General features: G+C 66.4%; 59 protein-coding genes and 1 pseudogene (1 of these 60 running past the window's edge). 32 read left to right on the top strand and 28 right to left on the bottom strand.

Translation table 11 applies throughout. The annotated features are described in order from the left end of the window. The 8 genes and pseudogenes from ABQF13_RS24335 to ABQF13_RS24300 form a co-directional block, all read right to left on the bottom strand. Positions 1–139: the 5' portion of an acyl-CoA dehydrogenase family protein gene (locus tag ABQF13_RS24335; protein ID WP_448395368.1), read on the bottom strand. Its footprint begins 1175 nt before the window's first position; 139 of the gene's 1314 nt are visible here — the first part of the coding sequence; its start codon is at positions 137–139; its stop codon lies off the left edge, out of view. 36 nt (positions 140–175) lie between these two features. After that, a complete protein-coding gene (locus ABQF13_RS24330; protein WP_448395367.1) occupies positions 176–832 on the bottom strand; it encodes a TetR/AcrR family transcriptional regulator in 657 nt (218 codons plus the stop codon). Between the two features lie 66 nt (positions 833–898). Then, positions 899–1858, bottom strand: coding sequence for a TIGR03564 family F420-dependent LLM class oxidoreductase (locus ABQF13_RS24325; protein WP_448395366.1), 960 nt, complete (start codon positions 1856–1858; stop codon positions 899–901). A 9-nt stretch (positions 1859–1867) separates the two neighbouring features. Then, complete coding sequence (locus ABQF13_RS24320; RefSeq protein WP_448395365.1) at positions 1868–2614, bottom strand: hypothetical protein; 747 nt, start codon at positions 2612–2614, stop codon at positions 1868–1870. Continuing rightward, positions 2611–3536: pseudogene (locus ABQF13_RS24315) on the bottom strand (NAD-dependent epimerase/dehydratase family protein). Before ABQF13_RS24315 ends, ABQF13_RS24320 begins: the two are co-directional and overlap by 4 nt. Before the next feature lie 31 nt (positions 3537–3567). Beyond that, positions 3568–5352, bottom strand: coding sequence for a nitric oxide reductase activation protein NorD (locus ABQF13_RS24310; protein WP_448395364.1), 1785 nt, complete (start codon positions 5350–5352; stop codon positions 3568–3570). Then, positions 5349–6170 carry a CbbQ/NirQ/NorQ/GpvN family protein gene (locus ABQF13_RS24305; protein ID WP_448395363.1) on the bottom strand — a complete coding sequence of 274 codons (822 nt, stop codon included), beginning with the start codon at positions 6168–6170 and terminating at the stop codon, positions 5349–5351. The genes ABQF13_RS24310 and ABQF13_RS24305 overlap by 4 nt, the downstream gene beginning before the upstream one ends. A gap of 1 nt (position 6171) precedes the next feature. Beyond that, entirely contained in the window at positions 6172–7338 is a 1167-nt protein-coding gene (locus ABQF13_RS24300; RefSeq protein ID WP_448395362.1) for a spirocyclase AveC family protein, read from the bottom strand. 103 nt (positions 7339–7441) lie between these two features. Between ABQF13_RS24300 and ABQF13_RS24295 the strand changes: the two genes are divergently transcribed. The 5 genes from ABQF13_RS24295 (at position 7442) to ABQF13_RS24275 (ending at position 11535) form a co-directional block, all read left to right on the top strand. Beyond that, positions 7442–8044 (top strand): TetR/AcrR family transcriptional regulator, encoded by a 603-nt coding sequence (locus ABQF13_RS24295; protein ID WP_448395361.1) that lies wholly within the window; start codon positions 7442–7444, stop codon positions 8042–8044. Positions 8045–8208: 164 nt separating this feature from the next. Then, positions 8209–9474, top strand: coding sequence for an aromatic ring-hydroxylating oxygenase subunit alpha (locus ABQF13_RS24290; RefSeq protein WP_448395360.1), 1266 nt, complete (start codon positions 8209–8211; stop codon positions 9472–9474). 4 nt (positions 9475–9478) lie between these two features. Further along, a complete protein-coding gene (locus ABQF13_RS24285; protein ID WP_448395359.1) occupies positions 9479–9808 on the top strand; it encodes a hypothetical protein in 330 nt (109 codons plus the stop codon). Then, positions 9805–11061, top strand: a complete 1257-nt coding sequence (locus ABQF13_RS24280; RefSeq protein ID WP_448395358.1) for a metal-dependent hydrolase family protein — start codon at positions 9805–9807, stop codon at positions 11059–11061. Before ABQF13_RS24285 ends, ABQF13_RS24280 begins: the two co-directional genes overlap by 4 nt. Positions 11062–11082: 21 nt before the next feature. Further along, a complete protein-coding gene (locus ABQF13_RS24275; RefSeq protein WP_448395384.1) occupies positions 11083–11535 on the top strand; it encodes a MarR family winged helix-turn-helix transcriptional regulator in 453 nt (150 codons plus the stop codon). A 7-nt stretch (positions 11536–11542) separates the two neighbouring features. Here ABQF13_RS24275 and ABQF13_RS24270 read toward each other — a convergent pair whose 3' ends face one another. Further along, positions 11543–12130, bottom strand: coding sequence for a TetR/AcrR family transcriptional regulator (locus ABQF13_RS24270; RefSeq protein WP_448395357.1), 588 nt, complete (start codon positions 12128–12130; stop codon positions 11543–11545). Between the two features lie 202 nt (positions 12131–12332). Between ABQF13_RS24270 and ABQF13_RS24265 the strand changes: the two genes are divergently transcribed. The 11 genes from ABQF13_RS24265 (at position 12333) to ABQF13_RS24215 (ending at position 22472) form a co-directional block, all read left to right on the top strand. Beyond that, positions 12333–14558: an acyl-CoA dehydrogenase family protein gene (locus ABQF13_RS24265; RefSeq protein WP_448395356.1), complete on the top strand. Its 2226-nt coding sequence runs from the start codon at positions 12333–12335 to the stop codon at positions 14556–14558. 24 nt (positions 14559–14582) lie between these two features. Continuing rightward, entirely contained in the window at positions 14583–15791 is a 1209-nt protein-coding gene (locus ABQF13_RS24260) for a thiolase family protein (protein WP_448395355.1), read from the top strand. A 2-nt stretch (positions 15792–15793) separates the two neighbouring features. Beyond that, positions 15794–16204: a Zn-ribbon domain-containing OB-fold protein gene (locus tag ABQF13_RS24255; RefSeq protein WP_448395354.1), complete on the top strand. Its 411-nt coding sequence runs from the start codon at positions 15794–15796 to the stop codon at positions 16202–16204. Between the two features lie 54 nt (positions 16205–16258). Continuing rightward, a complete protein-coding gene (locus ABQF13_RS24250) occupies positions 16259–17272 on the top strand; it encodes a 2Fe-2S iron-sulfur cluster-binding protein (RefSeq protein WP_448395353.1) in 1014 nt (337 codons plus the stop codon). Positions 17273–17303: 31 nt separating this feature from the next. Continuing rightward, the gene (locus tag ABQF13_RS24245) at positions 17304–18047 is read left to right on the top strand and encodes an SDR family NAD(P)-dependent oxidoreductase (protein WP_448395352.1); all 744 of its coding nucleotides are present in this window, start codon (positions 17304–17306) and stop codon (positions 18045–18047) included. Between the two features lie 30 nt (positions 18048–18077). Then, on the top strand, positions 18078–19349 hold the full coding sequence (locus tag ABQF13_RS24240; RefSeq protein ID WP_448395351.1) for an aromatic ring-hydroxylating oxygenase subunit alpha: 1272 nt from the start codon (positions 18078–18080) through the stop codon (positions 19347–19349). Positions 19350–19351: 2 nt separating this feature from the next. After that, a complete protein-coding gene (locus ABQF13_RS24235) occupies positions 19352–19687 on the top strand; it encodes a hypothetical protein (protein WP_448395350.1) in 336 nt (111 codons plus the stop codon). A 14-nt stretch (positions 19688–19701) separates the two neighbouring features. Beyond that, positions 19702–20547, top strand: coding sequence for a TauD/TfdA dioxygenase family protein (locus ABQF13_RS24230; RefSeq protein WP_448395349.1), 846 nt, complete (start codon positions 19702–19704; stop codon positions 20545–20547). 125 nt (positions 20548–20672) lie between these two features. After that, a complete protein-coding gene (locus tag ABQF13_RS24225) occupies positions 20673–21983 on the top strand; it encodes a cytochrome P450 (protein ID WP_448395348.1) in 1311 nt (436 codons plus the stop codon). Beyond that, entirely contained in the window at positions 21980–22171 is a 192-nt protein-coding gene (locus ABQF13_RS24220) for a ferredoxin (RefSeq protein ID WP_448395347.1), read from the top strand. Before ABQF13_RS24225 ends, ABQF13_RS24220 begins: the two co-directional genes overlap by 4 nt. A gap of 16 nt (positions 22172–22187) precedes the next feature. Continuing rightward, positions 22188–22472, top strand: a complete 285-nt coding sequence (locus ABQF13_RS24215) for a DUF1330 domain-containing protein (RefSeq protein ID WP_448395346.1) — start codon at positions 22188–22190, stop codon at positions 22470–22472. Positions 22473–22548: 76 nt separating this feature from the next. On the opposite strand, the gene ABQF13_RS24210 is transcribed toward ABQF13_RS24215, so the two are convergent. The 10 genes from ABQF13_RS24210 to ABQF13_RS24165 form a co-directional block, all read right to left on the bottom strand. Beyond that, entirely contained in the window at positions 22549–23307 is a 759-nt protein-coding gene (locus ABQF13_RS24210; protein WP_448395345.1) for an alpha/beta fold hydrolase, read from the bottom strand. Continuing rightward, positions 23307–24512, bottom strand: a complete 1206-nt coding sequence (locus ABQF13_RS24205; protein ID WP_448395344.1) for a cytochrome P450 — start codon at positions 24510–24512, stop codon at positions 23307–23309. The genes ABQF13_RS24210 and ABQF13_RS24205 overlap by 1 nt, the downstream gene beginning before the upstream one ends. Then, a complete protein-coding gene (locus ABQF13_RS24200; protein WP_448395343.1) occupies positions 24509–24709 on the bottom strand; it encodes a ferredoxin in 201 nt (66 codons plus the stop codon). Before ABQF13_RS24200 ends, ABQF13_RS24205 begins: the two co-directional genes overlap by 4 nt. Next, positions 24706–25908, bottom strand: coding sequence for a cytochrome P450 (locus ABQF13_RS24195; protein WP_448395342.1), 1203 nt, complete (start codon positions 25906–25908; stop codon positions 24706–24708). The genes ABQF13_RS24200 and ABQF13_RS24195 overlap by 4 nt, the downstream gene beginning before the upstream one ends. A gap of 113 nt (positions 25909–26021) precedes the next feature. Beyond that, entirely contained in the window at positions 26022–26816 is a 795-nt protein-coding gene (locus tag ABQF13_RS24190) for an NAD(P)-dependent oxidoreductase (RefSeq protein WP_448395341.1), read from the bottom strand. Between the two features lie 28 nt (positions 26817–26844). Further along, positions 26845–27663 carry an NAD(P)-dependent oxidoreductase gene (locus ABQF13_RS24185; RefSeq protein ID WP_448395340.1) on the bottom strand — a complete coding sequence of 273 codons (819 nt, stop codon included), beginning with the start codon at positions 27661–27663 and terminating at the stop codon, positions 26845–26847. Further along, positions 27663–28484 (bottom strand): alpha/beta hydrolase, encoded by an 822-nt coding sequence (locus ABQF13_RS24180; protein WP_448395383.1) that lies wholly within the window; start codon positions 28482–28484, stop codon positions 27663–27665. Before ABQF13_RS24180 ends, ABQF13_RS24185 begins: the two co-directional genes overlap by 1 nt. Before the next feature lie 41 nt (positions 28485–28525). Continuing rightward, on the bottom strand, positions 28526–30169 hold the full coding sequence (locus ABQF13_RS24175; RefSeq protein ID WP_448395339.1) for a thiolase C-terminal domain-containing protein: 1644 nt from the start codon (positions 30167–30169) through the stop codon (positions 28526–28528). Further along, positions 30166–30465 carry a ferredoxin gene (locus tag ABQF13_RS24170; protein ID WP_448395382.1) on the bottom strand — a complete coding sequence of 100 codons (300 nt, stop codon included), beginning with the start codon at positions 30463–30465 and terminating at the stop codon, positions 30166–30168. Before ABQF13_RS24170 ends, ABQF13_RS24175 begins: the two co-directional genes overlap by 4 nt. Before the next feature lie 8 nt (positions 30466–30473). Continuing rightward, positions 30474–31775, bottom strand: a complete 1302-nt coding sequence (locus ABQF13_RS24165; protein WP_448395338.1) for an NADH-ubiquinone oxidoreductase-F iron-sulfur binding region domain-containing protein — start codon at positions 31773–31775, stop codon at positions 30474–30476. A gap of 36 nt (positions 31776–31811) precedes the next feature. Between ABQF13_RS24165 and ABQF13_RS24160 the strand changes: the two genes are divergently transcribed. Further along, positions 31812–32285 carry a hypothetical protein gene (locus ABQF13_RS24160; protein WP_448395337.1) on the top strand — a complete coding sequence of 158 codons (474 nt, stop codon included), beginning with the start codon at positions 31812–31814 and terminating at the stop codon, positions 32283–32285. A gap of 54 nt (positions 32286–32339) precedes the next feature. On the opposite strand, the gene ABQF13_RS24155 is transcribed toward ABQF13_RS24160, so the two are convergent. The 4 genes from ABQF13_RS24155 to ABQF13_RS24140 form a co-directional block, all read right to left on the bottom strand. Further along, the gene (locus tag ABQF13_RS24155; RefSeq protein WP_448395336.1) at positions 32340–33248 is read right to left on the bottom strand and encodes an alpha/beta fold hydrolase; all 909 of its coding nucleotides are present in this window, start codon (positions 33246–33248) and stop codon (positions 32340–32342) included. A gap of 85 nt (positions 33249–33333) precedes the next feature. Beyond that, positions 33334–33726 carry a Rieske (2Fe-2S) protein gene (locus tag ABQF13_RS24150; RefSeq protein ID WP_448395335.1) on the bottom strand — a complete coding sequence of 131 codons (393 nt, stop codon included), beginning with the start codon at positions 33724–33726 and terminating at the stop codon, positions 33334–33336. A gap of 1 nt (position 33727) precedes the next feature. Continuing rightward, positions 33728–34870, bottom strand: a complete 1143-nt coding sequence (locus ABQF13_RS24145; protein WP_448395334.1) for an amidohydrolase family protein — start codon at positions 34868–34870, stop codon at positions 33728–33730. Between the two features lie 27 nt (positions 34871–34897). Next, the gene (locus ABQF13_RS24140; protein WP_448395333.1) at positions 34898–36025 is read right to left on the bottom strand and encodes an amidohydrolase family protein; all 1128 of its coding nucleotides are present in this window, start codon (positions 36023–36025) and stop codon (positions 34898–34900) included. A gap of 233 nt (positions 36026–36258) precedes the next feature. Between ABQF13_RS24140 and ABQF13_RS24135 the strand changes: the two genes are divergently transcribed. The 11 genes from ABQF13_RS24135 to ABQF13_RS24085 all read left to right on the top strand — a co-directional run bounded on the left by ABQF13_RS24135 (position 36259) and on the right by ABQF13_RS24085 (position 48253). Next, entirely contained in the window at positions 36259–37257 is a 999-nt protein-coding gene (locus ABQF13_RS24135; RefSeq protein WP_448395332.1) for an acyl-CoA dehydrogenase family protein, read from the top strand. Beyond that, a complete protein-coding gene (locus tag ABQF13_RS24130) occupies positions 37241–38416 on the top strand; it encodes an acyl-CoA dehydrogenase family protein (RefSeq protein WP_448395331.1) in 1176 nt (391 codons plus the stop codon). The genes ABQF13_RS24135 and ABQF13_RS24130 overlap by 17 nt, the downstream gene beginning before the upstream one ends. A 1-nt stretch (position 38417) precedes the next feature. Then, positions 38418–39644: an acetyl-CoA C-acetyltransferase gene (locus ABQF13_RS24125; RefSeq protein WP_448395330.1), complete on the top strand. Its 1227-nt coding sequence runs from the start codon at positions 38418–38420 to the stop codon at positions 39642–39644. 1 nt (position 39645) lies between these two features. Next, positions 39646–40422 (top strand): enoyl-CoA hydratase/isomerase family protein, encoded by a 777-nt coding sequence (locus tag ABQF13_RS24120; RefSeq protein WP_448395329.1) that lies wholly within the window; start codon positions 39646–39648, stop codon positions 40420–40422. Between the two features lie 22 nt (positions 40423–40444). Then, on the top strand, positions 40445–41743 hold the full coding sequence (locus ABQF13_RS24115) for an acyl-CoA dehydrogenase family protein (protein ID WP_448395328.1): 1299 nt from the start codon (positions 40445–40447) through the stop codon (positions 41741–41743). Positions 41744–41754: 11 nt separating this feature from the next. Then, a complete protein-coding gene (locus ABQF13_RS24110; RefSeq protein ID WP_448395327.1) occupies positions 41755–42531 on the top strand; it encodes an SDR family NAD(P)-dependent oxidoreductase in 777 nt (258 codons plus the stop codon). Positions 42532–42607: 76 nt separating this feature from the next. After that, positions 42608–43735, top strand: a complete 1128-nt coding sequence (locus ABQF13_RS24105; protein WP_448395326.1) for an LLM class flavin-dependent oxidoreductase — start codon at positions 42608–42610, stop codon at positions 43733–43735. Next, positions 43732–44901 (top strand): sulfotransferase family protein, encoded by a 1170-nt coding sequence (locus ABQF13_RS24100; RefSeq protein ID WP_448395325.1) that lies wholly within the window; start codon positions 43732–43734, stop codon positions 44899–44901. Before ABQF13_RS24105 ends, ABQF13_RS24100 begins: the two co-directional genes overlap by 4 nt. 2 nt (positions 44902–44903) lie before the next feature. After that, positions 44904–45668: a sugar phosphate isomerase/epimerase family protein gene (locus ABQF13_RS24095; protein ID WP_448395324.1), complete on the top strand. Its 765-nt coding sequence runs from the start codon at positions 44904–44906 to the stop codon at positions 45666–45668. A gap of 9 nt (positions 45669–45677) precedes the next feature. Then, the gene (locus tag ABQF13_RS24090) at positions 45678–46892 is read left to right on the top strand and encodes a DUF1214 domain-containing protein (RefSeq protein WP_448395323.1); all 1215 of its coding nucleotides are present in this window, start codon (positions 45678–45680) and stop codon (positions 46890–46892) included. Further along, the gene (locus ABQF13_RS24085; RefSeq protein WP_448395322.1) at positions 46889–48253 is read left to right on the top strand and encodes an amidase family protein; all 1365 of its coding nucleotides are present in this window, start codon (positions 46889–46891) and stop codon (positions 48251–48253) included. Before ABQF13_RS24090 ends, ABQF13_RS24085 begins: the two co-directional genes overlap by 4 nt. Before the next feature lie 48 nt (positions 48254–48301). Here ABQF13_RS24085 and ABQF13_RS24080 read toward each other — a convergent pair whose 3' ends face one another. The 5 genes from ABQF13_RS24080 to ABQF13_RS24060 form a co-directional block, all read right to left on the bottom strand. Further along, positions 48302–48739 carry a hypothetical protein gene (locus tag ABQF13_RS24080; protein ID WP_448395381.1) on the bottom strand — a complete coding sequence of 146 codons (438 nt, stop codon included), beginning with the start codon at positions 48737–48739 and terminating at the stop codon, positions 48302–48304. Positions 48740–48802: 63 nt separating this feature from the next. After that, positions 48803–50167: a cytochrome P450 gene (locus ABQF13_RS24075; RefSeq protein WP_448395321.1), complete on the bottom strand. Its 1365-nt coding sequence runs from the start codon at positions 50165–50167 to the stop codon at positions 48803–48805. A gap of 25 nt (positions 50168–50192) precedes the next feature. Then, positions 50193–50387 (bottom strand): ferredoxin, encoded by a 195-nt coding sequence (locus ABQF13_RS24070; RefSeq protein ID WP_448395320.1) that lies wholly within the window; start codon positions 50385–50387, stop codon positions 50193–50195. A gap of 16 nt (positions 50388–50403) precedes the next feature. Next, positions 50404–51264, bottom strand: coding sequence for a mycofactocin-coupled SDR family oxidoreductase (locus tag ABQF13_RS24065; RefSeq protein WP_448395319.1), 861 nt, complete (start codon positions 51262–51264; stop codon positions 50404–50406). A gap of 27 nt (positions 51265–51291) precedes the next feature. Next, entirely contained in the window at positions 51292–51990 is a 699-nt protein-coding gene (locus tag ABQF13_RS24060; RefSeq protein WP_448395318.1) for an SDR family NAD(P)-dependent oxidoreductase, read from the bottom strand. A 265-nt stretch (positions 51991–52255) separates the two neighbouring features. On the opposite strand from ABQF13_RS24060, the gene ABQF13_RS24055 reads away from it, so the two are divergent. From ABQF13_RS24055 to ABQF13_RS24040, 4 genes are read left to right on the top strand one after another with little or no spacing between them, the layout of a single operon-like run. Then, entirely contained in the window at positions 52256–53758 is a 1503-nt protein-coding gene (locus ABQF13_RS24055; protein ID WP_448395317.1) for an aldehyde dehydrogenase family protein, read from the top strand. Further along, a complete protein-coding gene (locus tag ABQF13_RS24050; RefSeq protein WP_448395316.1) occupies positions 53755–54963 on the top strand; it encodes a CaiB/BaiF CoA transferase family protein in 1209 nt (402 codons plus the stop codon). The genes ABQF13_RS24055 and ABQF13_RS24050 overlap by 4 nt, the downstream gene beginning before the upstream one ends. A gap of 26 nt (positions 54964–54989) precedes the next feature. Further along, positions 54990–56165, top strand: coding sequence for a Zn-ribbon domain-containing OB-fold protein (locus ABQF13_RS24045; RefSeq protein ID WP_448395315.1), 1176 nt, complete (start codon positions 54990–54992; stop codon positions 56163–56165). Beyond that, a complete protein-coding gene (locus ABQF13_RS24040) occupies positions 56162–57328 on the top strand; it encodes a thiolase C-terminal domain-containing protein (RefSeq protein ID WP_448395314.1) in 1167 nt (388 codons plus the stop codon). Before ABQF13_RS24045 ends, ABQF13_RS24040 begins: the two co-directional genes overlap by 4 nt. The last annotated feature ends 22 nt before the right edge of the window (positions 57329–57350 follow it).

The following is a 57350-nucleotide window of genomic DNA, read 5'->3' as shown; positions in this document are numbered from 1 at the left end:
TGCGCCGGTTGGCATCCAACGGCATGTACTGCTGATCGGGAAAGACCAGATCCAGCGGCTCGACCTCCTCGCGGACGAACTCATCCGCCCAATCCAGCACCTTCTGGTATTCGGGATCCGTCTCGAAATCCCATGCCATGGCGGTCTCCCTTCGATTTCCGGTGAACGACTTTCGTCATCGGTTGGCTGTGGTGTTGAACCCGGTGATGAGCGCGGCGATATCGTTGGTGACGATGTCGGCGAACGACGCGTCACCGAAAGTGCCTCCGGCCCAGTGCCGAACCCCTTCGCTGACATGCATTCTCGCGAGATGTGACAGGTGGGCGACGTCGATGGCCGCGGCGATCTTTCCGTCTTGCTGTGCCTTGGTGAACAACTCGCCGAACATATCGGCGTCGCTGTCGTCTGTGCGCTCCCCGGTCAGGATGCGGTGTTGTTGGCGGTAGCCCTCCAGGATCGTTTCGACGATCAGCTCACGCGGGTTGCGCGCCATCGAGCGTTCCAGGCTGCGCAGCGCCTCGCCGATCACCGACTCGACGTCGTAGTCGGTGCGCAGCAGCGACCGCACGGTCTGCTGCGCGGCCCGAGTGGACAGCAGGCCGACCTCGAAGAGGATGTCTTCCTTGGCCGGGAAGTAGAAGTAGAACAGCGCCCTGGACACGCCGGCGGCTCGACAGATGTCGGCCACCGTGGTCTTCGCATAACCGTTGGTGCGCCACAGCGCCATCGCGGCCTGCACCAGCGCTCGCTTGGTCTCGTGAGACCGTGCGCGCTGAAACGACGCCCGACGTTGACTACCGTCAGCAGCGGCAGCGGACGTAGTTTTTGGCACATCGGCAGTGTAACCGCTGGTTTCAGCGTTGCAAATAGTTGACGTCTGTCTAACTATCGCTCGGGCCTAGGCGAACTCCGCGGCCAGCGACGCGACGAATTCCTGGGTGCGGCGACGGGATGCCTGGCGTTGCGGAGCGGTCTCGCCGAGCGGCACCACCCTGGCGGCCAGGTCGGTGACCCCCGCATCGCGGTAGCGGCGTAGCCGCGCCAGGACCGTGGCTTCGTCGCCGGCCGCCATGGTGTCCCCGACGTCGTCGGCGTCGCCGTGCTCAAGCAGCCGGACATAGTTGGGGGAGAAGTCGGCATGGCCGAGGACCTCGCTGGCGTAGGCCCGGGCCTCGTCGACATCTCGCTCGGGGCACAGCGCGACGGGTACGCCGGCGACGACGCGAACTCCGCTGCGCCCGGCGGCCGCCGCCGCCTCGGTGATGCGCGGGACGACGTAGTCGCCGATGGCCCGTTCGTCGGCCATCCACAGGATCGTCCCGCCGGTGCGCTCTCCCGCGGTGCGCAGCATCGCCGGGCCGAGCGCGGCCACCAGCAGCGGTACCGCGAACGCGTCGGTGACGTCGAGGGGACTTTTGACCTGGAAACTGTCGTTGGTCACGGCGACCTCGCCGGGTCCGGCGAAGGCCGCCTGCAACACGTCGAGGTAGTCGCGCACCAGCCCCGCCGGCCGCTCGTAGGTGAGCCCGAGTTGATCGGCGATGATCCAGTGATGTGACGGGCCGATACCGAGCGTGAAGCGTCCCGCGCACGCCACCTGGGTGGTCAGTGCCTGCTGCGCCATGATGAGCGGGTGGCGGGTCTGGATGGGCACCACAGCGGTGCCGATCTCGATCCGTTCGGTGACTGTGCCGAGAAGCGCGACGGCCGTCAGCGCGTCGAGGTAGCCGGGCACCTGCGGGATCCAGAACGATGCGAAACCGTCGCTCTCCGCTGTCTCTCCGTCATCGAGCAGGCCGCTCAACCGGTCGGCGCGGGACCTCTCCTTATCCGAGCCGATCATCAAGCCGATTCTCATGTCCACTCCCTACGGCAGATAGCGGTCCCATTCGTACGGCACGACCGGGTGAAACGGTGCCGCCAACAGTGGTTCGATATCGCCGTCGCGCCAGCGCTGCTCCAGCGCCGGACGCATCCGTTCAGCGACTCGTACCGGATCCTCGTCAAGAAAGCAATATGAAATCGCCTGGCCTGCAGGGGCGTTGGCTAAATCCGTGCTGACCGAATGCGAGGCGGCCGACCAGACACCGGCCACACCGTCGAGGTCGACCAATCCGGCCGCTGTCGGCGCGTTCGTTTCGATCAGCACATACACGCCGCGGACCGGCCACCACGGCAGCACGTCGGCGCCTACCTTGACGCGCGGCGCAGCCACTTTGGCGCACACGGTGTAGACGCCGCGCTGTACCGGTGGTAACAACGGCAGCTTGCGATCAGCGTCACCCAGCGCTGTGGACAGTTCGTTGAAACCCTTCAGGCCGGCCCGGTGGGTGAAGAAGTAGGTCATCACGTGGTCGATGGCGTCGAACCGGTCGTTGGTCCAAGCGCGGGCGGCCCGGCAGGCCGGTGTCGACACCAGTCGCAGCGACGCGCGCACCGCCGACAGGCGGTGCTGTTCGGGCCGGTGGTCCAACGTGTGCCAGCGCAGGTACTCAGCGTCTGCCCCGTCGGGATGGCGCCGGGCCTTCGACACGAACAGGGTGGTGACGTCACCGCGTCCGGCGGTGAGCACACCGTCGACTTGGTCTGACGGAATACCGGGCAATGGTTTCACAAGCGTTCTTCCAAATCTTCGGTAACTAGCGCGATTTCGGGATGTCGGGCCGCGATCATCCGGCGAAACCCGTCACGCCACGGAACCTTCGTCCGCCCGAGTATCTCGTGCATGCGGGTGACGTCGGGCCACAGCGGCGGGTGGGCGTCGGGGCTGTAGGTGAAGGTCGGCTCGACGCCGACCAGCGTGCCCAGGTAGGCGCAGTATTCCTCGGCGCTGACCGTCTCGCTGCCGGCCCAGTTCACCACCACCGGCGGCGTGTCCGCGACTTCCATGGCCCTGATGCCGAGTTCGACGTAGTCGTCCTCGTAGATCGGGTTGTAGTTGTTGGGTTTGTCGGGGTGGAGTCGAATTGGCTGGCCCGCCAGTATGGTCTCGAGGCGGTCCGCAGGCGCACCGCCTTCGGGTCCGTAAGTCGAACAGATGCGGATGATCGTCAGCGGAATCCGGTGCTGTGTGGCGATCCAGGTGCACACGGCTTCGGCGGCGACCTTCGAAAAACTGTAGTTGGAGCGCGACGGCACACCCGGCGGATCCGATTCGGTCAAGGGACGCCGGCCCTGATAGCCGTAGATCGACCCCGTCGAACAGAACACGAAACCCTTTGCCCGACGACACCGATACAACAGGTCGCCGGTGTGCTGTGCGTTGGTGTTCAGGCAGGTGGCCCAATCGCCGGTGCCGTCGTCGACAGCAGCGTGAAATACGTAGGTGAAATCGTCGGGCAGCGAGGAGAAGTCACCGGTGCTCATATCCAGCGCAACCGGCGTGTGACGCCTGCGTCGGCCAATCGGCTGCGGTCGGCCGGATCGCGCAACCGTGCCGCTCCAAACACCTGGTTGTAGTGGGCGAGTGCCCGCGCGATGGGGAAGGCGGTCTTCCCTGTCGCGCCGGTGATGAGGACCTTCTCGCCGGAGAGCATCCCTTAGTCATAGCGCACCGCGGCTCAAATGTTAACTACTTGATACGTTGCCGGTGCGCAGTTCACGTCCGATGCCGACGTGGGTGCTGCGCTGGGCGGGCCGTGGGGCGGCGAGTTCGCGCAGCGCCGACAGGAACAAATCGTCCATCCGTGGGCTCAGATCGTTCAGCCGGGCGGCGCGAGCGTGGCTCGCCGAGCCGAAGACCCTTTCAAGCGCCTCGGCCCCGGTGGTGGTGCTGAGCGAAAGGCACAGACACGCAACACCATCCAAGCGCAGCTCTTCGAGCGACTTGTGCGCGTCGGCTTCGGCGTAGCGGCCCTCGTAACCCGGGTCGTAAGGGTATCCGTCAGACAGGACGAGCAACAGCCGGTTCGGGGTGCCCGACTCGGCTTTGAGTATTTCGCCCGCGCCCCGGATCGCCGCGCCGAGGCGGGTGTAGTTCGATGGTTGCAGTTGGTTCAGTCGGGCGCGGCTGAGCGCGTTGAAACGCTGATCGAAGGTCTTGATGGCGGGCAGATGCACGGCGCGGCGGCCCTCGGATCGGAAGCCGTACACCGCGACGCGGTCGCCGAGGTCTTCGAGCGTGGCGGCCAGGGTGGCTGCGGCACGCCGCTGGTGGTCGTGGACGGCGAGACCCTGCGGATCGGCGTCGGTGGCTGATCCCGACGCGTCGACGAGGATCAGCACCCCGAGGTTGCGGGCGACCTTGCGGCGTTCGACGTAGACGTGTTCGGGCGGTGAATAGCCGCACCGCAGATCGATGGACAGATCGACGAGCGCCTCGATGTCGAGCTCATCGCCGTCAGCGCGGCGCCGCAACACTTTCGGTCCTAGACCGATCCGGGACAGCCGACGACGGAGCACGTCGTCGGCTGCGACGCCGGCGCCGGACACGTCGGCGCGCGTGGTCAGCGGATACTCGATGACGCGGCACCATTCGGGCCGGTAGCGGCTCTTGTAGACGTCCCACTCCGGGTGCAGTGCCCCGCCGACGCCGACGGCCGCACCCGGATTGCCGTCGTCACTGAAATGGATCCGGCGGGGCAGCGGCCGGGCCTGCCGGCTGGCCGAGCGGGCTTGCCGGACGGAGCCGACGGGTACCTTGCCGCCGCCCGAACTGCTGGAGGACGACCGCGCGCTGCCGAGCAGTTTACGCAGGAACTCACCGACCGCTTCGGAGTTGAACAACGGGTTGTCGAAAAGCTTGAGAATCTTGCTTTCCTCGCCCTGCTCGTCGTCCTCGCCCGAATCGTCTTCGGGTTGGGCAGCTTTGATCGAGTCGATCTTCAAGCGCAGGTCATCGTCGGTGCCCGGCTCACCGGGGCGCGCAGAAGGTTTGGATAATCGGGCGGGTTTGATGACACCGAACCACTCCGGTGGACTGCCTATTCTGGCTCGGCCCCTCGCCATTTCAAGCGACTCTGCGGCTGAGGTCGTGCTCGGGGGTCCGCTGATATCGAAGGTGGCCGCAATGGGCAGGCGGCACGCCAGCTCGGCGAGTGCCCGGCGCCCTTCGATCGCCAGGTAGCGACGCGCAAGTGACGGCCGGCCCCGTAACGACCGGACCAGGTCGGCATCGAGGCTGCCCGCACCGAGCAGTGCGCCCTGGAACACCACTTCGCGGCGTTGCTCGGCGGCAGAGCGGCCCGCCGAGACGAAGATGGTCTGCCCGTCGGTGTATGCGGGCTGACCGGCCGGCGCCTCGGCGAGGTCGAGTGATCGACTGGCGGCGAACGCGGCGAGAAGCCGAAAGCGTTCGGGCCCTGTCGGGGCGAGCGAAGCGACGGGATATGACCCCCGATCGGGTGAGGTCACGTCCGCGGTAGCACGGCGTCGACCAGCTCGCCGAGCGCGCGGATGAGATCGCGGTCGTCGGAGAGCGCCTCGACGATGGCCGCCTGGACGGCCCGGCGCAGGCTGAGGCCTTCGGCGACGAGCTCGCCGGTGAGGATCAGCATGCGCGTCGACGATACTTCGCCCAGCGGTGAGCCGTCGATGTTGCGGATCGCGTTGCCGACCGACACCAGGATCCGTGCGGTGTTGGAGTCGATACCGGCTTCGTGCGCAACGATCTCGGTTTCCACTTCCGGTGGCGGGAAGTCGAGTTCGATGGCGATGAACCGCTGTCGCGTCGACTCCTTGATGTTCTTCAACACGCTCTGGTAGCCGGGGTTGTAGGAGATCACGAGTTGAAACCCGGGTTCGGCCGACAACGTCGTGCCGAGCCGGTCGACTGGGAGCTCGCGGCGGTGGTCGGCCAGCGGATGGATGACCACGGTGGTGTCTTGCCGCGCCTCGACGATCTCGTCCAGGTAGCAGATGGCGCCCGTGCGCACCGCGCGGGTCAGCGGGCCGTCCACCCATACTGTTTCGCCTCCCTTGAGCAGAAAGCGGCCCACCAAATCCGCCGACGTCATGTCTTCGTGGCCCGCGACCGTGATGAGGTCGCGGCCGAGTTCGTGGGCCATCGCCTCGACGAAGCGGGTCTTACCGCAGCCGGTCGGGCCTTTCAGCAGCACCGGCAGCCCGCGCCGGGCGGCGGCGCAGAAAACCTCGGCCTCGTCGCCGACCGGACGGTAAAACGGTGCCGCCGTGCGGCGTTCGACCGTCGCGGAATGATTGTTGGTCGACACGTCATTCGCTCCGTTCGTGCGGCACGACCGCCGGCATCTCCACACCTTCTGGCAGCACGAACTCACCGTCGGTGTTGATGTAGCCGGAGTGCCTGGTGGGGATCGGCAGGTTGGGGTCGGGGCACGGTCGGTCGGTGCCGTCGCCGCACAGGCCCGAGGTGAAGTACGAGCGCTTCTGCACGTCTTCTGGCCACGGGTCGGCATGGGTTGCCATGAACTGCGCGGGAATGATGTAGAAGACGAAGAACGATGCGCTGATCGCGGCGAAGATCGCCAGGAATCGGACCAGTTGTTGGGTCGCGAAACCGCCTCGGACGTTGTCCAATCCGCGCTCGACGACCGTGCGACCGCGGTCGTCGGTGAAGAAGCGCAGGCAGCACAGCGCGGCCTGCACACCGCCCCACATGAATCCCTCGTAGATCGGCCACTGGTAGTAGGTGCCCGCGTTGATCGACAGCGACTGGATGGCGCCCGGGAAGGTGTACATGCCCAGTGGCATCAACACCAGGCCTTCCATGACGAAGTCGAAGAAGAACGCCCACACCGCCGCGACGGCGATCAGTCCCCTGGTACCGATGTTCGGCCAGCGTTGCTGAGCTTTGCGCATGACCCAGCAGCCGAAGATCGTGCACAGCAGGACACCGAAAGCGTAGCCGGAGACGTTGATGCCCAACGGTTCTGCGACTTGCGCGCCGGGCCGTTCGGGCGACAGCCAGCCCGGGACGTGCGGCGCCCACGAGCCCATGTTGAAGGCCCAGGCGTTGTAAGTGCACCAGGTGTTGATGTAGTTGAGCAGCGGGTCCTGGAAGAAGAACAGCCCGGTGGACACCATGATCATGCCGTCGAGGGTGATGCGGCGTTCGCGCCGCCACGGCCGGATGATGAACCACCAGATCGCGACCGGGAAGAGCGCCGGCGAACCGATCTGCCACATCATCAGGGCGACCTTCATGAAGGTCGGCGGGTCTGTCGGACCGGGGTCGACAGGCGTGAAGTAGGGGCCGGTGATCCAGCGGATCCACACGTAGATCTGGAAGACGAGGATCAGTCCGCCGAGGGTGGCCCAGATCTTGACGCGCTTGGAGGGCCGCGCCGCCGGCTCCTCGAGTCGACCGACCGTGCTCAGTGACTCGGTGGCGGGGGACTTCTTGTCTGACAGTTCGCTCACGACGCCTCCTCGGCGCGCCTCGGCAGCGCGACTCGAGTGAATATACCGATGAGTATCTGGAGAACTCAATGGTTTCTGAGAAACTATGTGGCAGACTTTGGTCATGGTCGAGCGGTGGACGCGGGAGCGGCGACTCGAGCACACGCGTTCGCTGTTGTTGGACGCCGCGGAGAATGTGTTCGGCGAAAAGGGTTTCACCGCAGCGACTCTGGACGACATTGCGTTCGCGGCGGGCTACACCAAGGGCGCCATCTACAAGCACTTCGCCACCAAGGAGGAGCTCTTCCTGGCCGTCAGCGACCGGTACTGGCGGCGCTACTTCGACAACTTCGCCGAGGTGATGTCGGCGGCCGAGCAGGTGGGAGCGCGCGAGCGCGACGACATCGCCACCCGGTGGCGTCAGCTCAGCCGCGACCGCGGCGCCGAGCACGCCGCACTGGGCCATGAGTTCACGCTCTATCTTCTGCGCAACCCCGAGGCGCGGGACCGCGTGGCCGCCAAACGCTCGGAGGTGGTCGAGAAGTTGGCGAAGTTCATCGTCGACGGGGTCGACAGGCTGGGGGGGACGGTGCTGATTTCGCCGATGACGCTGGCTCGAGTGCTGATCGCGACCAGTGACGCCATCGTCCTCGGCAGCGAACTCGACGACGTCGACCTCTACCGGCCGATCGTCGACATGTACGTCTCGGCGATCAAGCTTCCTTGAACCCCGCCTTCGACCCGCGAGATCGACGATTTGGCGGAATCTGCCTCGCACTTTCCCGCCCGTTTGTCCCTTGGGGCGAAGAGTGAGGAGGCGGTGTATCAACTACTTGCGATTGCGGTGGGGAGCAGATACCGTCGGCATCGTCGCGTGGACAGGAGAAGCCAATGGCCCGATTCCCCAAACCTCCCGAAGGCAGCTGGACCGAGCACTATCCGGACTTGGGTACCGAACCGGTGTCCTACGACGACTCGATCAGCCCCGAGTTCTACGAGGCCGAGCGCCAGGCGATCTTCAAGCGGGCCTGGCTCAATGTCGGCCGCGTCGAACAACTTCCACGCAAGGGCAGCTACTTCACCAAGGAAATCAAGGTCGCCAACACGTCGATCATCGTGGTGCGCACCACCTCTGGAGAGGTCAAGGCGTACCACAACATCTGTCGTCACCGCGGCAACAAGCTGGTGTGGAACGACATGCCACTCGAGGAAACCAGCGGCGTCTGCAGGCAGTTCACCTGCAAGTACCACGCGTGGCGCTACGACCTGGACGGCAACTTGACGTTCGTGCAGCAGGAAGGCGAGTTCTTCGACCTCGACAAGAGCCGCTACGGTCTGGTCGGCGTGCACTGCGACGTGTGGGAAGGCTTCATCTTCGTCAACTTCGCCAAGTACCCCGAACAGTCGCTGCGTGAGTTCCTCGGCCCGATGATCCTCGATCTCGAGGGCTATCCGTTCGAAAAGTTGACCACGAGGTTCACCTATCGCTCGGAGATCGGAGCGAACTGGAAGCTGTACATGGATGCGTTCCAGGAGTTCTACCACGCACCGGTACTGCATGCGAACCAGTCGCCCACCGCGTACTCCAAGGCCGCGGCCGAAGCCGGTTTCGAGGCACCGCACTACCGCATCGAAGGTCCGCACCGACTGGTCAGCACCTCTGGTGTGCGGGCCTGGGAGATGTCCGAGGAGATGCGCAAACCGATCGAGGACATCTGCCAGAGCGGGTTGTTCGGGCCATGGGACAAACCGGATCTCGGTGAGATGCCACCCGGCCTGAACCCGGCCAAATGCGATCCGTGGGGTCTGGACTCGTTCCAGCTGTTCCCGAACTTCACGATGCTGTTCTGGGGCCAGGGCTGGTACCTGACCTACCACTACTGGCCGACGTCGTACAACACCCACATCTTCGAAGGCAACCTGTACTTCCCCGAGGCCCGCACTCCGCGCGAACGCGTCGCGCAGGAACTGGCCGCAGTATCGTTCAAGGAGTACGGCCTGCAGGACGCCAACACGTTGGAGGCCACCCAGTCGATGATCGAGTCGCGCGTGCTCGACGACTTTCTGCTGTGCGATCAGGAGGTGCTCATCCGTCACCTGCACAAGGAGACCGCCGCCTGGGTCGAGCAGTACCAACGCGAGACGGCGGGGGTGTAGTCCGATGACCGCAAAGCTGCCACCGGAATTCGCCGACCTAGAACCGTTTTCGGACTGGTGCTTGGCCACCGAGCCGGAGCGCTACGCCAAGCGGCTGGCCAGTTCGATGACCGACATGCAGGCGTTCTACGATGCGATCACTAACCGCGCCGAGGAGGCGCTCACCTACTGCGACAAGTTCACCCTCGACGACATGCCCGAGGATGTTCTCAACCTGATGCGCCTGCTGTACTCGATGATCATGGTGTCCTTCCCGGTGGAGTGCTGGAAGCAGCCGCGGGTGCCCGATTCGGGCGCCTCCACGCTTGACTGCGTAATCGAACCCGTGCCGTGACCGACCCCGTCACCGTTCTACGGGCGCAGCGCTGGGCCGACGTCGAGACCGGTCAGGTGCGCTCACCGGCGGTGCTGGTGGTGAAGGGCGACCGGATCTCAGCGGTCAATCCCGTTGAGGAGCCCAAGGATCCGGCACAAGACATCGATCTCGGCGACGTCACCCTGCTGCCGGGGCTGATGGACATGGAACTCAACCTGCTCATCGGGGGCCCCGGCGGACCGGAGGGTCTGCCCAGCCCGATGCACGGGGTGCAGGACGATCCGGTGTATCGGACACTGCGTGCTGCGGTCAACGCCCGCACCACGCTGGAAGCGGGCTTCACCACGGTGCGCAACCTGGGCCTGATGGTCAAGACCGGTGGCTATCTGCTCGACGTGGCCCTGCAGCGCGCCGTCGACCAGGGCTGGCACGTGGGTCCGCGGATATATCCGGCCGGGCATGCGGTGACCCCGTACGGCGGACACCTCGATCCCACGGTCTTTCAGCGGCTGGCCCCCGGCATCATGCCGCTGTCGGTCGCCGAGGGCATCGCGAACGGGGTCGACGACGTACGCGCCTGTGTGCGCTACCAGATCCGCCACGGCGCCAAGCTGATCAAGGTGTCGGCATCCGGCGGCGTGATGTCGCATAGCACCGCGCCCGGCGCCCAGCAGTACTCCGACGACGAGTTCGCCGCGATCGCCGACGAGGCTCACCGCGCCGGCGTACGGGTGGCCGCACATGCGGTGGGCGACAGCGCGATTCGGGCGTGCATCCGCGCCGGTATCGACTGCATCGAACACGGTTTCCTGGCCTCCGACGAGACGATCCAGATGATGGTCGACCACGGCACCTTCCTGGTCTCGACGACGTACCTGACCGAAGCGATGGCCGTCGACCGGATCGCACCCGAGCTGCGTAAGAAGGCCGAAGAGGTGTTTCCGCGCGCGCAGTCGATGTTGCCGAAGGCGATCGCCGCCGGGGTTCGCATCGCGTGCGGCACCGACGCACCGGCGATTCCGCACGGCCAGAACGCCAAAGAGTTGTGTGCGCTGGTGGCTCGGGGGATGTCGCCGATGGAAGCGCTTCGGGCGGCGACCATCACGAGCGCAGAGCTGATCGAGGCCGACGACGAATTGGGCCGGCTCGCACCCGGATACCGCGCCGACGTCATCGCCGTGCCCGCCGACCCGTCACGCGACATCACGACTACGCTCGACGTGCGGTTTGTCATGAAGGACGGCCGCATCTACAAGCACGATGGGAGCTAGGTCGTGGCAGAGGACCTCGGCATGGAACTGGCCGACAACATCCTGTGGCACCTCAAGCAGGCCTGGTACTTCTCGCTGACGGCGGTCAACGACGCGGTGAGCCAGCACGGCGTCAGCACCGCACAGATCGGTGTGCTGCGTCAGCTCACCAACGAGCCGGGCCTTTCGGGTGCCGAGCTTGCACGTCGCCTGCTGATCACCCCGCAGGGGGTGCAGCTCGCGATGAAGGCGCTCGAGCAGCGTGGTCTGGTCGAGCGCAAGCCAGACCCTCAACACGCGCGGATTCTGAAGGCTTACCTGACCCCTGAGGGTCGAAAGGTGGCCGCCGCGGTGGTCAGCGACGCGATCGCCGCCCACGAGGACGTCTTCGGTGTACTGACCTCCGAAGAGCAGCGCACGCTGCGTGATCTGCTGGCACGTGTGGTGGAAAAGGGCACGGGCCATACGCTTTTCGATGACCACATCGGCGACTAGGCGCCGATCAAGACACGGCTCCGTCGAGGACCGTGCGGGTGATCGTCTCTGCGCGGCTGCGGTGGAAGGACCGGCCCTCGCTGAGGATGGCGTAGACGATCCCGCCGACGATCGCGTCCGCAGCGGCCTGCGCCGCCGCGTCGTCCAGTCCGGCGGCGCACAACCGGTTCTTCACGCTTTCGTGCAACGGCACGCTGAAGCCGGCATACATGCGGGCTTGGGTGTCCTCGTGTTCGAGGCCGGCGACGGTGAGGATGCGCAGCATCGCGTGTCCTCGGGCGGTGGTGAGCGTGGCCGCCAGTTTGACTGCCCACCGGCTGAGATCGGCGGTCAGATCTCCGGTGTGCTCGACGGCGCGCAAGATCTTGTCCGCGTCTTCGAGCAGCACGTCGGCGACGAGCGCGGGCCTGCTCGGCCACCACCGGTAGATGGTCTGCTTACCGACCCCGGCGCGCGCGGCCACGGCCTCGATGCTGAGCCCGTCGAATCCCCGCTCGAGCAGCAGTTCCTTTGTCGCGGTGACGATCGCCACCCGAGATCTCTCGCTGCGGCGGCGTGGGGTGCGCGCTTCGGTGACCACTGAACGACTCCGCATCTGACGGCCTTTACAGATGGTGCCAGCAACTACTAGCCTTTGCAAGACGAGACGGTTCGTCTCGTAAAGATGAGAGGGATCCGAGGCCCATCAGTGACGAAAAAGCTTGTCATCGGCGCAAGCGGGCTCTTGGGTTCCGACGACGACGCGTATCGATCAAGGCCATGGCGGCGATGAGTTACCCCAACAGCGAGCAGGCGCTGTGAGCCTGGCACTCACACCGGAGCAGCGCGAACTCGCCGACTCGGTCGGCCGGTTCGCCGCGCGGCGCGCCCCGATGGCATCGACCCGGGAGGCGTTCGACGCGCTGGCCAACGGCGAGCGCCCCGCATGGTGGGACGATCTGACCGCCAACGGTTTCCACGCCGTACATCTACCTGAGCGCTTCGGCGGCCAGGGCGGTGAACTGCTCGACGCCGGCTGCGTACTCGACGCCGCCGGCAAGGCGGGCCTGGCCGGTCCGCTGGTGCCGACGGTCACGGCCGGCGCGGTCGCACTGCTCGCCCGCCCGTCATCGTCGGCGCAGACCTTGCTCACCCAGCTGGCCGGGGGAACCCCGGCCGCACTGATCCTGCCGCAGCACGCAAACTTCAACGCCCGCACCGGCGACGACGGCTGGCTGGTCAGCGGTGCCTCGGAGGTGGCGGCCGGAATATGTTCTGCCGGTGTCGCTCTGGTCGGGGCCGGCACCGACGACGGCGAGACCCTGTGGGTAGCCGTTGACACCGCGCAGGCATCGGCCAGCACCCAACCCGTCGCCGGCACCGACCTGCTCACCGACATCGGGGTCCTGCGGCTCGACGACTATCCGGTCGCCGGCTCCGCGACGCTCGACGGCATCAACGCCGACCGCGCGGAATACGTCGCGGTCGCACTCGCGGCGTGTGCGGCCGCCGGGATCGCACAGTGGTGTGTCGACGCGGCGACCGAACATCTGCGCACCCGCGAACAGTTCGGCACGCTCATCGGCACATTCCAAGCGCTGCAACACAATGCCGCGATGTTGCTGGTCAACAGCGAGCTGGCCAGCGCGGCGGCGTGGGATGCCGTGCGGGCCGTGGACGAACCCCTCGAACAACTTCGGATGGCGGCGGCCGGCGCGGCCCTCATGGCGGTGCTGCCGTGCCCGGGCCTGGTGCTCGACACGCTGACGATGTTCGGGGCCATCGGCTTCACCTGGGAACACGATCTGCACGTGCACTGGCGACGGGCCACTAGCCTGGCCGGTTCGATCGGCACCAGAAGCAGTTGGGCCCGGCGACTGGGCGAGACGACCGTACATACCGAACGCGACTTCGCGGTAAACCTCGGCGACGCCGAAGAAGATTTTCGGGCACGGGTGGCCGAGACGCTGGACGCGGCCGCCGCCGAGCGCAACGACGGACCCGGAAAGCAGGGCGACTACGAGCATTTCGCCACCGGAGCGCAGCGCACGCTCATCGCCGAGGCGGGGCTCATCGCACCGCAGTGGCCCCGGCCGTGGGGCATCGACGCCACACCGCTGCAGCAGCTCATCATCGACGAGGAGTTCGCCAGGCGCCCGGGTTTGGTGCGGCCGTCGCTGGGGATCGCCGAATGGATCCTGCCGTCGATGATCCGCGCCGGCTCGACGGAATTGCAGCACCGACTGATCCCGCCGACCTTGCGGGGCGAACTCGCGTGGTGTCAGTTGTTCAGCGAGCCGGGCGCTGGCTCAGATCTGGCCGCGCTGAGCACGCGCGCCACCAAGGTCGACGGCGGCTGGCAGATCACCGGGCACAAGATCTGGACGTCGTCGGCGCATCGCGCCGACTACGGGGCGCTGCTCGCCCGCACCGACCCGGATGTCCGCAAGCACCGCGGGCTCGGCTACTTCATCGTCGATATGCGGTCGGCGGGTATCGAGGTGCAGCCGATTCGACAGGCCAGCGGCGAGACGGAGTTCAACGAGGTCTTTCTGACCGACGTGTTCGTACCCGACGAGGTGCTCCTCGGTGAGCCCATTGGGGGATGGGGGCTGGCCATCGCGACGATGGCCGAAGAGCGTTCGGCGATCAGCGGATACGTGCAGTTCGACAGGGCGGCCGCGCTGCGCCGGCTCGCGAAGTCGCAGCAGCAGACGCGCGACGACCTGGTGCGCGAACTCGGTGAGCTCGACGCCTACACGCACGCGATCAAGGCGCTGGGCGTTCGCGAGACCATCCGGCTGCTCGACGGCCAGACCACCGGCGCCGCTTCCAGCGTGGCCAAGATCGCGATGAACGAACTGTTGCGCCGCACGTTCGCCACCACGCTCGGATCGACCGGACGGCTGGCTATGGTCGCCGAATCCGATCCACCTGTCGCGCAACCGTATCTAAGGGTGCCCGCCGAACTGATCGGCGGCGGGACCAAGGAGATCCAGCTCAACATCGTCGCGCAGATGATCCTCGGCTTACCACGCAAGTAGCCGTCACCACAGCGAAGGACCACCATGGGATTACGGGGCGAAGCCGCCATCGTCGGGTACGTCGAACTGCCACCGGAGCGGATGAACAAGGCCTCACCCGCACCGTTCACGCTCGAGCAGTGGGCCGAGCTTTCGGCGGATGCGCTCGCCGATGCCGGGCTTCGGGGTGAACTCGTCAACGGGATCGTCACGTCGCATCTCGGCGAATCCGAGATCTTCGTACCATCCACCATCGCCGAATACCTCGGCGTGAGAGCCAACTTCGCTGAGCTCGTCGACCTCGGCGGTGCCAGCGCCGCGGCAATGGTGTGGCGCGCGGCGGCGGCGATCGAACTGGGATTGTGTGATGTGGTGCTGTGCGCGTTGCCGGCGCGCTACATCACGCCGATGTCGGAGAAGAAGCCCAAACCGCTCGTCGACGCGGTGTTTTTCGGCTCGTCGAGCAACCAGTACGGCTCACCGCAGGCGGAATTCGAGATCCCCTACGGCAACCTCGGCCAGAACGGGCCGTACGGTCAGGTCGCCACCCGCTACGGCGCGGTGTACGGCTACGACGAACGGGCGATGGCCAAGATCGTCGTCGACCAACGGGTCAACGCCAACCACACCGAGGGCGCCATCTGGAAGGACAAGCCGCTCACCGTCGACGACGTGCTCGCCAGCCCGGTGATCGCCGACCCGCTGCGCATGCTCGAGATCGTGATGCCGTGCGTGGGCGGGGCCGCAGTTGTGCTGGCGAACGCCGACATCGCCAGGCGCACCCGCCACCGTCCGGTGTGGGTCAAGGGTTTTGGCGAACACGTGCCGTTCAAGACCCCGACCTACGCGGCCGACCTGCTGCACACCCCGATCGCCGAGGCCGCCGACACCGCGTTCGCGATGACCGAACTCGGACGCGCCGACATGGACATGGTGTCGATCTATGACTGCTACACGATCACGGTGCTGCTGAGCCTGGAGGACGCCGGGTTCTGCGAGAAGGGCGCGGGGATGAAGTTCGTCGCCGACCACGACCTGACTTTTCGCGGCGACTTTCCGCTCAACACCGCGGGCGGCCAGCTCGGGTTCGGTCAGGCCGGACTCGCCGGCGGCATGCACCACGTCTGCGACGCCGCCCGACAGATCATGGGCCGCGCCGACGCCGCCCAGGTGCGCGACTGCCACCGCGCGTTCGTCTCCGGCAACGGAGGGATCCTGTCCGAACAGACCGCCCTGGTCCTCGAAGGAGATTGACGATGACGACCTTTGAGCGTCCGATGCCGGTCAAGACGCCCACCACCGCGCCGTTCTGGGATGCGCTGCGCGAGCACCGCATCGTGATCCAATACTCGCCATCCTCGGACGCCTACGTGTTCTATCCGCGGGTCCGCGCCCCGCGCACGCTCGCCGACGACCTCGAATGGCGCGAGATCTCCGGTATGGGCACTTTGTACTCCTACACCGTGGCGCGCCGCCCCGTCGGGCCGCACTTCGCCGACGCGGTGCCGCAGTTGCTGGCCATCGTCGAATGGGACGAGGGTCCGCGGTTCTCCACCGAGTTGGTCAACGTCGACCCGTCCGACCTCGAGGTGGGGATGCGGGTGCGGCCGGTGTTCTTCGACTATCCCGAGTACGACGTCACGATGCTGCGATACGAACCCGCGTGACCGCACGAACTGGCCCTTGAGATCAATCACAAGTACTTGATACTGTGAGCGGCGATGACCGAGGAGTTTGCGCCGCTGCGCATCAAGCGGGTGGTGCGGGAAACCTGCGATGCCGTGTCGCTGGTCCTCGACGTGCCCGCCGGCCGTGCACAGAGCTTTCGTTACCGGGCCGGCCAATACGTGACGCTTCAGGTCGACGTCGGCGGCGACCGCCACCAGCGGTGCTACTCGATGTCGTCGTTCCCGAACTGCGGCGACGAACTGCAGATCACCGTCAAACGTGATCCCGGCGGTCTGGTCTCGAACTGGTTGAACGACGCCGCCGCAGCGGGTGACGAGATCTCCGTCGCACCGCCGGAAGGGCGTTTCGTCCTCGGCGAGGGCGAGCGTGACCTCGTGGCTTTCGCCGGCGGTAGCGGCATCACGCCCATCTTCTCGCTGATCGGCAGCGCGCTGGCGAACTCGACGCGCCGGATGCGCTTGTTCTACGCCAACCGCAGCCGCGAATCGGTGATCTTCGCTGCCAAGCTATCCACGCTGGCCGCGGCCAATCCCGAGCGGCTCACCGTGACACACCATTTCGACGACGAATCAGGCGTCGTCAGCCGCGCCGCAGTCGGGTCGTTCCTCGACGCGAGCGCTGATGCCGACTACTACATCTGCGGTCCTGGACCCTTCATGGACACCGCCGAACAGACCCTGCTGACATCCGGCGTACCACGCAACCGCCTGCACCTCGAGCGGTTTCACGTCGAGCCAGTGCCCGGTGACGCGGTCGCGGCTTCGGCCGAGGTCACCGAGAAGATCGTCATCGAACTGGATCGCAAGACCACCACGGCGGACTACCGGAGAGGCAACACGCTGCTGCAGACCGCGCGCATGGCCGGACTGCGTGCGCCGTCGTCGTGCGAAACCGGTTCGTGCGGAACATGTATGGCCCGCATCGTCTGCGGAAGTGCCAGGATGCTCAACAACGACGCGCTCGACGACGACGAGGTGGCCGAGGGGTGGGTACTGACCTGCCAGTCGCTGCCCACCAGCCCAACCGTTCACGTGGTCTACGAGTAGAGGTGAAAGGTCCTGCGATGGAGCGAATTCGATGAGCCGCGTGGCGGTGGTTACCGGAGGCGCTTCCGGAATGGGCGAAGCGACCTGTCATGAGCTCACCAGACGTGGTCACAAGGTCGCGGTGTTCGACCTCAACGGTGAGGCGGCCCAACGGGTCGCCGAGGACCTGCGCGCCACCGGTGCTACCGCCCACGCGCACGCGGTCGACGTCAGCGACCGCGCGGCCGTCGAGGCGGCGTTCGACAAGGTGCGCGCCGAGTTGGGGCCGGTGCACATCTTGGTCACCAGCGCGGGCGCCGTGGACTTCGCGCGGTTCACCGAGATCACCCCGCACGCCTGGCAGCGGCTGATCGACGTGAACCTCACCGGCACCTTCCACTGCTGTCAGGTCGCGGTTCCCGACATGCTCGACGCCGGCTGGGGCCGCATCGTGATGATCTCGTCGTCCAGCGCGCAACGCGGGTCACCGGGAATGGCGCACTACGCCGCCTCCAAAGGCGCGTTGCTGTCGCTGACCAAATCGCTTGCCCGCGAGTACGGTCCGGCCGGTATCACGGTGAACAACATTCCGCCGTCGGGCATCGAGACACCCATGCAGCATCAGTCGCAGGCCGCGGGGCATCTGCCGTCCAACGACCAGATGGCCGCCAGCATCCCGCTGGGCCACCTGGGCACCGGTGACGACATCGCCGCCGCGGTGGGTTTTCTCTGTTCTGACCAGGCCGGCTTCATCACCGGCCAGACTCTCGGAGTCAACGGCGGGTCGGTGATGTGATGAGGTTCCAAATGACACAGGGAGGTTCGCATGGGTAAGTGGCCTAAGCCCGCGGAGGGCAGCTGGACGGAGCACTACCCGGAGCTGGGTACCGGGCCGATCTCGTTTCGGGACTCGACCTCACCGGAGTTCTACGAACTCGAACGTGCGGCCGTGTTCAAGCGGGCCTGGCTCAACATCGGGCGCGTCGAGGAGGTGCCGCGGGTCGGCAGCTACTTCACCAAGGAGATCGAGGCGGCCAAGGTCTCGGTGATCGTCGTCAAGGGCCGCGACGAGAAGATCCGCGCCTTCTACAACGTCTGCCGGCACCGGGGAAACAAGCTGGTGTGGAACGACTATCCCAACGAAGAGGTCAAGGGCACCTGCCGGCAGTTCACCTGCAAGTATCACGGCTGGCGCTACGACCTCACCGGCGCGCTCACCTTCGTTCAGCAGGAGGGTGAGTTCTTCGACCTGGAGGCCTCGCAACGCGGGCTGCGCCCGGTGCACTGTGACGTGTGGAACGGCTTCATCTTCATCAACTTCGATCCGGAGCCCCGGTGGAACCTGCGCGAGTTCCTCGGTCCGATGATCACCGCGCTCGACGACTATCCCTTCGAGTTGATGACCGAGCGCTACGAGTTCGAGGCGCACAACAACAGCAACTGGAAGATCTTCGCCGATGCCTTCCAGGAGTACTACCACGTACCCTCGCTGCACTCCCAGCAGGTGCCTTCGGCTGTGCGGCAACCGAATGCGACGTTCGAGTGCGGTCATTTCCAGATCGACGGGCCGCATCGGCTGGTGTCCACCGCGGGCACGCGTCGATGGCTGCTGGACCCGGAGTACATGTATCCCGTCGAACGGGCCACCCGCAGCGGCCTGGTGGGGCCGTGGCACACACCGGAGACGCACTTCTCGGCCGGGTTGAACCCCGGCGGCATCGAGCCGTGGGGTATCACGAACTTCCAGATCTTCCCGAACCTGGAGATCCTGATCTACCACGGCTGGTACCTGCTGTACCGGTACTGGCCGACCTCGCACAACACCCATAAGTTCGAGGCGTACACCGCTTTTCACCCGGCCCGCACCGTGCGCGAGCGCGTCGAACACGAAGTTGCCGCAGTGGTGCTCAAGGAATTCGCCCTGCAGGATGCCGGGATGCTGGGCGGCACGCAGGCGGCGCTGGAATACGGCGTGAACGAGCCGATCGTCGACGAGTTCCCGCTCAGCGACCAGGAGATCCTGGTGCGCCACCTGCACAAGGTCGCCGTCGACTGGGTCGAGGAGTACAAGTCCGAGCGTAAACCGGTGGGGGTGTGACCATGACCGAACCCCGACTCCCCAGTGCGTTCGCCGAATTCGAGCCGTTTGCCCAGAAGTGGTGCCTGGCAACAGAAGCCGAACGCTGGGACACCCGGATGAACACCTCCATGGCCGAGATCCGGCAGTTCTACGAGGCGTTCACACCGCGCTTCGAGGAGGCGATCGACTACTGCGACAAGTTCCCGCTCGACGACCTGCCCGACGATGTGCTGAACCTGTTGCACCTCATCTACTCGATGGTCATGGTCTCCATGGCCGTCGAGATCTTCGGAACCCAGAAACCCGCCGACTCCGCTGACGCCGTCATGCACCGCGTCAGCGCGCCGGTGCCATGACGGAAAGTGCAGCCATGAGTCTGCTGACCATCAATAAGCTCACGTCCTCGGTCGGGGCCGAGGTGCCCGGGCTCAATTCCGAGACGCTGGCGTCCGACGACGCGTTCGGCGCCGCGGTGCTCGAGGCGCTCGAAGACAACGGCGTGCTGGTCTTTCCTGGCCTTCGCCTCGACCCGCAGGCGCAGGTCGCGTTCTGCCGACGGCTGGGCCAGATCGATCATTCCTCCGACGGGCACCACCCGGTCGCCGGAATCTATCCGGTCACGCTCGACAAGACGAAGAACGCGTCGGCGGCATATCTGCGCGCCACCTTCGACTGGCATATCGACGGCTGCACGCCCACCGGCGACGAGTACCCGCAGATGGCCACGGTGCTCTCGGCGCGACAGGTGGCCGAGCGCGGCGGTGAGACGCAGTTCGCCAGCGCCTACGGGGCCTACGACGCGCTGAGCGACGACGAGAAGGCGCAGTTGGCGTCGCTGTGCGTCGTGCACTCGCTGGAGGCGTCCCAGCGCCGGGTGACCCCGGATCCGACGCCCGAGCAGCTGGCGCGGTGGCGGGCCCGGCCCACCCATGAGCATCCGCTGGTGTGGACGCACCGCAGCGGACGCAAATCGCTGGTGCTGGGGGCGTCGGCCGACTACGTCGTCGGGATGGACGTCGAGGAGGGTCGGGCGCTGCTGGCTGAACTTCTCGATCGTGCCACCGGGACCGACAAGGTGTACAGCCACAAGTGGTCGGTCGGCGACACCGTCATCTGGGACAACCGCGGCGTGCTGCACCGGGCGACGCCATACGATCCGGACTCGCCGCGCGAGATGCTGCGCACCACCATCCTCGGGGACGAACCGATCCAGTGAGCTGCCCGAGATGCTGGGCGGGTGCACAGCCCCCTCGTTGACGCCGACGTCCGGCTATGGAAATCTAATACTTATCTGACGAGAATCACATTCTCAAAGGCAGAGATCGTCGAACGGAGTAGCGCATGGCGGAGGACCTCACCACGGTGGACTTCTTCCGGGACGGTCGCCTGACCGACGACCCGTACCGGTTCTACGCGGCACTGCGCGATAAGTGCCCGGTCAGCCGCGAGGACCACTACGGCGTCACGATGGTGACCGGATGGCAGGAAGCCGTCGATGTCTACAACGACGCGGAGGCGTTCTCCTCGTGCATCTCGGTGACCGGTCCGTTCCCCGGGTTCCCGGTGTCGCTGGAAGGTCATGAGGACGGCGACATCACCGAGCTGATCGAAAGGCACCGCGACGAGATCCCGTTCAGCGACCAGCTTCCGACGCTGGACCCGCCCACGCACACCAACCACCGCGCGTTGTTGATGCGGCTGATCACGCCCAAGCGCCTCAAGGAGAACGGGGACGCGATGTGGCAGCTCGCCGACGACATCCTCGACGACTTCCTGGCGCCGGGGGAGGGCGAGTTCATCGCCGGCTTCGCGGCCCCGTTCACGTTGCGTGTCATCGCCGATCTGCTCGGCGTGCCCGAGGAGGACCGCCCCGAGCTTCTGGAACGGCTGGCGCGCGGCACGCACGGCAGCGGTCTGGGCAACGCCGACAAGACGCTGGCCAAGACGCCGCTGGAATACCTCTACGACGTCTTCGCCGAATATGTCGAGGACCGTCGGGCCAACCCCCGCGACGACGTGCTCACCGGGCTGGCGACCGCGAACTTCCCGGACGGCACGGTGCCCGAGGTGGGTGACGTCGTGCGGGTGGCCACCAACGTGTTCTCGGCCGGACAGGAAACCACGGTGCGGCTGCTGAGCACCGCGCTGAAGGTGATCGGCGACAACCCGGGCATCCAGCGCAGGCTGCGCGAGGACCGCAGCCTGCTGCCGAACTTCATCGAGGAGTGCCTGCGCATCGAAAGCCCCGTCAAGGGCGACTTCCGGCTGTCGCGGGTGCCGACCACCGTCGGCGACCAACCGCTGGGCGCCGGCTGCACGGTGATGGTGATCAACGGTGCGGCGAACCGGGATCCGCGCCGGTTCTCCGACCCCGACGCCTTCGACCCCGAGCGCAAGAACGCCCGCCAGCACCTGGCGTTCGGCCGCGGCATCCACAGCTGCCCGGGTGCACCGCTGGCCCGTGCGGAGACCCGCGTCGGGCTCGAGCGGCTGTTGGACCGCACCACCGACATCCGGATCAGCGAGGCCCAGCACGGCCCCGCGGGCGAGCGGCGGTACAACTACATCCCGACCTACATCCTGCGCGGGCTCACCGAACTGCATCTGGAGTTCGATGTGGTGAAGGGCCCGGAGGAGGAGTCAGCCGGATGAGGGTCGCCGTCGACGAAGACCGCTGCGCCGGTCACGGTATGTGCCTGACGCTGTGCCCCGAGGTGTTCCAGATGACCGACGACGGCTGGGCCGTCGCGGATCCGGCCGAGGTCCCCGCCGGACTCGAAGAGGCCGCCAAGGACGCGATTCAGAATTGTCCGGAACAAGCGATCAGCGAGATCGACTGACCAATAAGGAGTTTCAGTGGCCAAGGCTTATATCCTCATCACCGAGGACGTCAAGGATCCGGCCGGGATGGCCGATTACGGCAAGGTGGCCAGCCAGACGATGGCTGCCGCCACGGTGCTGGCGTTCGACCAGAAGGCCGAGGTGATCGAGGGCACCTGGCACGGCACGCAGACCGTCCTGCTCGAGTTCGAGTCGGAGGAGGCGGCCAAGAAGTGGTACTACTCCGACGAATACCAGGCCGCCGCCAAGCTGCGCCAGGCGGCGGCCGACTGCAACGGCGTCATCCTCCACGGCATGTAGTTTTCTTCCGTGAGCAGACGCGAACACCGCCTAAATGTAAGCAAATTGGGGGTTTACCCGTCTGCTCGCGGAAAGTTCAGTCGGGTACCAGTGGGCCGATCGGGCTGGTGGTGGTGGCGTGCACCAGCAACTCGGCGAGCTCGCGCGGACGGCTCAGAAACGGTGAGTGCGACGCGTCGATGGTCAGCTGCTCGACACCGAGGCGTCGCGTCACTGTATCGGCTAGCCAACGCGGCATCGACCGGTCCTGAAGACAGCGGATGAAGCTGCGGGGCAGCTCGGCCGCCCAGAACCGCGGTACCGACACCGGCGTCACCGTGGTATCGCCGAACCGTTCGGGTCCCAGGCGCTCGAAGGCCCACCGTGCCGTGGCCTCATCGCAATCATGGTAGAAGTATCGCCACGCGCCCTCGAAGTCGGCGAACCACATCGCCCCGTCGTCATCGAACTTCAAGTAGCCCAACATGTCTCCGACGTCGGCCTCGAACTCGCCTTCTTCGGAGTCACGCATCGCCATCGCCTCGGGGTATGTGCGGCCCTCGCGGGGCAGCGCCGCGGCGAGATAGATGATGTGGCGCACGAGATCCGGTGCGGCGTCCGCGGCCAGGGTGGCGTCGAACCCGCCGCCGGAATGGCCGACGAGGACGTCTCCGGATTGCAGGGCGGCGACGATCGTGTCACGGCGGTTGGCCAGCGTCGACTCCTCGTCGACGTGGGCCCCGTGCCCGGGCAGGTCGACGGCGACGGCGTCATGGCCGAGCGCGCGCAGCTCTCGGACCGTCGCTTCCCAACACCACGCGGCGTGAAATCCGCCGTGTACGAAGACGAACCGCATCAGCGCAGCACACGAACGGGGACGTTGGACCAGCCCGCGACGTTCTGCGCGGCAACCCGTTTGCACTGGTCCCACAGCACCTCGTAGCGCGGCATGAAGGCGAGCAGCCGTTCGAGCGCGATCGCGCTCTCCATGCGGGCCAGCGCCGCACCCAGGCAGCTGTGTACCCCGTAGCCGAAGCCCAGGTTCTGCGCTTCGGAGCGGTCACGATCGATGTCGAACGTATCGGCGTCGGTGAATGCGTCAGGATCCCGGTTCGCCGAACCGGCAAGCAGGAACACCGGTTTGCCCGCGGGGATCGTCACACCGTGTAGGTCGACCTCTTTCATGGAACGCCGCACGTTGTACTGGTTCGGTGCCTCGTAGCGCAGCAGTTCCTCCACCGCGGCCGGGATCTTACTGCGGTCGTCGAGCAGCTTCTGCCACTGTTCGGGGAAGCGGGCGAACGTCACCGCGGCGTTGCCGATCAGTTTGGTGACGGTCTCGGCGCCGGCGCCGCCCAGCAGGGTTGCGAAACCGGCGATCTCGAAGTCGTCGAGTTGCTGCTTCTCGCCGTCGTCGCGCTGGACCTCGGCGGCGATCAGCCGGCTGAACATATCGTCGCGCGGTTCGGCCCGGCGCTGCTGAATCAGGTTGTAATACAGGCTCATCAGTTCACCGACCGCCTGCAACCCCTCCTCGGACATGTCGATCTGACCGGGTTCGCGGCGCAGCGTGATGTCGACCCACTGACCGACCTGCTGGCGGTACTCCTCGGGGACACCGAGCATCTGGCTGATCACGTCGACGGGGAACAGCGCGGAGAAGTCCGCGACGACGTCGAAGCCGTCTGGATCGACCCGGGACAGGTGGCGGTCGATGGTCGCGGTGACCATCGGGCGCATCGCCTCGATGGCCCGCGGCGTGAACACCTTGTTGACGAGGCTGCGCATCTGCCGATGTTCGGGCGGGTCCATCACGATGATCATCTTGGCCACCATGGGCTCGTTCGAGCGCACCGTGGCCAAGTCGAGCCCGTAAGCCGAGGAGTACGTTCCGAAGTCCTTGTAGGCCGCCGACACATCTTCGTGGCGGGACAACGCGTAGAAGTCGTGCTCGGCGTTGTAGTAGACCGGCGCTTGTTCGCGCAGACGCCGGTAGATGTCCCAGGGGCCGTTGAAGAACTCCTCGGAGAACGGATCGAAGACGACTTCGGATGCCGTCATTCGTCTTCGATAGAGATGGCCTGTCGCGGACATTGCCGGACCGCCTCTTTGATCTGTTCCTCGTTCTCGGGAGTCACCTCGTCCTGCAGCACGTGCAGGTAGTCCTCGTCGTCGAGGTCGAACACCTCCGGGATGATCCCCATGCAGATCCCGTTGGCTTCACACAACCCGAAGTCGACGACGACCTTGCGTGTCACTTCAGCACCCGCACAGGCACGTGGTGGTATCCGGCGACGTTCTGCATGTGCACGCGTTCCAGGCCGTCGAAATCGACTTCGTAGCGCGGCATGAAGTCGAGCAGATGCTCCAGCGCGATGGCGCTTTCCAGCCGGGCCAGGGCGGCGCCCAGGCAGCTGTGGATGCCGTAGCCCAACCCAAGGTTCTGCGCCTGGGTGCGGTCGCGGGTGATGTCGAACGTCTCGGCGTCATCGAAGGCACGTGGATCGCGGTTGGCTGCCGCCTTCATCAGGAAGACGGGTTTGTGCGCCGGTATGGTGCCGCTCGGTACTTCGGCTTCTTTCAACGTATAGCGCACGTTGTACTGCACCGGCCCGACGTAGCGCAGCAACTCCTCGACGGCGGCGGGCACGAGGCTGCGGTCGTCAAGCAGCAGCTGCCATTGCTCGGGGTGGCGCGCGAACTCCACCACCGCGCTGCCGACCAGCTTGGTGACGGTCTCCGCGCCTGCGCCGCCGAGCAGCGCGAGGAACCCGGTGATCTCCAGGTCGTCGAGCTGGCGCATGTTGCCGTCGTCATCGGGGATTTCGGCGCGAATGAGCCGGCCGATCATGTCTTCCTGCGGGTTCTGCCGGCGTTCCTGAACCAGGCCGTAGTAGTACATGCCCGAGTCGATGTTGGCCTGCATGTTTTCTTCGGACAACTCGATCTGCCCCGGCTTACGCTGGAGGCTGATATCGATCCAGCGCCGAACCTGCTGGCGGAACTCCTCGGGCACCCCGGCCATCCGGGTGATCACCTCGACCGGAAACGGACCCGAGAAGTCCTGCACCACATCGAAGTTGTCGGGATCGACCTGCGATAGGTACTGCTCGACGAGTTCGGTGATGGTCTCGCGCTGCGACTGGATGGCGCGGGGGGTAAACGCCTTGTTGAGCAGGCTGCGCATGTGCCGGTGCTCGGGCGGGTCCATGAAGATGATCGACTTGTGCGGGCCTTCCTCGGAGCGCACCATGGCGAGGTCGCACCCGCGTGTCGAGGAGAAGGCCTCGTGGTCCTTGAGCGCCGCGGCGACGTCGGCGTGCCGGGTCAGCGCATAGAAGTCCTGGTCCTCGTCGTAGTAGATCGGGGCCTCGTCGCGCATCCGTTGGTAGATCTCGTAGGGGTTGTCGAAGTACTCCTGCGAAACCGGATCGAACACCAGTTTGGGCTTGGTCATGGTCTCCTCTTTCGCGGCGGGCTAGTGACCGCTTCCGTTACGCGAGGCTGCAATTATGTAACGCCTATAGTATGCCTCACGGGATGGGCTTGAGTAGTCGGAATCGCCGGTTGTCACTGCTGAATTCCCGTTTTGATGACGTCGTCGAGAACGCCCAGACCGCCGCCCAGTTCGGCGGCGATTTCCCGGACCACCTCGACGTCCTTGCCGATGAACTCGGCGGTGTCGTCGACGAACGCCGCCACCGAACCACGCATGGCGATGAACTCCCCGACCCGGCTGGCACCGCTACCGCGTGAGATCGACGTCAGCAGGTTCTGTTCGTCGACGCCGAAGCGGTCACCGAGCGCGACCGCCTCCCGCAGCAACCCGATCTGCGAGGCGAACAGCGCGTTGTTGACCAGCTTGACCGCCTGGCCTGCGCCGAGCGAGCCGACGTGCAGAATCGGGTCGCCGTATGCCGAGAGCACAGGCTGGGCGCGGGCCACCGCGTCCTCGGCGCCGCCGACGAACAACGTGAGGGCGCCCGCCGCGATGTTGTGGGGTCCGCCGCTCACGGGTGCGTCGACGACGTCGATCGCCGGGAACGCGGCCGCGATGTCCTGCGCGGTGCGGGGGCTTCCCGTCGTGTGGAGAACGAGGACCGCACCCGGCGTCATCGCGGACACCAAGTCGCCGGACAGACAGACCTGCTGCACCTGCGCGTCGGTGAACACACAGACGATCACGACGTCGGCGCCGGCGCCGACCGCGCCGACTTCGGTGACGGCGTGCGCACCAAGATCACGCACCGCCCGGCACTTCTCGTCGGTTCTGCCGAGGACGCGGACCTCGCGGCCGGCTTCGACGAGACGCGACACCATGGGCGCGCCCATCCGGCCGGCCCCGACGAACCCGACGCGTGTCATCGGGGCCCTCTGCTCTTCGCGCAAGCGCTCATCGCGGGAAGTCCATCTTCTCCAGCGCCGCGTCGGCCGCGCTGAACACCGCGCCCTCCGGCGCCGACGCGGTGGCCGCGATGCTCGCGGCGTGCCGAACGTCCTTCTGCAGCAGCGCACCGGCGATCGGCGCCAGCCCGTCGACGGTTCCGCCGAACATCGAGATGCTGCCCAGCGCCTTGCTGGTGGCCGATCCGCCGTTGAGCACCTCGGCGAGCCGGTCGCGCGGAATGCCGAGGGTCTCACCGAGATCGAGGGTGCTCGTCGCGGCGCCCAGGTTGGCGGTGAACAGCAGGTTGTTGAGGATCTTGGTGACCTGCCCGCTGCCCAACGGACCCAGGTGCACGATCGGGTCGGCGTAGGTGGCGAACACCGGCCGGCATCGCTCGGCGACGTCCTCCTCGCCGCCGACCATCACCAGCAGCTTTCCTTCCTCGACGGCGGGGCCGCCACCACTGACCGGCGCGTCTATCACCGAGACGCCCTGCGCAGCAGCCTTTTCGGCGACCTCACGGCAGGTGTCGGGATGTACGGTGCTGTGGATCGCGACGACGCCGCCCGACGCCATCGCCGACAGTACACCGTTCTCGCCGTACAGCACCTCCCTGACGTCGTCGTCGCCGACCACGCACAGGCACACCAGGTCGCTGGCCGCGCCCAGCTCGGCAGGGGAGCTCGCGGTCTTGGCGGCGGTGTCCGCATACGGTTCGAGGCTGGCCTGCCTGCGCGCCCACAGGGTGGTCTCAAAACCACCTTCGGCGATGCGGCGCGCCATGGGCCCGCCTTGGCTGCCGAGCCCGATGAATCCGACGCGCATCAACCCGTCTCCAATCCTTGTTGTGCCAGAACACATTCCTCGACGAACGCCAGCACCTTGGCGTGGTACGCGTCGGCGGCGGCCGACAGCGAAAGGTTGTGGCCGCCACCGGGCTGTTCATTGATCGTGAACCGCGGTGCCGAGGTGAACATCGCGCTGATCTTCGCCAACGTCTCTGGATCCGTCCGCCACACCTGCTCGAACTCCGCGACGCTGAACTGGACCGGCACGCGCAACTGCGCTGCGAGCGTGGGGAAATCGCGCCTGGGCCAGTGCTTGGTCATATCGGCTTCGTAGCGCGCCCCGCCCGAGGAGTTCGTCATACCGGAGAGCACCTCGGGTGGGTACACGTCCTCGGGCGTCCAGAGCAGCTCGCGCAGCCCGACCGGGCGCTGGTTGGACATCGCGGCTTTCATGATGTCGGCCATCGCCGGGGTGTACCGGACACCGGTTCCGGCCAGTTCGAGGCCGATGACGTCGGCGCCGATAACGGCCATCCGCACCGCCATCTCACAGCCCGCCGAATGGCCCATCAGAAACACGCCCGCGCCGCGCGGCTTGTCGCCTTGCACCTTGCCGAGGGCGCCGGATGCCAGCGCGACGCGCTGTTCCGGTTCTGCCATCGCCTCCGGGTACGGTGCTGAGCTGCCGTAACCGGGCCGGTCCAGTGCCACCGTGGTGTAGCCGGCCGCGGCGCCGGCGCGCAGCAGCGACAGCTGCGGATGTCCCGGGCAGTCGAAATACGCTGCGGTGCTGGACCCTCCGTGGAATGCGACGATGACGGCTCGCGGGTCGTCGACCTCGGCCACCAGACCCGACATCGGCACACCGTCGACGAGTACCACGCGCGGACGTGGGGCGCTCACGTTTCGGTCCGCATCAACAGGACCCCGCTGGGGGTCAGGCCGCCGCTGCTGGCCACGGCGACCCTGGCGCCGGGCACCTGACGGTCGCCGGCGTCGCCGCGCAACTGGGATACTGCCTCATGGATCAAACCCATCCCGTGGGTGCGGCCGTGAGACAGCTGGCCGCCGTGGGTGTTCAGCGGAATGACGCCGTCACGGGCGATGGCCTTTCCACCGTCTAGGAAGTCCTTGGCTTCACCGATGCCGCAGAAGCCGAGCGCCTCCAGCCATGACAGGCAATTGAACGAGAAGCCGTCGTACAACTGGGCGACGTCGACGTCGTCGGGGCGCAGCGAGGTGCGCGTCCACAGGTGTGCGGCCTGGCCGAGCACCTGGGGTTCGTGGGTCAGCGTGGACTGGTCCCAGTCGGTGCGCTCGACGATCTGGGTCCCGACGGCTTCGAACAGGATCGGCTTGTGCGGCATGTCTTTTGCGGCGTCGACGGCGGACACGATCACCGCGACGGCTCCGTCGCACGGGACGTCGCAGTCGTACAGCCCGAACGGTGTGGTGATCATCCTGGCGTTGAGGTAGTCGTGCATGGACATCGGATCGCGATAGATGGCCGTCGGGTTCAGCGCGGCGTTGGCGCGCTGGTTCATCGCGATCCAGCCGAGCGTCTCCCGGGTGGTGCCGTAGCGGTCGAAGTGGCGCTGCGCGTTGAGCGCCAACGTGTGCGCGGCCGACATCGCGCCGAACGGCATCTGCCAGCTGGGGGTGCGGGCACCGCCGGGCGGAGAGGCCTTGCCTTCCTTCATCAGCTGCTGGAACGTCGCTTCCCAGAGCGTGCGGAAGCAGAGCACGTGGCGGGCCATGCCGGTGGCGACGGCCATCATCGCGGCGATGACGGATCCGCCGGGTCCGAAGGTATCCATGCCGCCGTTGATCCAGGTGGGCCGCAGCCCCAGCGCGTTCTCGAGCGCGCTGACCCCGCCCTCGCCCATCCCCGCGATGTCGAGCCCGGGATAGGTGGACAGGCCGTCGATGTCGGCGAACGTCAGCCCGGCGTCGGCGACGGCGGCCTCGCAGGCCTCGAGGGTCAGCGACAGCGGCGGCACCATCAACCGCCGACCCAGCCGGGATGCGCCGATGCCGGTGATCGCTGACTTGTCTTCGAACTTCTCGGTGGTCAATGGGGTGCGCACGTAGCGGCCGATGTCCTCGGGTGCGACGTCTTCGATGGCCGGGGGCCCGGCCTGGCCGTCGGCCGCGGGCCGGAACACGGGCAGCCAGACATCTTCCAGCTTCTGGAAGTCGACTTCGACGGTCTGGCCGAGTTTCAGCTCGTCGGGTTCGCAGTCGACGATGTTGGTGGTCAACCGGACCCGCGGATCCTCGACGACGGCGACCTGTGCCACCACGTACGGGGGCGGTAGGTCCATGAAGCCGAACCGGTGGTTGACGGTGAAGGCGCTCAGCGTCGCCTTGCCGGAGACGTCGCGCACCCCCATGTTGTGGCTGCCGCAGTACCGGCACACCGGCTGCGGCGGGTGGATCAACGCCTGGCAGTCCTGGCACTCTTGGATGCGTAGCACCCCGTCTGCGCCTGCGGTCCAGAAGAACTCGTTTAGGACGGTCAGCTCGGGTAGTGGTCGAGTCACCGAACAAACCCCGAAATCGCCTCGCTATCTTCGGTGTTGGGTTCCGGTTCCGGCGCCTCGTGAACGTCGGCGTCGTCCTTGGGCCCCTCGGCGGGTCGGTGTTCGCCCATATAGATGATCGCGTGCGCCGGACAGTCCAGTAGCGCGCGCATCACCGCGTCACGATCCTGCTCGGGTACCGTGCCGTCGCCCACCAGCGAGGCGTAACCCCAGTCGTCGAGCGAGAAGTAGTCGGGTGCGTGTTTGGCACAGATGCCGAAGCCGTCGCACAGCGTACGGTCGAGTCGAATCCTCAAGCCGTCACTCATGGTTGAGCCACCGCCTCCACTTCGTAGGGCCGCACGGCAGAAAATGCACCGGGCCGACATGCCGGGCAGTCGTCGGCGAGGTGGCGGGCGACCACCTGAGGGAACTGGCGCAGCAGGCTGGCGGCGATGTTGGTGGCGCCGTCGAGGGTGCCGCAGGCACCACGCCCGCGCAGCACCACCGACCAGCGCTCCAGCCGGGTTACGTCCTCGTCGGTGGCCACGCCGTCGCGCATGGCGCACAGCACCGCGGCCATCGCCGCCGTGCCGTTGAAACACGATCCGCACTGTCCGGCGTTCTCCCGGTCGAAGTAGGACATCACCGACGCCGCGACCGCGACCGGGCAGTCCTCGGTGAGGATGGAGATCGCACCACAACCCAAGCCCGCGCCCAGTCGCCGGATCGTCTCGTGATCCAGGGTCGCCTCCAGGACGTCGGTGTTGAGCAGCCCGGCGAAGTAACCGCCCATCAACGCCCCGCGTACCGATTCGGCGTCCACGCCGTGTACCTCGAGCAGCCTCGAAAACGCTGTGCCGTGCGGGATCTCGTAGAGCGCTGGGGGTTTGCCGGCGCCAGTGATCGTCGCGAGGAACGTACCCGGCGACATCGGCGTGCCCACGGTGCGGAAGCCCTGACCGCCGTGTTCGGCGATATACGGCAGGTTTGCCAACGTTTCGACGTTGCTGACCATGGTCGGCAGGCCCAGGACGCCTTCCTCGAAGGGCCGCGGCGGTTTGTCGGCCGGTTTGGCCGGTCCGCCGTTGATGCGCCGCACCGCGGCGGTCTCCTCACCGGCGACGTAGCCGGGGTCCACGGTGAGGACGGTGACCTCGGCGTCGCCGAACGCCTGCGGGCTCAGCTCGCTCAACGCGTCGGTGACCGCCGTCGCCGACCGCTCGTCGGACACGTACACGTACGCGCGGCTCGCACCGGCGATCGCGGCCGCCAGGCGTAGACCGTCGAGCACCAGATGGGGCCGGGTGCGCAGCAGCCAGCGATCCTTGACCGAAGCGGGTTCGCCCTCTTCACCGTTGGCCACCACCACCGTGTCGGAGCCGCGCAGGCCCGCGTTAAGCACCGTGCGCAGCTTGGTGCCGAGCGGAAACGCCGCGCCGCCGCGCCCCAGCAGACCCGACAGGTCGACCTGCTCCAGCAGCGCATCGGCGTCGGTCAGCTTCCGGTAGCCGCCGGCCTGTGTGTACTCGGCGTAGGTCTCCGGTCCCGCTTGTCCCGTCCGCAGCAGCCGGGCCGTGCAATCAGGCCACGCCGCCACGGTGAGATCCGTTGTCGTTGAGGTCATGACACGTCCTTCCGGGCCGCGGCTAGGCTGACGGACATGAGAACGGCGGTGGTGCGTGTCGGCGTCGACCAGGCCGGCGAGCTGACCCCAGCGCAGCTAAGCGACGGCATGGCACGCCTCCGTGAGCTGGCCGCCGCGGCGGATATCGATGTGGTGGACAACAACCTGCCCGCGTTGCCGCCGCAGCGCCGCGAAGTGGAACTCTTGATCGCCGGCCAGGACCCGGCCGAACTTGAAAGGCGTGCAGTAGACATGTGCGCCAAGGCGTTCGGCACGACGCCCGTGCCAGGAGTGCTCACCTATATCAGCCGTGGCACCGACGCCGACGCCCGCGGGGTGCTCGCCGGATTCGGGTTGGCCGGCGAGGTCGAGCGGGTGGCGGGGGAGGACGGCTGGGATGTGGTGCATGTGACGCTGCGCCAGGCGGATCTGGAACGGGTGCCCGAAAGCCGTATCCACACCGCTCTGGAGGCGTCGCTCAACTGCGAAGTGCACATCCGCACGGTCTGATCCGGCAACGCGTGAAGCGCCTGCACATGCGGGTTGCACCTTCGCGGGCGTCATCTAGCCGTCCAGGAAGTTCAGGATCGCGGGCGCGGCCTGCACCCACGTGTCGAACATATTGAACCGCTTCACCTTTCCCGACGCACGAGCCTCACCGGCGCGCTCCCAGGCATCCTCGGGCCAAGGGGGGTCGATGAGCGTCGAACCCTTGATCAGACAGCTGATCTCCAGCGACGTCCGCTTCGGGTGGTCCATGTCGTTCTCCCCGCCGCGGATGATCAGCGTGGGAACCTTGATGTTGTCGAACATCTCATCCTCGACGCCGGGAATGGTCTGGCCCGGTTTCGGCACGAAGGCGTTGAGCCAGCGCAGCATCAGCTTGAGAAACTCGTCGGGGTCCATGGCGAGGAACCGCTCGCGGTTGGCGGGGTTCTCGGCGATGCGCTGCTTCCATTCCTCGACGGCGACCACACCCTTCATACCGGCGCCGCGGACGGCCAGGATGCTCGGCATGATGTAGTAGGAGCCGAGCACAAACGACCCGTACACGCCGCCGACGATGTTCCACACCACCAGCTTCCGCACGATCTCGGGGTAGAGCATCGTGGTCAGCATCGAGTCGCGGGCGCCGCCCGACCCGCCGGCGATGATGCACGGGCCGATGTCGAGCCCGGTGATCAGCGCGTGCAGCGTCTCGGCGCGCATGTGCGATTCGCTCTGCCCGTAGAACTGGACGTCCGATTTGCCGCAGTTGGGCCGGTCCCACAACAGCACGCGGTAGCCGCCCTTGACGAGCTCCTGGGCCAGCGGCCGCAGCCCCTCGATATCCTTGCTGAACCGGCCGCCGGGCGTCAACGCGATGAAATCGCCTTGTTTGCCGAGGATCTCGTAGACGACGTCGCCGCCGTTGACCTCGAAAACCTTTTCGCCGCGCTTGAGCGTGCGCCCGGACTTCTCGGTGGTGGTCATGCTGAGCCTCCGCGAACGTGCGCAAACTGCTGATTTTCCGCGGCGTGGGGTGTGCAAACACGCACGCTCGCGCCAACAAGAGTCGTCATGCCTGGACCAGCACCTCGTTACCAACGACCCGGACCGGGTAGGTCCGGATACTCCATTCGGGTTTGACGGCAGTGGTGCCGGTGGCCAGTTCGAAACCCCACTGGTGCCACGGGCAGTAGATGAACTCGAGATCGCGAACCATCACCGCATCCCCCGGCACGCTGTCGTCGACGATGGTGCGGCCTCGTGCGCGTCCCGAACACAGCGGGCCGCCCTCGTGCGGGCAGTAATTCGCGATCGCGTAGAACGTCCCGTTCACGTTGTAGACGCCGACGCCGTGTCGGCCGATCGGCACGAGTTTGTGTGTCCCGGACGGGATTTCGTCGACCGTGGCGACGACGTGTTCACGCCCCTGCGCCAACCGGGGCGGTTTCTTTTGGTCGGTCAACTCAGAACACCCGCACCTGGCCCTCGAGCGCCGGAACGGTCTCTGGCAGCTTGTACGTCTCGATCCCGTTGCGGAACATCACAGCCTCGCGCGCATGCTGGGGCAGGTGCTTGACCAGCCAGCGCGGATCATCGAACGTCCAGTGCGGATAGTCCGAGGAGAACAGCAGGATCTTCTCGCACTCCATCCACTCGAACGCGCGGGTCAACTCCGTCTTGTCCTCGGGGTAATCCAGCGGCTGGGTGGTGAACTTGATGTGGTCCTTGACGTACTCCGACGGCTTGCGCTTGATGTCCACCCACGGTTTGCGGGCCTGGTAGATGGCGTCCATCCGCCACATCAGCGGCAGGATCCAGGTAAACGCGTGCTCCACCAGCACGATTCGCAACGCTGGGAAGCGGTCGAACACCCCGTCGAAGATCAGGCTCATCACCTGATTCGCCGCCAGCAACGAATAGGTGACCATGAAATCGTGGTTGTAGCTGGGGAAGCCCACCGGCGGAATCGGCAGCTCCTCGTGGTGGCTGCGCGACAGGTGACAACTCACCGTGATGTCGTGCTTGGTGGCGGCTTCCCAGATTGGGTCGTACTTCGGGTCACCCCATGACGGGCGCGGCTCGGCCTTGATCAGTATCTGCCCCATGTAGGGATGGCCGGCCCAGCGCTCGACCTCGCGGGCGGCGTCCTGCGGGGTCTCGATCGCCAGGCAGATGGATCCCCGCCACCGCTCATGCCAGTTGTTGTGGCTGTCCAGCCAATGGTTGGCCTGCCAGTCGTTCAGCGCGACGCTCATCGCATGGTTCACCTCGGGGAACCGGGCCGGGTAAGCGGCCGGCTCGAGGATCGCGATGTCGGCACCGGCTTCCATGATCAACTGCTTGAACGCCAAGTCGGGGTCACTGCCGGCGAAATTGCCGTCCGATGGGAACGTGTCTACGCGCATCGCATAGGCGTGTGCGTAGTCCGGCGCGTCGTAGTAGATCTGGTCGCCGATCCGGCGCGTCAGGAAGTACTTGCTGCGCCACGGCTCGGGGATGTACTGCGTCAGCTCGCCGGCCCTTGGCGTCGGATGCACGTCGGAATCGACGCAACGGATGGCGACGCGCTCGGCTGCGGGCTTCCGCTCTGTCACTGTGACCGTCATCGTGGCCTCCTCAATTCAAGTCTTCTATCACTTTGCGCCGACCTGGGCCCCGACGTCTATGCCATAGAGTTCCGCGGCGTTTCGCCAGCACAGCTTGTCGCGCTGTTCAGCGGTGTACGACGCGGGCACGGCGAGCTTATTGAGCTGCCAGTGTGGATAGCTCGACCCGTACATCACCATGTCGTCCTTACCGGTGAAGCCGAACCACTCACCGGCGAACTCGGTGTCGCCAGGTCCGTCCATCGCGCCCTGGATGAAGTAGGTGTGGCCGGGCAGGTAGTCACTGGGGATTTTGGGCGCCCACGGTGTCTGTTCGAGGTGCGGCCGGCCGAAGCAGTCCATCCGCCACATGAACGGCGTCAGCAGGTCGGCGGCTCCGTCCGCCCAGACGAACTTCAACGGGGGCATCCTTTCGAATACCCCTTCGACGATCAGGTTCATCAGGTGGTACAGGTAATTGAGCGCCATGAAGCTGACGTAGTTCTCATAGGTGCGGGGCACGCCGGACGGCGTCGGCGCGAACGAGATACCGGCACCGACCTCGATGTGCACCGAAACCGGCAGGTTGGCCTCGACCGCGGCCTCCCACAGCGGCCAGAACTGCGGCTTGCCGTACAGCTCGCGGGACTGCAGCGGCACCCCGATCTGTACGACGCGCGGATGATCTTTGTACTTTTCGATTTCGCGCAGCGCGCCGACGATGTCGTCGGGGTTGACCCGGATGGTGCCGCGGTATCGCTCGCCGTACGGGTTGTCCTCGAGCCAGCGTGACACCAGCATCTCGTTGTGGGCGGCGGCAAGCGCGGTGCCCAGGTGACGATCCGGCATGATGCCGCGGGTCATCGGGTGCAGAACGGCGACGTCCACGCCGCCGTCGTCGAACAGGTGCTTTCCGACCAGTTCCGGATCGGAGCCGGGATATTGCCGGTCGGGCCCTTCGGTGCCCGGAGCGTATTCGCCGCCGGGAGCGCCGTACCAGTCCATCTCGTAGTCGGGGAACCCTCGGCTGCGAAACGGCTCGTTGAGGATGCGGCGCAGGTCTTTGTTCGACTTGCTGAAGATGTGCACGCTCGCGTCGATAACGGGCGTCTTCTCGCCGCCGGGATGTTCGATCACCTCAGGCCTCCGATGTCGGTCTCTTCGACCGATTTCCATGTGGGGCGCCGGCACGCGCAGACGCCGGGCATATCCCCATAGTAAAGCCTTGTTCTTCAAAGGCAAGAATTGTGTTCTCCAGCAGATCGCTTACTTCGGTGCAGGTCAGAGTGTGCGCTGGTCAGTCGCTTGGCATGTGTCGGCCGAAACGTGGTAGTCCTCTACCGAGAACGGTTACAGCGTCTAACGAGAATGTTATTCTCGTACGGTCTGACTTATCCCGGGAGGTCTTGGTGTTATTGGAGTTCGACGCCGACCAGCGGCTCTGGCAGGAGACCGTGCGAGATGCGGTGACCAAGCAGTGCCCGGCCTCGTTGATCCGGGGGATCGCGGAGAACGGCGTCGACCCCGCGCCGCTGTGGAAGACCTACGTCGACGCGGGCTGGACCGAGCTCAGCGACGCCGAGAACGCCGTCGAGCTGACGATCGTGCTCGAGGAACTGGGCCGGGCCACCGACCCCACCCCGTTTCTGGCGACGTTGACCCAGTTCGCCCCGCTGGCCGGTGACCGCTTCGATCCGCAACAGGCGGGCACCGCGGTGTACGACGGCGTGAGCACGCACCGCGACACCGACGGTTGGGTGCTCAACGGCACGGCCCGACACGTGCTCGACGGCGACCGCGCCGAGCGCTTTGCCGTCGTCACCGAGGCCGGCGTCTTCATCGTCGACGCCGACCGGACCACGACGCGGCGCAGCCCGGTCTTCGATCCCGTGCTGCACGTCGCCGAGGTGTCGTTCGCCGACGTGCGGGTGCCCGACACCGCGCGGGTCCGCTCCGACCCCGAGCGGGCCCGCCATGTCGCGCTGACCGGGATGGCCGTCACCACCGTCGGCGCCTGCCAGCGCATCCTGGATCTGGTGCTCGAACACGTCAAGCAACGCCAGCAGTTCGGCGTCGCGATCGGTTCGTTTCAGGCCGTCCAGCACAAGGCCGTCGACATGCACGTCGCCACCGAACGCGCGCGTGCGCTCGCGTATTTTGCGGCGTTGACGATCGCCGAAGACGACCCGCGCAGGCGGCTGGCGGCGGCGATGGCCAAGGCGTCGGCAGGTGAGGCTCAGGCAGTGGTGTTCCGCCACGGCCTGCAGCTGTTCGGCGCCATGGGTTTCACCTGGGAAAACGACCTGCAGTTCGCGCTGAAGCGGGCCAAGGCCGGCGAGCATCTGCTCGGCGGTGCCGCCGAGCATCGCGCGATCATCGCCGAGGAGTTTCATGCAGCTGACTTTTGATTCCGACGTCGAGCAGTTCCGCGCCGAATTCGCGGCGTTTCTCGACGAGCATCTGCCCTCGGAGGCGCAGACCCTGGAGCGCCCGCGTTCGGTGTCGCACATGCCGCAGTGGGCCCGGGACTGGCAGCGGCTGCTGTTCGACAACGGCTGGCTACTGCCCGCCCAGCCGCCGGAGTTCGGTGGGCGTAACGCCACAGTGCTGCAGCAGTTCGTCCACCTCGACGAGCTTTGCCGCCGCCGTATCTATCACAGCTTCAACCCCCAGGGCGTGAACATCGTTGCGGCGTCGCTGCTTTCGTTCGGCTCCGATGAGCAGAAACAGCGCTGGGCGGTGCCGGTGCTCAAGGCCGAGGTCACCGCGTCGCTGGGGATGAGCGAGCCCAGCGCCGGCTCCGATCTGGCGTCGCTGCGCACCCGCGCGGTGTTAGACGGGGACCACTTCGTCGTCAACGGCCAGAAGGTGTGGACGTCCGGTGCGCACGACGCCGACTTCCTGTTGACGTTCGTCCGCACCGACCCGGATGCCCCCAAACACAAGGGGATCAGCGTGCTGATCATCCCGACCGATACCCCCGGGGTGGTGTGTCGGCCGTTCGCGGACCTGTGCGGTGAGGAGAACAAGGACTTCAACGAGGTGTTCTTCACCGACGCGCGGGTTCCCGCAGAGAACCTCGTCGGTCCGCTCAACGGCGGCTGGGCCGTCGCCAACGGCTCGCTCGGCCATGAACGCACCATGATGTGGCTCGGCTTCGCCGACCGCATCGACAACATGATCTCCGACTTCCGCCCACGCGATGCACTGCAGCGTGACCAATACGCGACGGCGATCATGGACTACCAGGCACTGCGGGCGATGGGTTCGGCGGCGTTGGCCCGCGCGGCCCGCGGTGAGATGGACACCGCCTCGGTGTCGGTGCTCAAGCTGTTCGGTTCGGAGGCCGAGATGCGGGCGATGGACACCGCGTTCACCGCCTCAGGCGCCGACGTGCTGATTCATCCGTCGACGACGGGTCGGTACGAGCACATGAACCTCGACCATTACTTCGCCAGTTGGTTCGAGCGTTATGCGCGCAGCTTCTCCGGAACCATCGCCGGCGGCACCTCGGAGATTCAGCGCAACATCATCGCCACCCAGGTGCTCGGCCTGCCGCGGCGCTGACATGGACGCCTGGATCGTCGACGCCGTACGCACACCCAGAGGCCGTGGTCGGGCGGACGGCGCCCTGAACGGGATCCACCCGCAGAAGTTGTTCGCCCAGTGCCTACAAGCTCTCTGCGCCAGAACGGGTTTCGACCCCGCTGAGGTCGACGACGTCATCGCCGGAAACGGGATTCTGACCGGTGAGCACGGCGACGACATCGCCCGTCTCTCGGTGCTGCTGGCGGGCTGGCCGCAAACCGTGCCGGGAATGACGCTCAACCGGTTCTGCGGTTCGGGGCAGCAGGCGATCACGGTCGCGGCGACCGGGGTGGCCAGCGGCGTGCAGGACCTGGTGGTGGCCGGCGGTGTCGAGTCGATGTCGCGCTGGGACCTCAGCGTCGGCGTTCCGACGATCGACGGCGACAATCCGGAATTTCGCGAACGCCATCCCACGGTGCCGCAGGGCATCTCGGCGGATCTGATCGCCTCGCTGGAGAAGTTCAGCCGCGAGGATGTCGACGCGTACGCCGTCAAGAGCCAGCGGCGCGCCGCCGAAGCGATCGCGGCGGGATACTTCGACCGCTCGGTCATCGCGGTCACCGACGTCGACGGCGGTGTCGTCCTCGACCGTGACGAACATCCGAGGCCGGGTACGACCTTGGAGAAGCTGGCCAAGCTGCCACCGGCGTTCGCACGAATGGGTGCCGAGCGCGTTGACGGTGAGGTCGCCACGTTCGACGAGATCTGTCTCGACCGGTATCCGGGGCTGAAAGCCATTGACCACGTGCACCATGCGGGCAATTCTTCGGGTGTGGTCGACGGTGCGGCGGTGGCTGCGGTCGCTTCCCGACGGTGGCTCGACGCCAACGGCGTTGCCGCGCGGGCCCGGATCCGGTGCACGGCGGCAATCGGCAGCGAGCCGGTCATCATGCTCACCGCACCGGGACCGGCCGCCCAGCGGTGTCTGGAGAAGGCCGGTATGCGGGCCGACGATATCGACCTCTGGGAGATCAACGAGGCGTTCGCGGCAGTGCCGCTGAAGACGATCCGCGACCTCGACCTCGACCCAGCCCGGGTCAACGTCAACGGCGGGGCGATCGCGCTCGGCCACCCGATCGGAGCGACCGGGGCGATGCTCATCGGCACCGTCCTCGACGAACTAGAGCGTCGCGACCTGAACACCGGGCTGGTCACGATGTGCACCGGCGGCGGCATGGGTACCGCGACCATCCTCGAGCGGGTCTGACATGGCCGAGACGGTGCTGATCGACCGGGACCGGCCCGGTATCGTTGTGCTCCAACTGAACCGGCCCAAACAGCTCAATGCCATCAACGAGGTGATGCGCGACGAACTGACGCAGACATTCGCCGAGATCGCTACCGACACCACGGTCAACGCGGTCGCGCTGACCGGCGCCGGGCGCGGCTTCTGCGCCGGCATCGACGTGCGCAACTTTGGACCGGGAATGTTGGCGGCGACCGCACCGGCGATCGAACGGATGCGGTTCCAGGAGGCGATGGCTGCGCTGCCCGAGGCTATCCGCGCGTTGCCGCAACCGGTCATCGCCGCAGTCAACGGACCGTGCGTCGGCGCGGGCCTGGCGCTGACGCTGGCCGCCGACATCCGAATCTGTTCGACGGCAGCATCGTTCGCCAACGCCGCGATCCTGCTCGGCCTGTCCGGCGCCGAGATGGGCATGAGCTATCACCTGCCGCGCATCGTCGGAACCAGCGTGGCGGCGGACTGGATGTTGACAGGGCGCGCGGTGAACGCCGAGGAGGCCGACCGCCGTGGCCTGGTCAGCGAGATCGTCGAACCGGACCGGTTGACCGAGCGCGCATTCGAGATCGCCACGAGCATTGCCGACCTGTCCCCGTTGGGTGTGCAGCTGACCAAGCGCGCGCTGCAGGCCAACACCGACGCACCGCTGGACGCCGCGCTCGAGCTGGAGAACCGCAATCAGGTGCTCAGCCACGCCACCGACGAAGCTGCGCAGCGACGCCGCAAGTGGTCGGACTCCTGAAGCGCTTACGGAAGGACGAACTGTGGCTTGGGATTTCACGACCGACGCCGAGTGGGCCGAGCAGTTGGCGTGGGTCGAATCCTTCGTGCGTGCGGAATGCGAGCCCATCGACCTGATCGTCAAGGAGTCGCATGACCTCAACGATCCGGTGCGCCAGGCGCTGATCCCCCCGCTGCAAGAGATCGTGAAGGAGCGCGGGCTGTGGGCCACCCACCTGGGGGCGCACCTCGGCGGTCCCGGCTACGGTCAAGTCAAGCTCGCGCTGCTCAACGAGATTCTCGGCCGGTCTGAATGCGCGCCAATCGTATTCGGTTCGCAGGCGCCGGATTCCGGTAACAGCGAGATCCTCGCGCACTACGGCACGCCCGAACTCAAGAAGCGGTATCTGGAGCCGCTGCTGGACAACCGAATCGTGTCGTGCTTCTCGATGACCGAGCCCCACGGCGGCGCCGACCCGAAAGTCTTCACCACCACCGCCGCCCGCGACGGCGATCACTGGGTCATCAACGGTGAGAAGTGGTATTCGTCCTTCGCGTCGATGGCGTCGTTCATCATCGTGATGGCGATGACGGACCCCGAAGCGCCGCCGTATGAACGCTATTCGATGTTCGTGGTGCCCGGCGACACCCCGGGTATCAACGTGCTGCGCGACGTCGGGCTCGGCTACCAACCACTCGGCGGCGGCGGGCGCGAGGGATATGTCCGTTACGAGAACGTCCGGGTTCCCGACGACCACATGCTGGGCCCGCGCGGCGGTGCGTTCGTGGTGGCCCAGACCCGGCTCGGCGGCGGGCGCATCCACCACGCCATGCGCACCGTCGGGCTCGTCCGACGGATCTTCGACATGCTCACCGAACGGGCGGTGTCGCGCTACACCCAGGGCTCGGTGCTGGCCGACAAGCAGATGGTGCAGGAGATGATCGCCGACTCGTGGATGGAGATCGAGGCGTTCCGGCTGCTGACGCTGCAGACCGCGTGGAAGATCGACCAGTACAACGACTACAAGGCGGTGCGCGCGGACATCTCCGCCGTCAAGGCCATGATGCAGAAGGTGTTACACGACGTGTCGGCGCGGGCGTTGCAGTTGCACGGTTCGCTGGGCACCTCGCATGAGATGCCGTTCGTGCAGTACCTGACGGAGTCGTTCGTGCTCGGTCTGGCCGACGGGCCCACGGAGGTGCACAAGGTGACGCTGGCGCGGCTGCTGCTCAAAGATGTCGAGCCCGCGCCGGATGCGTTTCCGTCCGAGCACCTGCTGCGACTGCGACAAGCCGCCGAAGTCAAGTTCGCCGACAAACTCGCAGGCATTCCCCGCACGTAGGAGGTTCCACGATGTCGTGTGACGGCAAGGTCGCGCTGGTGACGGGTAGCAGCCGAGGCCTCGGTAAGGCGATCGCGCAGCGGCTGGCTGCCGAAGGCGCGACCGTCGCGTTGACCGCCCGCACCCTCGAGCCCGATCCCAAATACCAAGGTTCGCTGCGCCAGACGCTCGAGGAGATCGAATCCGCGGGCGGATCGGCCATCGCCGTAGCGGCCGATCTGTCCGACAGCGAGCAGCGCAGCCGGTTGTTCGGCGAGGTGGTGCAGGAGGTCGGTGCGCCCGACATCCTGGTCAACAACGCCGCCGTGACGTTCCTGCGGCCCCTCGACGAGTTCCCCGAGCGACGAGTGCGGTTGATGATGGAGATGCACGTCATGGCGCCGCTGCATCTCGCGCAGATGGCGATCCCGGCGATGCGCGAGCGCGGGCGCGGCTGGGTGCTGAACGTGACGTCGGTCGGCGGCGACCTGCCGGAGGGTCCACCATTCTCGGAGTTCGACCGCAGCGCCGGGTTCGGGGTGTACGGCACGGTCAAGGCGGCGCTGAACCGGCTGACGAAAAGCCTTGCGGCCGAACTGTACGACGACGGCATCGCGGTCAACGCCGCGGCGCCGACGAATCCGGTCGCCACCGAGGGTGCGGGCGCACTCGACCTGGCCAAGACCGACACCGAGGACATCTCACTGATCACCGAGACCGCATTCCAGCTGTGCACCGGCGATCCGAAGACGTTGACCGGCCTTATTGCCCACACCCAAACGTTTCTGTCCGAGATCGGCCGATCATGAGCCGCGAGTGTGGGCATGCTTCACGCCATCCGGCGGTTTCGCGTGACGGTAATCCACGTTCGGCACGAAGGAAGCCGTGAAGGTTCAGCCGGCCGCCTACCTGCGCACCACCCTGCCGTTGGACCTGTCGCAGCTGCCCGAGCTGGACAGCGGCCGCTACCACTCGATCTGGCTGCCCGACCACATGGTCAGCTTCTGGCCGGACTCCATCTGGACACCGGAATTCACCGATCTGGCAACGGTTTCAAAGTCGCCGCACCGGCACCTCGACGCGATGGCGGTCGCGGCCGCTGCGGCGGTGTTGACCCGCAACGTCCCGCTGGTGACCAGCGTCGTCGACACGGTGCGACGTCATCCGTCGCTGCTTGCCCAAAGCGCGCTGACCATCGACCAGCTGGCCAAGGGCCGCTTCATCCTCGGCCTCGGCAGCGGCGAGACCGAGAACACCGTGCCCTACGGGTTCGACTTCACCAGGCCGGTCGGCCGCTTCGAAGAGGCGCTGCACGTGATCCGGCTGCTGTGGGACAGCGACGGCCCGGTCGACTTCGACGGGCGGTTCTACCGGTTGCGCCACGCGCGTCTAGACACCGAACCCTACGGCGACCGGTTCCCGCCGATCTGGATCGGGGCAAGCGGGCAGCGCACGCTGGACATCGTCGGGCGCTACGCCGACGGCTGGTGGCCGACCGGCGCATGGACGCCCGAGGACTACGCGCAAAAGCTCACCGCCGTAAGGTCTTCCGCGGACCGGGCCGGCCGCGATCCGATGGCCATCACCCCGTGCTACATCCAGGTGTGCCTGATCGCACGCGACGACGCCGCGCTCGCGGAGATCCTGACGGCACCGCTGGTGAAGGCGTTCCTGTTGCAGGTATCGGCGCCGCTACTGCGCAAATTCGGCTACGAGCACCCGATGGGGGAGAACTGGCGCGGTTATCAGGACATCGACCCCGCGGTGCTCACCCGAGAACGGATTCTCGATTTTCTTGCAGCGGTGCAGCCCGAGATGATCCTGGCGGTGATCCCGCACGGCACACCGAAACAGGTCGCACACACCGTCAAGGACTACGTCGATGCGGGCCTGCGGGTGCCCAAGATTCTCGACTACGGCGGGATGGCGGGCCTGCGGCACGCGGCGGCGTCGGCCCAGCACGTGCGCGAGGCCGAGGACGAACTTCTTCGGCTGTGTGGAGAAGTGCGGTGAGCGCACGGTTGGACGCGACCGCGATGCTGGACCGGGCGCAGGCCGACACCGGACTACAGGACTACGGTGACGTCAGCCTGCCGCAGCGATTCGCATTGGTCGTCGAGCACCTGAACAGCATCGGCTTGGACGCCGACGGTGCGCGAAGGGCCGCCGAGGTGTGTCACTGGCTGCTGACCACGCGGCTGCAGTTCTTCGAAGACCGTCGCCGATATCCGTTGGCGGGCGAAGTGATCGAGCGACCCATGTTCGTCACGGGCGAACCGCGTTCGGGTACCACGCTGATGCACGCGCTGATGTCGGTCGACCCCGACGCACGCGCCCTGCGCTTCTGGGAGGTGATGTACCCGTCACCGCCACCAGGGCTCGCCGCAGCAGACGATCCCCGCCGCGCCCGCGCGGACGCCGACTGGCGTGAGATCAACGCCAAACTACCGAAGTGGCTGCACAGCCACCCGTACAACGACATGCTCGGCGACGGTCTGCCCGAGGACGAACGCACCTGGGCCTTCGACTTCCGGGTGATGACACCGACAGCGTGGTGGCGAGTGCCGATGCCGACTGTCGTCGGCGGCCTGCCCACCGACCCCACGGCGCAGTACCGCATCCACAAGGCGATGCTGCAACAGTTCCAATACCGCCGGCCACGTAAACAGTGGGTGCTCAAGGGCTTCCACGGATTCCGGCTCAACGAGCTGTTTGCGGCCTATCCCGACGCGAAGCTGTTATGGCTGCACCGCGACCCCGTCCAGGTGGCGGCGTCGCGCACCATGATGATGGCCGACATCGGTGAAGGGATCGTCGGCTCCATCGACCTTGAGGCAGCGGCAAAGATGCACCTGGACCTGACCCGCGAGAGCATCGAGAACACGATGACCAACCCGCTGGTGAGCGACCCGCGGATCCTGCACGTGCGCTACACCGACTTCATCGCCGACCAGGTCGGCACCGTGCGCCGGTTCTACGACTTCTGCGGCCGGTCGCTGAGCGCGCACGCGGAGGCGGCGATGCGGGCCTACCTGGTGAACAATCCCGGCGACCGGCACGGCAAGTTCCGCTATTCGACATCGGTGCTGACCGACATCGGAGAGGACCTCGGCGCGCTGCACGAGGAATTCCGGCCGTTCCGGGAACGGTTCGGCGTCGAGATCGAGAAGCGGAACTGACCGTGCACGAACGGCTCTCGGTGCACAGCGTGACCTTCCTCGGTGCGCCGTCGGGCGAACTGCACCGGTATTGGCAGTCGCTGGGCCTGCGGCGGCTGAGCCTCATCGACACCCAGCTGACCGACCCGCAGCTGGCGCAGCTCGTCGCCCGGCACGGCTATGTGGTCGACTCGGTCTACCACCTGTTCCGCTCGACCGCGGCCCTGTCCCGGGTCATCGACGCCGCCGCGGCGGTGGACGCGCGCGTCGTCTACATGCTGACCGGAGGCCGCGGCGAGCACAGTTGGGAGCAGGCCGCCGAGCGGTTCTGTGCGGCGGTTGCGCCCTGCGTCAGGCAGGCCGAAAGCGCGGGGGTGACGCTGGCGATCGAAAATGCCTCGGCGCTATACGCCGATATGCACATCGCCCACACCCTTCGGGACACGATCACGCTGGCCGAGATGGCGGGGCTGGGTGTCTGCATCGACCTGTTCCACTGTTGGGCCGAAGCGGGCCTTGCCGGGCTGGTACAGCAGGCGTTGCCAATCACCCGACAGATCCAGCTGAGCGACTACGTGCTCGGCGACCGCGCCCTGCCGGCGCGCGCCGTACCCGGCGACGGCGCGATCCCGATCGAGCAGTTCATTGTGCTGGCGCTCGCGGGCGGCTATACCCACGGCTTCGACCTGGAATTGATCGGGCCGCGCATCGAGGCAGAAGGACAGTTCGACGCGGCGCGTCGCGGCTGTGAGACCGTAACCACCATGCTCGAAAGACTCGGCGCATAGGGGAGAGCGATGGCGTTCGGAGACGGCCCGGATGACGCCGCGCTGAACGCGGCGTGGGGAGAGTTCTGTGACCGGCTCAAGGCGGCGGGCCAACGGGTGTTCAAAGACCACAACGCCCCCACGGGTCTCCAGCGTGCCGACGGCTTCCGATTCCTCACCCAGAACCTCGGCCAGGCCTTCGACCTTGCGCTGGAAACCAAGGACAGCCGCTACCCGGCCATCCACACCTTCTGCAACCCCACCCGCAAGCTCGGCGGCGACTGTGCGGACTTTCTCTACCAGCAGGCATGGATCGACGGGCAGTCGACCTATCGCCTCGTCGGGGAGCGCGGCACCGCACGCTTTTTCAACATCACCGTGCAGGGGCCGAGGTCCGACGGGCCAGGCGTGCTGTCCGAACCCTTCGGAGATGTGCCCGAGGTGAACCTGTTCGGCGATCGGCTGGACGTCGAACCCGACGGCGCGTTCGAGATCTACATCGGCGGCCCGCAGCGCGGGCCGAACTGGCTGCCCACTACACCGGGCTCACGAAAACTCTTCATTCGGCAGGGCTTTGACTCCTGGCAGGAACGGCCCGCGCGGATGCGGATCGAGCGCGTCGGCATGGAAACCCCCAAACCGCCACCCACCGCGGCGTCGATGGTCGAGGCGATGCAGTGGGCAGGCGATTTCGTGACCGGGCTGATGGACGACTGGCCCGAGTACCCGTTCCGCTACGGAGGGGTGGACGCCGAACACCCCAACCGCTTCCCCGACGTCGACCGAACGGACGCGGACGCCAGGCGTGGCCGCGCGGCGGCGAACATGCACTGGGTGATCGGCCCCGACGAAGCGCTCGTCGTCGAGTTCGACGCCCACGAGGGGTTGTGGATGTTGACCAACATGGGTGTGTTCTTTACCAGCATGGACTACCTCTACCGGCCGGTGAGCTACACGCCCAGCCGAACCGCGGTCGACGGTGACGGCAAGATCCGCCTGGTGCTCGCACATCAGGATCCGGGGTACCACAACTGGATCGACACCCAGGGCTTCGAGCGCGGAAACCTCACCTACCGGCACATGCTCGACGGCGCGCCCGCCGAACTGCACACCCGACTCGTCAAGGTCGCCGACCTGGGCGATGTGCTGCCGCGCGATAGTGCAACCGTGAACCGCGGCGAGCGCATCACGCAGATGTGGCAGCGGTTCAACGCAATTCGGCAGCGTTACGGATGGGGACCATGACCGATATCACGCTACAGCCCGCTCGCCGCCTGGCCGAGGCCATTCGGCGGCGCGAGCTGTCCAGCCGTGAACTGCTCGAGCACCATCTGTCCCGTGTCGAGCGGTTCAACCCGCCGCTGAACGCCGTTGTGACAATCGATCCCGACACCGCGCGCCGCGCGGCCGACGCCGCCGATGCCGCGCTGGCGCGCAACGAGACCGTCGGCCCATTGCACGGTGTGCCGATGACGGTCAAGGACACCTACGACACCGCGGGGATGCGCACCACCGCTGGGCATCCCGAGTGGGACCGTGTGCCCGACCACGACGCGCAGGCAGTCCGGCGGCTGCGCGCGGCAGGTGCGGTGATCTTCGGCAAGACCAACACGCCGACCCGCGCCGCCGACTGGCAGACGTACAATCCCATCTTCGGCACCACCAACAACCCGTGGGATACCAGCCGCACCCCAGGCGGCTCGTCGGGCGGTGCGGCCGCTGCGCTGGCCACCGGGATGACCGCGCTGGAACTCGGCAGCGATATCGCCGGATCCATTCGGGTGCCCGCGAATTGGTGCGGTGTGTGCGGGCATAAGCCGAGCTGGGGCATCGTGCCGCAGCGCGGACATCTGCCGCCGCCACCGGGGGCGCTGGCCGAAAGCGATCTCGGGGTGATGGGTCCCATGGCACGCGATGTCGCCGACCTCGAAGCCGCGCTCGACGTGCTCGCGGGACCGACCGAGCTGTCGGCCGTCGGCTGGCGCCTCGAACTGCCGCCGGCGCGCGCGTCGACGCTGGGTGAGTTGCGGATAGCCACATGGCTCGACGACGCGGACTACCCGGTGGAGTCCGACGTCGGCGCGGTGCTCGACGCGGCCGTGACCGCGTTGTCGGGGGCCGGTGCGCGGCTCGTCGACGCGAAACCTCCGGTGACGCTTGCCGAACTGGTCGGTCTGCACCAAATATTGCTGTACCCGCTGATGGACACGACATCGACACTGCTGCACCGCCAGTGGATGTCGGCCGACGAGCGGCGCCAACTGCTGCGAGCCAAGATGGCGGACTTCTTCGGTGACGTGGACGTGCTGCTGATGCCCGTCACCGTCGTGCCCGCCGTCACGCACGACCACCATGAGCCGTTCATCGAACGGCTCATCCCGTTTGGCGAGGAAAGTCGTTCGTACTTCGACCTTTTCGGCTGGGTGGGTCTTGCCACCGTGGCGTATCTGCCCGCCACGGCCGTTCCCGTCGGTCGCACCGCGACTGGGCTGCCCGTCGGGGTGCAGGTCGTCGGCCCCTATCTGGAGGACCGCACCACGCTTACGGTCGCGCGGCACATCGAAAGGCTGCTGGGCGGCTTCATCGCTCCGCCCGGCTTCACGTGATTTGTGTGCGTTTATGCGCGCTCAGCGCAACAAAACGCACACAAATCCTTACAGCCGGCGCAGCGCGAACGTCCAGAACTGGCTTCCCGGCGGACCACCGAAGCAGCCGACGTCGTACACCGAGTCGATGGTGCCGGCCAACGACACCTCGTCCCAGGAATAGGTGTCGCGGGTGGGCATCACATGCCCGGGGCATTGCAGACCGTCGGGCACGTCGACGGTCATCGTGTAGCGGCCGTCTTTGAGGAAGGCCTCGCCGTCGTATTCGTAGTAGAACTTCAACCGCGATATCCCGCTGACAGCCGCGCAGTCCGGTTGTTTGTGCGGATTGCACGGCGTGATGAACCACACCCACGACGCCCGGTTGTATCTATTGGTGAGCACGTCGTAGTTACCCCACGTCATCATCGCCGCAGCGGGCGGTGCTATCAATGTCGCCGCCGTCACCAGCGTCACTGCCGCGATGAGCGCCTTCAGGGCCTTCAACGATTTCACCAACGTCCTCCTGGCTGCATATCAAACCACCCGGTGGGGGATTGGGTGACTTCTTCAGGTGATAACGGCAGGTTCCTTGCGTTCGGTGATCGGTCGCGCGAGGTCTTGCTCGTTACAAATGCGTTGCAACTTCTCAAGAGTCTCGTCGAGGCCCGGGCCCAGCGGCTTGCTCGGGGTGAAGGTGGCGGGCAGGTTGCGCATGCCCTGGATGACGCCGATCGTCTCGTAGTGCACGGTGCCTTCCGGGTCACACACGTAGTCGGGCATCCGGTCGAGCACCGCCGTCAGCATCGACTTGAACACCGTGCGCGCGACGTTGGACCCCACGCATCGGTGCACTCCTATCCCGAAGCTGAAGTGGCGGTTGCCTTTTCGGTCCAGCACGATCTCGTTGGGCTTGTCGAACACCGCGGGGTCGCGGTTGGCCATCGCCCACGACAGCCACAGCCGCTCGAACTTCTGGAACTGCTGACCTTCGACCTCGACGTCCTCGGCGAAGGTGCGGCCGTCCCCGGGCGCGGGCGTGAAGAAGCGCAGGAACTCCTCGGTCGCCGGGTGCAGCAGCGTGTCGCGCTCACGGCTGAGCCGTTCCCGCTCGTCGGGGTGCTCGCCGAGCCACTCCAGCGCATGCGCGGTGAGCGCGGTGGTGGTGTCGAAGCCGCCGCCGATGATCAGACCGAGGTTGCCGAGAATCTCCATGTCGGGCGCGGGTTCACCGTCGATGCGCAACTGCAGCAGCGCATTGACCAGGCCGGGACGTGGATTCTCGCGGATCTCCATCATGTTGTTGATGATGTCGATGCCCATTTCGCGGTGCTGCTCGTTGATCTTCTCGCGCTCGGGTGCGTGCTCGGGGGTGTACACCGACGCGTGGGTGGGCTCGCTGTAGACGTTCCACTTCTTGAGCTCGATGCCCATCATCGCGAGCGTGAACACCGCGGGCACCACGTTGGCCAGGTGCTCGACGAAGTCGATTCGGCCGCTTTCGATGTGTTCGTCGAGTGCGGCGCGGGTGATCTCATCGACAAACGGTTCCCAGCGCTTGATCGCGGCGGGCGACAGATACGGGTTGAGCGCGCCGCGGTAGATGCTGTGCTCGGGCTCGTCCATCTCGAGGATCCCGCCGCGCACGACGGTGGCCCGACTGGCTTTCGGGATCGTGATGCCTTGGAACGGTGTCTCGCCGGTGATGTCGTGATGGTTGGACACCGCCGGGCAGCGCGCCAGCTCGAACACGTACTTGCTGTCGGCGGCGACCCAGTGCCCGTTGTAGGTGTCGGTCCATGCGATCGGACACCGGGACTGCATTTCCTCGGTGATCTTTTCGAACTGCAACCGGTATTCCGGTGTGTGGCGATCGAAGTGATACCGATTCTTCTTGCGATCGCTGTCGGCGGCGCTCAAGTCGTCGACGCTCACGTCTGCTCTCCTGTGTTCTGCTGGGTCACTCTTCGATCGTGATGGCTTGCTCTGGGCAGGACTGCGCGGCTTCGCGCACCGCGTCCTGCTGATCCGGTGGAACCACTTCGTTGACCGGCGACGAGGTGCCGTCAATATCGCTGAGCTCGAACGAATTCGGCGCGATCATCGCGCACAGCGTGTGGCCCTGGCACCGTTCGGAGTCGACGTAAACCTTCATCTGCGTTGACCTCCGGTTAGTTGTGGTAGTCGTACCACTTGAGATAGCCGCCGGCGTCCACCCGTATCTGCATCCCGGTTACGTAACGGGCTTCGTCGGAGGCCAACCACAACACGGCGTTGCTGATGTCCTCGGGCTCGATCCACGGCACCTTCATCGCCTGCTGCACATAGAACACCGGCTCGGCGTCCTGCAGCGTCGGCTTCTCCAGGTCGGGGCGGAACGACCGGTACATCGGTTCGCTGCGCAACATGTCGGTGTTGCAGTTGGTCGGATGCACCACGTTGGCCCGGATGCCGCGCGGGGCCAGTTCGGTCGCCAGGTCGTGGACGTACGCCGACAGCGCGCGCTTGGAGTGCACGTAGGCCATGCCACCCGGATCGTTGCCGGGATCGTTCTTCTGGTGGGTGTCCATCAGCGCCGCGGTGGATCCCGTCGCCACGATCGCCGCGCCCTCAGACAGATGCGGCAGCGCGACGTTGATCGCGTTGATCGTGCCGACCAGGTTGGTGTTGATGACGTCGACCCAGGCTTGAAGCGGCGGTTGGCCTTTCATGCCGGCGACGCCCGCCTGGGCGACGACGATGTCGACCTTACCGAACTCGCCGATACCGCGCTCCAACGCCTCACGCAGCTGGGCGGCTTCGCGGACGTCGGCCTGCGCGGTCACCGCGGTGCGGCCGGTCTTCTCGACGAGCTTGCCGGTCTCCTCGAGGTCCTCCGGGGTGGCCATCGAATAACCGATGGTCGGGATGTCTTGGCACAGGTCGACCGCGATGATGTCGGCGCCCTCTTCGGCCAGCCGCACCGCGTGGCTGCGGCCCTGTCCGCGCGCCGCGCCGGTGACGAATGCGACCTTTCCTTGTACGCGTCCCACTTCGTTGTGTCCTTTCGTTATCGGCAGTTAGGTGTTTCGGCCGCCGTTGACGCCCAAGATCTGTCCGGTGATATAGCCCGCCTCCTCCGAGACGAGAAACGCGCAAGCGGCCGCGATGTCCTCGGGCCTGCCGATGCGGCGCACCGGCGTGGTGTCGATGCTCTCCTGCACCTTGAGGTAACCGCGTTCTTCGGACTTGCGCAGCATCGGGGTGTCGATGAACCCGGGCGGCACGGCGTTGACCGTGATGCCGCTCGGCCCGTATTCCAGCGCCAGTGATTTGGTCAGCCCGTTGACCGCCGACTTGGCCGCCACGTACGGCGACATGTACGGCTGCCCGGAATGGGTGCTGGACGAGGAGATGTTGACGATGCGGCCCCAGCCGGCCTCGATCATGTCGGGCAGCACGGCCTGCACACAGTGGAAGACACCGTTGAGGTTGACGTCGATCACCTTCTGCCAGTCCTCGAACGTGATGTCGGTGAAGCGCTTGAAGCGTTCCAGGCCGGCCGCGTTGACCAGAACCGTCACGGGCCCGAGTTGGGCGCGCACCGCGGCGAGCGCGTCATCGATCTGCGAGCGGTCGGTCACATCGGCGGTGTAGGCGAACTCGGCGTCGGATGCAGTGATGTCGATCGTGGCGACGTGCAGACCGTCGGCGCGCAACCGATGCGCGATGGCAGCTCCGATGCCCGAACCACCACCGGTCACGACGGCGTTCTTCATGCCACCGCCCGAACGTCAACTATCAAGAATCGTCCTTCCGAATATGAGAACCGTACTCTCGGCAACTGTGATCCCGCAAGACATCACGCCTGTTCGATTCGCATCGATGAGACGTCGAGCCGACGATTGTCGCACCATTAAAGCGCAGGCAGCAGGGATTCTGATCATTTCCTTGAGTTCTCTTCGTACGAATGTATGATTCGCCGAGGATGAGAATGAAGTTTCCATCACATTGCACCAGATGGGACGTGTGCTGAGGAGGACGATGCAGGAAGCGACCACGATCCCGAAGGGCAATCAGCCGGCGGACACCGCCGCCGGGAAAGCCGACCGACGCATGTTGATCGACGGGCAGCTGCTCGAGACCTCGCGGACGTTTCCTTCTGTTAATCCGGCCACCGGCGAGGTGCTCGGCCACGCCCCCGACGCCACCGTCGCCGACGCCCACGCGGCGGTCGCAGCGGCGCGTCGAGCGTTCGACGAAACCGCCTGGGCGACGGATGCGCAGCTTCGTATTAGGTGCCTGGAACAGTTGCATCAGGCGCTCGTCGAGCACCGCGACGAACTCGCCGACCTGACCATCGCCGAAGTCGGCGCGACGCCCGCGCTGTGCGCGGGAGCCCAGCTCGACCAGCCGATCGCGATCGTGCGGTACTACGCCGACCTGCTGAAGAGCTATCCGATGACCGAAGACCTCGGCAACATCGAAAGCCGCGGCATGCAACATCACCGCTGGGTGGAGAAGGAAGCCGCCGGCGTGGTGGCCGCGATCATCGCCTACAACTATCCCAACCAGCTGGCCCTGGCCAAGCTCGGTCCCGCACTGGCCGCCGGGTGCACCGTCGTGCTCAAGGCCGCGCCGGACACCCCGTTGATCACGCTCGCGCTCGGCGAGCTGATCGCCAACCACACCGACATCCCGGCCGGCGTCGTCAACGTGCTCAGCGGGGCCGATCCCGATGTGGGTGCGGCGTTGACCACCAGCGCCGACGTCGACATGGTCACCTTCACCGGTTCGACGCCGACCGGCAGGCGGATCATGTCGGCCGCCAGCGAGACCCTCAAGCGCGTCTTTCTCGAACTGGGCGGCAAGTCCGCGGCGATCGTGCTCGACGACGCCGACTTCAACACCGCCGCGTTGTTCAGCGCCTTCAGCATGGTCACCCACGCCGGGCAGGGCTGTGCGCTGACGTCGCGGCTGTTGGTACCACGCAAACACCGCGACGAGATCGTCGAACTGGTCAAGAACAACTTCGGTCTGGTGCGGTACGGCAACCCGGCCGACGAGGGCATCTACATGGGGCCACTGATCAGCGAGCAGCAGCGCGACAAGGTCGACGGCATGGTCAAGCGGGCCGTCGAAGCGGGCGCCACGCTGGTGACCGGAGGCCAGAAGGTCGATCCCGGCTTCTTCTACACGCCCACGCTGCTGACCGACGTCGACCCCGACAGCGAGATCGCCCAGGAGGAGGTGTTCGGGCCGGTGCTGGCCATCATCGCTTACGAGGACGACGACGACGCGGTGCGCATCGCCAACAACTCGATCTACGGGTTGTCGGGGGCGGTGTTCGGCAGCCAGGAGCGGGCGCTGCGGGTGGCCCGCCGGATCCGCACCGGCACCTTCTCCATCAACGGCGGCAACTACTTCAGCCCCGACAGCCCGTTCGGCGGCTACAAACAGTCGGGCATCGGACGCGAAATGGGCACCGCAGGTTTGGAGGAATTCTTGGAATCCAAGACGTTCGCGACGGTGGTGGGGCAGCAATGAGCAAGCCACTGGAGGGAATCCGCGTCCTCGAGGTCGCGATGTACGGCTTCGTGCCGTCCGCCGGTGCCGTGCTGCGCGAATGGGGCGCCGACGTCATCAAGGTCGAACACGCGGTGACGGGTGATCCGCAGCGCGGTCTGCGCCAGACCGGGCTGCTGCGCGTCGAAGGCGACCCCAACCCCAACATCGAGCACGCCAACCGGGGCAAGCGCAGCATCGGGCTGGACATGTCGGTGCCGGAGGGCCGAGAAGTGCTGTTGGACCTGGCCCGCCGCGCCGACGTGTTCCTGACCAGCTTCCTGCCCGCGCATCGTGAGAAGTTCAGCATCGACGTCGACGACATCCGCGCGGTCAACCCCGCGATCATCTACGCGCGGGGCAGCGCGCTGGGCCCACGCGGTGAGGAGTCGGTGAAGGGCGGATACGACATGACCGCCTTCTGGTGCCGCGCGGGCACCGCCGCGACCATCACCCCACCGGGCACCCCCGGCATGGTCGGTCCACCCGGACCGGCCTACGGCGACACCATCTCCGGCACCAACCTGGCCGGCGGGATCGCCGCCGCGCTGCTCAAGCGCGAGCGGACCGGCGAGACGTCGGTCGTCGACGTCTCCCTGCTGGGCAGCGGGCTGTGGTCGCTGGGCCATACCGTCGCGCTGACCAAACACCTCGGCCAACGTATGGAGGCGTTTCCGCCCGGCGTGCACGGCTCGCCGATCAACCCCCTTGTCGGGCTGTACCCGACGGCCGACGACCGCTACATCTCCTTTGTGATGATGCAGCCCACCAAGTTCTGGGCCGACGTGTGCCGCCACATGGACCTCGAGGAACTCATCGACGACCCGCGGTTCGCCACCACCGAGTCGATCGCGGAGAACACCGAGGCCGCAACGGAGATCCTCAAAGAGGCCATGGCCAAGCGCCCGCTCGCCGAGTGGAGCGAACGCTTCGCGACGCTGCTCGGACCGTGGGCGCCGGTGCAGGACACCCTGCAGGCGGCCGAGGACGCCCAAATCCGCGCCAACGAATATCTGGTGCCCGCGGGCGAGCTCGAACTGGTCGCGAACCCGGTGCAGTTCGATGTCAAGGCGCCTGAAACCGCACCCGCGCCCAGCTTTGCAGAGCAAACTGACGAAATATTGCTGGAACTCGGCTTGGATTGGGACCGCATCATCGAACTCAAGACGGCCGGCGCGGTCACCTAGGTTGCTGAGAGGTTCTGGATCACCAAATGCCCCATGTCGCTTCGATCGGCACCTACCTGCCGTGTTGGGGTAGCCCCACACGCCGGGTGCCGGGCGACGACGAAGACGCCATCACGCTGGCCGTCGAAGCCGGCCGTGCGGCGTTGCTGGCTAGTGGCGCAGTAGAACGCGTCGTCCTGGTCAGCCGCAACATGCCGATGTTGGACAGCAGCAGCGCCGCGGTGCTGCTGGCCGGGCTGGGCCTGGACCCGGAACTGGAAGTCGACGAACGCCTCGGTGGCGCGCCCGCGACCGTCGACGCGCTGAGCTCGGCGCGGCCGCGCACGCTGATTATCGGCAGCGATCTCGAACCCGCCGGCGCCGCCGCCGTCCTGACCGCCGAGCGCGGCCTGAAGGTCCGCACCGCGGCGCGCATCGCGCGCAGCCTTCCGGTGCGCACCCGCAAAGCGACCGGCGACGTGCACGACTACGGCGACCTTCGGTTGCTGCACGAGCGGGGACTCATCGCCTCCCTGGAAGCCGCCTGGCTGGACACCCCGGCCGCGGTAGCCGGGGTGGACCACGCCACCGCGGTGGAGCTGAGCATCGGCGATCCGCCCGAGTTGCCGACCGTCGGGGCGAGCTCCAGCCTGTTCGCGCTAGCCGGGATGGCCGAACGAAACGCGACGGGGCCACTGGTGGCGGTCGAACAAGCCACCCTGTCCGGCATCACGGTCACCGAAGGCGTGGCCGAACTGCACCGCCGCGAGCCCCCGCCGCAACCGATGCCCGACGGCCAGTACGTCGCAGACGCCGATCTGCCGATCTCACTGGCCGCATACGAGCGGGCCTTCGAAGCCAAAACCCGTTGGGAAGCAGGCAGCTTCGCCGACGGCGACACGCTGGACTTTCCGCCGCGCTACCGGCTCGCCGACGACGGGACGCTGTCCACCGGTTACGAACTGGTGCCGCTGCCCAGAACGGGAGCGGTGTACACCGAGACCACGGTGCAGATGCCGGTGCCCGGTCTGCGCACTCCCTATTCGCTGGTGATCGTCGAACTCGACGGCGTCGGGGTCCGCGCGCTGGTCAAGGTGACCGGAGCCGCGCCCGGCACGGTCGACATCGGTGACCGCGGCCGGTTGGCGCTGCGCCGCGTCGCAGTGCGCAGCGGCGTGCCCGACTACGGCTACATGTTCGAGCCAGAACAGGTCGTGGCATGAGACGCGTCGCGGTCGTCGGCGCCGGAATGACAGCGTTCGGCGAGCATTTCGCGCTCGGCATGAAAGACCTGCTGCCGATGGCATTCGCCGAGTGTGCAACCAGCGTGGACAAGGGCATCGCCAAACACGACCTGCAGGCCGCCTGGTTCGGGGCGATGGGCACCGCCGACGGGTTCCCCGCCGGAATCCTCGCCGACACGCTCGGATTGCCCGACCTGCCGGTCACCCGGGTGGAAAACTCGTGCGCCACCGGAAACGACGCGGTACGCAACGCGTTGTTCGCCGTCGCCTCTGGCGCTTTCGACGTCGCTCTGGTCATGGGAGCCGATAAGCTGCGCGACACCACATCAGCGGACATGGTGTGGGAGTGGGAGGCGATGGCCCGTGACATGGCGTGGGACTACCCGCTGGGCCTCGTCTCGCCTGCCGGATTCGCGCTGCACGTTCGGCGTTACCTGCACGAGTCACCCGCTACCCGCGAGCACCTGGCGATGGTCGCGGTGAAGAACCACCGCCACGGCGTCAACAACCCCAAGGCGCGGTTGCGCTTCGAGATCACCATCGAGCAGGCGCTTCAGGCGCCGGTGATCGTCACGCCGTTCGGGTTGTATGACTGTGCTCCGCAAAGCGACGGTGCAGCAGCGCTGATCCTGGCTGCCGAAGACGTGGCCGACCGCTTCACCGACCGGCCTGTGTGGGTGAGGGGAGTCGGCCTGGGCTTGGATTCGGTGATGCATCAACACAAACCGGATATGACGACGTTTCCCGCGACGGTCCGGGCGGCCAAGCAGGCATTCACCATGGCCGGTATGACACCCGCCGACGTCGATGTGGCCGAAGTCCACGATTTCTTTACCGGCATCGAGTTGATCAGCTATGAAGATCTCGGCTTCGCAGAGCGCTTCGGTGGCTACAAGCTTGTCGAGACCGACGTCACCAGTGTTGGCGGTGCGCTGCCGGTCAACCCCAGCGGCGGACTGAAGGCCAAAGGCCATCCACCGGGGGCCACCGGGGTGGCGCAATGCGTCGAGCTTTTCCAGCAGCTCCGTGGAGACGCGGTCAACCAAGTGGACGGAGCGCGGATCGCCTTGGCGCACAATATCGGTGGGCCGACGGCCGTCTCTGCCGTCACGATCCTGGAAGGAGCCGGTCATGGCTGTTAAGGGTCCGGAGCGGTGGGCGGTG

The organism is Mycolicibacterium sp. XJ879, assembly GCF_053483935.1.
This window is presented reverse-complemented; position numbering and strand designations above follow the sequence as displayed.

Excerpts from the sequence above, each read along its gene's own strand:
- ABQF13_RS24325 (WP_448395366.1), bottom strand. The coding sequence starts at position 1,858 with ATGAGAATCGGCTTGATGATCGGCTCGGATAAGGAGAGGTCCCGCGCC.
- ABQF13_RS24045 (WP_448395315.1), top strand. The coding sequence starts at position 54,990 with ATGCCCCATGTCGCTTCGATCGGCACCTACCTGCCGTGTTGGGGTAGC.
- ABQF13_RS24245 (WP_448395352.1), top strand. The coding sequence starts at position 17,304 with ATGAGCCGCGTGGCGGTGGTTACCGGAGGCGCTTCCGGAATGGGCGAA.
- ABQF13_RS24225 (WP_448395348.1), top strand. The coding sequence starts at position 20,673 with ATGGCGGAGGACCTCACCACGGTGGACTTCTTCCGGGACGGTCGCCTG.
- ABQF13_RS24040 (WP_448395314.1), top strand. The coding sequence starts at position 56,162 with ATGAGACGCGTCGCGGTCGTCGGCGCCGGAATGACAGCGTTCGGCGAG.
- ABQF13_RS24275 (WP_448395384.1), top strand. The coding sequence starts at position 11,083 with ATGGAACTGGCCGACAACATCCTGTGGCACCTCAAGCAGGCCTGGTAC.
- ABQF13_RS24205 (WP_448395344.1), bottom strand. The coding sequence starts at position 24,512 with ATGACGGCATCCGAAGTCGTCTTCGATCCGTTCTCCGAGGAGTTCTTC.
- ABQF13_RS24140 (WP_448395333.1), bottom strand. The coding sequence starts at position 36,025 with ATGGAAATCGGTCGAAGAGACCGACATCGGAGGCCTGAGGTGATCGAA.
- ABQF13_RS24130 (WP_448395331.1), top strand. The coding sequence starts at position 37,241 with ATGCAGCTGACTTTTGATTCCGACGTCGAGCAGTTCCGCGCCGAATTC.
- ABQF13_RS24195 (WP_448395342.1), bottom strand. The coding sequence starts at position 25,908 with ATGACCAAGCCCAAACTGGTGTTCGATCCGGTTTCGCAGGAGTACTTC.
- ABQF13_RS24180 (WP_448395383.1), bottom strand. The coding sequence starts at position 28,484 with ATGTCGGGTCTGGTGGCCGAGGTCGACGACCCGCGAGCCGTCATCGTC.
- ABQF13_RS24270 (WP_448395357.1), bottom strand. The coding sequence starts at position 12,130 with ATGCGGAGTCGTTCAGTGGTCACCGAAGCGCGCACCCCACGCCGCCGC.
- ABQF13_RS24235 (WP_448395350.1), top strand. The coding sequence starts at position 19,352 with ATGACCGAACCCCGACTCCCCAGTGCGTTCGCCGAATTCGAGCCGTTT.
- ABQF13_RS24110 (WP_448395327.1), top strand. The coding sequence starts at position 41,755 with ATGTCGTGTGACGGCAAGGTCGCGCTGGTGACGGGTAGCAGCCGAGGC.
- ABQF13_RS24285 (WP_448395359.1), top strand. The coding sequence starts at position 9,479 with ATGACCGCAAAGCTGCCACCGGAATTCGCCGACCTAGAACCGTTTTCG.
- ABQF13_RS24165 (WP_448395338.1), bottom strand. The coding sequence starts at position 31,775 with ATGACCTCAACGACAACGGATCTCACCGTGGCGGCGTGGCCTGATTGC.
- ABQF13_RS24160 (WP_448395337.1), top strand. The coding sequence starts at position 31,812 with ATGAGAACGGCGGTGGTGCGTGTCGGCGTCGACCAGGCCGGCGAGCTG.
- ABQF13_RS24230 (WP_448395349.1), top strand. The coding sequence starts at position 19,702 with ATGAGTCTGCTGACCATCAATAAGCTCACGTCCTCGGTCGGGGCCGAG.
- ABQF13_RS24120 (WP_448395329.1), top strand. The coding sequence starts at position 39,646 with ATGGCCGAGACGGTGCTGATCGACCGGGACCGGCCCGGTATCGTTGTG.
- ABQF13_RS24220 (WP_448395347.1), top strand. The coding sequence starts at position 21,980 with ATGAGGGTCGCCGTCGACGAAGACCGCTGCGCCGGTCACGGTATGTGC.
- ABQF13_RS24255 (WP_448395354.1), top strand. The coding sequence starts at position 15,794 with ATGACGACCTTTGAGCGTCCGATGCCGGTCAAGACGCCCACCACCGCG.
- ABQF13_RS24155 (WP_448395336.1), bottom strand. The coding sequence starts at position 33,248 with ATGACCACCACCGAGAAGTCCGGGCGCACGCTCAAGCGCGGCGAAAAG.
- ABQF13_RS24090 (WP_448395323.1), top strand. The coding sequence starts at position 45,678 with ATGGCGTTCGGAGACGGCCCGGATGACGCCGCGCTGAACGCGGCGTGG.
- ABQF13_RS24145 (WP_448395334.1), bottom strand. The coding sequence starts at position 34,870 with ATGACGGTCACAGTGACAGAGCGGAAGCCCGCAGCCGAGCGCGTCGCC.
- ABQF13_RS24240 (WP_448395351.1), top strand. The coding sequence starts at position 18,078 with ATGGGTAAGTGGCCTAAGCCCGCGGAGGGCAGCTGGACGGAGCACTAC.
- ABQF13_RS24210 (WP_448395345.1), bottom strand. The coding sequence starts at position 23,307 with ATGCGGTTCGTCTTCGTACACGGCGGATTTCACGCCGCGTGGTGTTGG.
- ABQF13_RS24125 (WP_448395330.1), top strand. The coding sequence starts at position 38,418 with ATGGACGCCTGGATCGTCGACGCCGTACGCACACCCAGAGGCCGTGGT.
- ABQF13_RS24070 (WP_448395320.1), bottom strand. The coding sequence starts at position 50,387 with ATGAAGGTTTACGTCGACTCCGAACGGTGCCAGGGCCACACGCTGTGC.
- ABQF13_RS24050 (WP_448395316.1), top strand. The coding sequence starts at position 53,755 with ATGAGCAAGCCACTGGAGGGAATCCGCGTCCTCGAGGTCGCGATGTAC.
- ABQF13_RS24055 (WP_448395317.1), top strand. The coding sequence starts at position 52,256 with ATGCAGGAAGCGACCACGATCCCGAAGGGCAATCAGCCGGCGGACACC.
- ABQF13_RS24260 (WP_448395355.1), top strand. The coding sequence starts at position 14,583 with ATGGGATTACGGGGCGAAGCCGCCATCGTCGGGTACGTCGAACTGCCA.
- ABQF13_RS24295 (WP_448395361.1), top strand. The coding sequence starts at position 7,442 with ATGGTCGAGCGGTGGACGCGGGAGCGGCGACTCGAGCACACGCGTTCG.
- ABQF13_RS24060 (WP_448395318.1), bottom strand. The coding sequence starts at position 51,990 with ATGAAGAACGCCGTCGTGACCGGTGGTGGTTCGGGCATCGGAGCTGCC.
- ABQF13_RS24250 (WP_448395353.1), top strand. The coding sequence starts at position 16,259 with ATGACCGAGGAGTTTGCGCCGCTGCGCATCAAGCGGGTGGTGCGGGAA.
- ABQF13_RS24185 (WP_448395340.1), bottom strand. The coding sequence starts at position 27,663 with ATGCGCGTCGGATTCATCGGGCTCGGCAGCCAAGGCGGGCCCATGGCG.
- ABQF13_RS24290 (WP_448395360.1), top strand. The coding sequence starts at position 8,209 with ATGGCCCGATTCCCCAAACCTCCCGAAGGCAGCTGGACCGAGCACTAT.
- ABQF13_RS24085 (WP_448395322.1), top strand. The coding sequence starts at position 46,889 with ATGACCGATATCACGCTACAGCCCGCTCGCCGCCTGGCCGAGGCCATT.
- ABQF13_RS24190 (WP_448395341.1), bottom strand. The coding sequence starts at position 26,816 with ATGACACGCGTCGGGTTCGTCGGGGCCGGCCGGATGGGCGCGCCCATG.